General features: G+C 47.9%; 43 protein-coding genes and 1 pseudogene (1 of these 44 running past the window's edge). 21 read left to right on the top strand and 23 right to left on the bottom strand.

The window, feature by feature from the left end; genetic code table 11:
• From H579_RS0112640 to peaA, 6 genes are all read right to left on the bottom strand, one after another.
• Positions 1–1,140, bottom strand: the 5' portion of a protein-coding gene (locus tag H579_RS0112640) for an ABC transporter ATP-binding protein (protein ID WP_028300991.1). Its footprint begins 603 nt before the window's first position; the window shows 1,140 of its 1,743 coding nt (coding positions 1–1,140); the start codon lies at positions 1,138–1,140; its stop codon lies beyond the left edge, outside the window.
• A 252-nt stretch (positions 1,141–1,392) separates the two neighbouring features.
• Positions 1,393–2,718: an alginate export family protein gene (locus H579_RS0112635; protein WP_051227585.1), complete on the bottom strand. Its 1,326-nt coding sequence runs from the start codon at positions 2,716–2,718 to the stop codon at positions 1,393–1,395.
• A gap of 358 nt (positions 2,719–3,076) precedes the next feature.
• Complete coding sequence (gene peaD, locus H579_RS0112630) at positions 3,077–4,264, bottom strand: quinohemoprotein amine dehydrogenase subunit beta (RefSeq protein ID WP_245583261.1); 1,188 nt, start codon at positions 4,262–4,264, stop codon at positions 3,077–3,079.
• A gap of 25 nt (positions 4,265–4,289) precedes the next feature.
• Positions 4,290–4,610, bottom strand: a complete 321-nt coding sequence (gene qhpC / locus H579_RS0112625; protein WP_028300988.1) for a quinohemoprotein amine dehydrogenase subunit gamma — start codon at positions 4,608–4,610, stop codon at positions 4,290–4,292.
• On the bottom strand, positions 4,607–6,040 hold the full coding sequence (peaB, locus tag H579_RS0112620; protein WP_028300987.1) for a quinohemoprotein amine dehydrogenase maturation protein: 1,434 nt from the start codon (positions 6,038–6,040) through the stop codon (positions 4,607–4,609). The genes qhpC and peaB overlap by 4 nt, the downstream gene beginning before the upstream one ends.
• Positions 6,041–6,252: 212 nt before the next feature.
• Positions 6,253–7,848 carry a quinohemoprotein amine dehydrogenase subunit alpha gene (gene peaA / locus H579_RS0112615; RefSeq protein WP_028300986.1) on the bottom strand — a complete coding sequence of 532 codons (1,596 nt, stop codon included), beginning with the start codon at positions 7,846–7,848 and terminating at the stop codon, positions 6,253–6,255.
• A gap of 371 nt (positions 7,849–8,219) precedes the next feature.
• On the opposite strand from peaA, the gene H579_RS0112610 reads away from it, so the two are divergent.
• Both H579_RS0112610 and H579_RS25490 read left to right on the top strand, forming a co-directional pair.
• Entirely contained in the window at positions 8,220–8,948 is a 729-nt protein-coding gene (locus H579_RS0112610; protein WP_028300985.1) for a response regulator, read from the top strand.
• A 4-nt stretch (positions 8,949–8,952) separates the two neighbouring features.
• A complete protein-coding gene (locus tag H579_RS25490) occupies positions 8,953–15,906 on the top strand; it encodes an AAA family ATPase (protein WP_157834617.1) in 6,954 nt (2,317 codons plus the stop codon).
• Positions 15,907–15,984: 78 nt separating this feature from the next.
• Here the strand turns inward: H579_RS25490 and H579_RS0112600 are convergent, their stop codons facing one another.
• Positions 15,985–16,251 (bottom strand): DUF4351 domain-containing protein, encoded by a 267-nt coding sequence (locus H579_RS0112600; protein ID WP_028300984.1) that lies wholly within the window; start codon positions 16,249–16,251, stop codon positions 15,985–15,987.
• Between the two features lie 321 nt (positions 16,252–16,572).
• Between H579_RS0112600 and H579_RS0112595 the strand changes: the two genes are divergently transcribed.
• Positions 16,573–17,451, top strand: a complete 879-nt coding sequence (locus H579_RS0112595; RefSeq protein WP_028300983.1) for a DMT family transporter — start codon at positions 16,573–16,575, stop codon at positions 17,449–17,451.
• 109 nt (positions 17,452–17,560) lie between these two features.
• Here H579_RS0112595 and H579_RS0112590 read toward each other — a convergent pair whose 3' ends face one another.
• Positions 17,561–18,694, bottom strand: coding sequence for a glycerate kinase family protein (locus H579_RS0112590; protein WP_028300982.1), 1,134 nt, complete (start codon positions 18,692–18,694; stop codon positions 17,561–17,563).
• Positions 18,695–18,830: 136 nt separating this feature from the next.
• Here H579_RS0112590 and H579_RS0112585 point away from each other — a divergent pair, with 136 nt between their 5' ends.
• Positions 18,831–19,085, top strand: coding sequence for a hypothetical protein (locus H579_RS0112585; protein WP_036566243.1), 255 nt, complete (start codon positions 18,831–18,833; stop codon positions 19,083–19,085).
• Between the two features lie 18 nt (positions 19,086–19,103).
• Here H579_RS0112585 and H579_RS27920 read toward each other — a convergent pair whose 3' ends face one another.
• The 5 genes from H579_RS27920 to paaN all read right to left on the bottom strand — a co-directional run bounded on the left by H579_RS27920 (position 19,104) and on the right by paaN (position 27,476).
• Positions 19,104–22,769, bottom strand: coding sequence for a response regulator (locus H579_RS27920; protein ID WP_051227583.1), 3,666 nt, complete (start codon positions 22,767–22,769; stop codon positions 19,104–19,106).
• 555 nt (positions 22,770–23,324) lie between these two features.
• Positions 23,325–23,930 (bottom strand): flavin reductase family protein, encoded by a 606-nt coding sequence (locus H579_RS0112575; RefSeq protein WP_028300980.1) that lies wholly within the window; start codon positions 23,928–23,930, stop codon positions 23,325–23,327.
• Positions 23,931–24,115: 185 nt separating this feature from the next.
• A complete protein-coding gene (locus tag H579_RS0112570; protein WP_028300979.1) occupies positions 24,116–24,901 on the bottom strand; it encodes an enoyl-CoA hydratase in 786 nt (261 codons plus the stop codon).
• Positions 24,902–25,089: 188 nt separating this feature from the next.
• The gene (gene paaY / locus H579_RS0112565) at positions 25,090–25,698 is read right to left on the bottom strand and encodes a phenylacetic acid degradation protein PaaY (protein ID WP_028300978.1); all 609 of its coding nucleotides are present in this window, start codon (positions 25,696–25,698) and stop codon (positions 25,090–25,092) included.
• Between the two features lie 110 nt (positions 25,699–25,808).
• A complete protein-coding gene (gene paaN / locus H579_RS0112560) occupies positions 25,809–27,476 on the bottom strand; it encodes a phenylacetic acid degradation protein PaaN (protein WP_028300977.1) in 1,668 nt (555 codons plus the stop codon).
• A gap of 958 nt (positions 27,477–28,434) precedes the next feature.
• Here paaN and paaF point away from each other — a divergent pair.
• From paaF to H579_RS0112525, 7 genes are all read left to right on the top strand, one after another.
• Positions 28,435–29,214 (top strand): 2,3-dehydroadipyl-CoA hydratase PaaF, encoded by a 780-nt coding sequence (gene paaF / locus H579_RS0112555; RefSeq protein WP_051227582.1) that lies wholly within the window; start codon positions 28,435–28,437, stop codon positions 29,212–29,214.
• Positions 29,215–29,217: 3 nt separating this feature from the next.
• Positions 29,218–30,009: a 2-(1,2-epoxy-1,2-dihydrophenyl)acetyl-CoA isomerase PaaG gene (paaG, locus tag H579_RS0112550; protein ID WP_028300975.1), complete on the top strand. Its 792-nt coding sequence runs from the start codon at positions 29,218–29,220 to the stop codon at positions 30,007–30,009.
• A 12-nt stretch (positions 30,010–30,021) separates the two neighbouring features.
• The gene (gene paaH, locus H579_RS0112545; RefSeq protein WP_028300974.1) at positions 30,022–31,560 is read left to right on the top strand and encodes a 3-hydroxyacyl-CoA dehydrogenase PaaH; all 1,539 of its coding nucleotides are present in this window, start codon (positions 30,022–30,024) and stop codon (positions 31,558–31,560) included.
• Entirely contained in the window at positions 31,553–32,020 is a 468-nt protein-coding gene (gene paaI, locus H579_RS0112540) for a hydroxyphenylacetyl-CoA thioesterase PaaI (RefSeq protein WP_028300973.1), read from the top strand. Before paaH ends, paaI begins: the two co-directional genes overlap by 8 nt.
• 1 nt (position 32,021) lies before the next feature.
• Positions 32,022–33,230: a 3-oxoadipyl-CoA thiolase gene (gene pcaF / locus H579_RS0112535; RefSeq protein WP_028300972.1), complete on the top strand. Its 1,209-nt coding sequence runs from the start codon at positions 32,022–32,024 to the stop codon at positions 33,228–33,230.
• A gap of 165 nt (positions 33,231–33,395) precedes the next feature.
• Entirely contained in the window at positions 33,396–34,694 is a 1,299-nt protein-coding gene (gene paaK / locus H579_RS0112530) for a phenylacetate--CoA ligase PaaK (protein WP_425411347.1), read from the top strand.
• A gap of 210 nt (positions 34,695–34,904) precedes the next feature.
• Positions 34,905–35,102 (top strand): YjfB family protein, encoded by a 198-nt coding sequence (locus tag H579_RS0112525; RefSeq protein WP_028300970.1) that lies wholly within the window; start codon positions 34,905–34,907, stop codon positions 35,100–35,102.
• A 95-nt stretch (positions 35,103–35,197) separates the two neighbouring features.
• Here the strand turns inward: H579_RS0112525 and H579_RS27915 are convergent, their stop codons facing one another.
• The 3 genes from H579_RS27915 to H579_RS0112510 all read right to left on the bottom strand — a co-directional run bounded on the left by H579_RS27915 (position 35,198) and on the right by H579_RS0112510 (position 39,460).
• The gene (locus tag H579_RS27915) at positions 35,198–36,424 is read right to left on the bottom strand and encodes an HD-GYP domain-containing protein (RefSeq protein ID WP_211224715.1); all 1,227 of its coding nucleotides are present in this window, start codon (positions 36,422–36,424) and stop codon (positions 35,198–35,200) included.
• Positions 36,425–36,459: 35 nt separating this feature from the next.
• The gene (locus H579_RS0112515; protein ID WP_028300969.1) at positions 36,460–37,731 is read right to left on the bottom strand and encodes an EAL and HDOD domain-containing protein; all 1,272 of its coding nucleotides are present in this window, start codon (positions 37,729–37,731) and stop codon (positions 36,460–36,462) included.
• A gap of 577 nt (positions 37,732–38,308) precedes the next feature.
• Positions 38,309–39,460, bottom strand: a complete 1,152-nt coding sequence (locus H579_RS0112510; RefSeq protein WP_028300968.1) for an ABC transporter substrate-binding protein — start codon at positions 39,458–39,460, stop codon at positions 38,309–38,311.
• Positions 39,461–40,070: 610 nt separating this feature from the next.
• Here H579_RS0112510 and paaX point away from each other — a divergent pair.
• The 6 genes from paaX to H579_RS0112480 all read left to right on the top strand — a co-directional run bounded on the left by paaX (position 40,071) and on the right by H579_RS0112480 (position 46,650).
• Positions 40,071–40,991 (top strand): phenylacetic acid degradation operon negative regulatory protein PaaX, encoded by a 921-nt coding sequence (gene paaX / locus H579_RS0112505; RefSeq protein ID WP_028300967.1) that lies wholly within the window; start codon positions 40,071–40,073, stop codon positions 40,989–40,991.
• 207 nt (positions 40,992–41,198) lie between these two features.
• Positions 41,199–42,554 carry an FAD-dependent oxidoreductase gene (locus tag H579_RS0112500; protein WP_028300966.1) on the top strand — a complete coding sequence of 452 codons (1,356 nt, stop codon included), beginning with the start codon at positions 41,199–41,201 and terminating at the stop codon, positions 42,552–42,554.
• Between the two features lie 67 nt (positions 42,555–42,621).
• Positions 42,622–43,179 carry a DUF2889 domain-containing protein gene (locus tag H579_RS0112495; protein ID WP_028300965.1) on the top strand — a complete coding sequence of 186 codons (558 nt, stop codon included), beginning with the start codon at positions 42,622–42,624 and terminating at the stop codon, positions 43,177–43,179.
• A 37-nt stretch (positions 43,180–43,216) separates the two neighbouring features.
• Positions 43,217–44,260 (top strand): hypothetical protein, encoded by a 1,044-nt coding sequence (locus tag H579_RS0112490; RefSeq protein ID WP_028300964.1) that lies wholly within the window; start codon positions 43,217–43,219, stop codon positions 44,258–44,260.
• 356 nt (positions 44,261–44,616) lie between these two features.
• The gene (locus tag H579_RS0112485; RefSeq protein WP_028300963.1) at positions 44,617–45,216 is read left to right on the top strand and encodes a NapC/NirT family cytochrome c; all 600 of its coding nucleotides are present in this window, start codon (positions 44,617–44,619) and stop codon (positions 45,214–45,216) included.
• Between the two features lie 27 nt (positions 45,217–45,243).
• Positions 45,244–46,650 (top strand): multiheme c-type cytochrome, encoded by a 1,407-nt coding sequence (locus tag H579_RS0112480; RefSeq protein WP_245583259.1) that lies wholly within the window; start codon positions 45,244–45,246, stop codon positions 46,648–46,650.
• Positions 46,651–46,876: 226 nt separating this feature from the next.
• Here the strand turns inward: H579_RS0112480 and fecE are convergent, their stop codons facing one another.
• Genes fecE through H579_RS25475 form a run of 4 tightly spaced genes read right to left on the bottom strand, consistent with a single transcriptional unit; the run spans position 46,877 to position 50,737 of the window.
• Positions 46,877–47,647: a Fe(3+) dicitrate ABC transporter ATP-binding protein FecE gene (fecE, locus tag H579_RS0112475; RefSeq protein ID WP_036566231.1), complete on the bottom strand. Its 771-nt coding sequence runs from the start codon at positions 47,645–47,647 to the stop codon at positions 46,877–46,879.
• A complete protein-coding gene (locus H579_RS0112470; protein WP_028300960.1) occupies positions 47,647–48,594 on the bottom strand; it encodes an iron chelate uptake ABC transporter family permease subunit in 948 nt (315 codons plus the stop codon). Before H579_RS0112470 ends, fecE begins: the two co-directional genes overlap by 1 nt.
• Complete coding sequence (locus tag H579_RS0112465) at positions 48,594–49,697, bottom strand: FecCD family ABC transporter permease (protein ID WP_051227580.1); 1,104 nt, start codon at positions 49,695–49,697, stop codon at positions 48,594–48,596. Before H579_RS0112465 ends, H579_RS0112470 begins: the two co-directional genes overlap by 1 nt.
• Positions 49,694–50,737, bottom strand: a complete 1,044-nt coding sequence (locus H579_RS25475; protein ID WP_157834616.1) for an ABC transporter substrate-binding protein — start codon at positions 50,735–50,737, stop codon at positions 49,694–49,696. Before H579_RS25475 ends, H579_RS0112465 begins: the two co-directional genes overlap by 4 nt.
• 351 nt (positions 50,738–51,088) lie before the next feature.
• On the opposite strand from H579_RS25475, the gene H579_RS0112455 reads away from it, so the two are divergent.
• Complete coding sequence (locus tag H579_RS0112455) at positions 51,089–51,361, top strand: hypothetical protein (protein ID WP_028300958.1); 273 nt, start codon at positions 51,089–51,091, stop codon at positions 51,359–51,361.
• A 166-nt stretch (positions 51,362–51,527) separates the two neighbouring features.
• Here the strand turns inward: H579_RS0112455 and H579_RS0112450 are convergent, their stop codons facing one another.
• Positions 51,528–52,817, bottom strand: a complete 1,290-nt coding sequence (locus H579_RS0112450; RefSeq protein WP_028300957.1) for an NAD(P)/FAD-dependent oxidoreductase — start codon at positions 52,815–52,817, stop codon at positions 51,528–51,530.
• A 553-nt stretch (positions 52,818–53,370) separates the two neighbouring features.
• Here H579_RS0112450 and H579_RS0112445 point away from each other — a divergent pair.
• Positions 53,371–53,727, top strand: coding sequence for a hypothetical protein (locus tag H579_RS0112445; protein WP_028300956.1), 357 nt, complete (start codon positions 53,371–53,373; stop codon positions 53,725–53,727).
• Positions 53,728–53,887: 160 nt separating this feature from the next.
• Here the strand turns inward: H579_RS0112445 and H579_RS0112440 are convergent, their stop codons facing one another.
• Complete coding sequence (locus H579_RS0112440) at positions 53,888–55,276, bottom strand: ATP-binding response regulator (protein ID WP_028300955.1); 1,389 nt, start codon at positions 55,274–55,276, stop codon at positions 53,888–53,890.
• Complete coding sequence (gene ercA / locus H579_RS0112435) at positions 55,260–56,423, bottom strand: alcohol dehydrogenase-like regulatory protein ErcA (RefSeq protein WP_028300954.1); 1,164 nt, start codon at positions 56,421–56,423, stop codon at positions 55,260–55,262. The genes H579_RS0112440 and ercA overlap by 17 nt, the downstream gene beginning before the upstream one ends.
• A gap of 290 nt (positions 56,424–56,713) precedes the next feature.
• On the opposite strand from ercA, the gene H579_RS0112430 reads away from it, so the two are divergent.
• Both H579_RS0112430 and H579_RS0112425 read left to right on the top strand, forming a co-directional pair.
• Complete coding sequence (locus H579_RS0112430; RefSeq protein ID WP_211224714.1) at positions 56,714–57,271, top strand: lysophospholipid acyltransferase family protein; 558 nt, start codon at positions 56,714–56,716, stop codon at positions 57,269–57,271.
• Positions 57,272–57,443: 172 nt separating this feature from the next.
• Positions 57,444–57,671, top strand: a pseudogene (locus tag H579_RS0112425) (helix-turn-helix domain-containing protein); the annotation flags it as partial.

Genomic DNA, 57,671 nt, shown 5'->3' with positions numbered 1-57,671 from the left:
ACTTAAGATTTTCTGATCACGCTTTTGATGAGTAAAGCTGACATTATCCAGTTGTAAACGACCGCCTTTCTCTGGTAACTCAATAGGACTCAGTTGTGTATCCACATTAACCGGTTCAGCACGCAGTTCCATCACACGATCAAGACTCACCACCATACGCTGTAACGACACATAAAGTCCCAACAGGCTTTGCACCGGGCCTATTGCCATCCCCAAATAAGTCGAGAAGGCAATTAAAGCACCCAATTGCCATTGACCTTCGATCACCCAGTAACCACCCAGGATAAATACACCGGCTCGAGAAATCGAAGTTAAAGTGCCGGGAATCGCCTGAGTAAAGAACTCAACAATCTGCAGCTTTAATAGCTGATTCAGATAACTATCGCCCAGCCCCTGCAGACGACGGGACTCTTTGGCTTCCCGCCCTACCGATTGAATAAACTTCATGGCAGGCAGGGTTTCCACCAGAAAAGAAGATAGATCCGCTGAGCGCTCCCGTAAAGCTCGGGTATGCCTTTCGACTTTACGTCGCATCCAGCGCAGCCAAAGCACTTCCAGAGGGATCAAAACCACGACAATTAATGACAACTCCCAGGACAGAGTCAACATCAGCACCGTAGCCCCGACTAAACCCAATATACTGGAAACAGAAGCAAACAAAGCATCAACGGCGAAACGCTGAATCTGAGCCACATCACCGTCTATTCGGGACATCAGATCCCCAATACGACGCTGGGAATAAAAAGAGGGCGAAAGCTTCTGTAGATGTTGGTACAAATCTTCGCGTAGAGAAAACAAAACCCGGCCAGATAGCCGGGTATGACAATAGCGATTGAAACCGGAAAGCACGGTATTAAAGATACCTACAACCACCATCACTCCTGCGATCTGCAATAGCATGGCGTAATCTTTAGCCAGCAAACCATCATCGATCAGCATTTTGGTTAACCAGGGCTGCAACAACACCATAATGGAAGCCAACAGCGACAGCCCTAACACCACAAAAATGGCTTTCTTTTGCGGTGTTATAAAACTGAACAGCCAACGCAAACTTGCTTCATGATTGTGCTGAAAGGCTGGATTTTCACTATCCCCAGCTCTGTTTGAATTATCGATAATTCGGGTTAACCACCTGACCATTAAAAGCTCCGATTGAGTAAAGCTTGCTGTCCCTATTATGTTTTATTGTCCCTGATAACATCCCTGTTTTCACCCCGTCCCTGGGGACTCAAAGATCATATTTTATGCTTTAAGGTATCGAACTTTTTGCAAGTGGGCAGACTTGCCAATATAACGATTACCTTTTGAAATAAATCGAATCTTTGAACATTCCTTTTAATATCATTTAACTAAAAATTCTTTTATTCATCATAATGTTATGACAAATCATAATTAATAGTTAAACATTACCATCGCCTGTACATAGACGTTTTTATCATCGTTACCCTGGGAAGCTTTATTCGCCTCTCCTTCCGGCTCATAGATACCGATCAGAGGAATCACACTGAAGTTATCATTAATACCCCAGAACGCATAAAGGTCCAGTTCGTTGGCTTCGAAGTCATTATTCTCTTCTTTACCAAACTTCCAGTACTGAATACCCAACGCGATATTTTCCTGTGGCAACAGGGTGATATCGAGACGGTTTACGTTGTTACCTGAGTTAAATGGGCCTGCATAGTTAGCCGCTACTTCACCCTGGAACCAGGTACCAAAACCACGGGTTACACCAAAGAACAGTGGATCAAAGCTCTCATCATCGGCAGTACCAGCTTTATCACCCGAGAATGTCGCATAACGATAGTTAACAACCGGTGTCCAAGGCAGATCAGAGAACATCCAGCTCGCTTCAGCGGTCCAGGCAGAGGCATCTTTTTCTACCTGATCACCACCACTTTCCTTCACATATTCAAAGTTCAGGAACAGATTCTCAACACCCGCAGTACCCTGAGCACGTACGCTAAAGATATTCATACCATCACGGTTGTCGTACAGACCCAGACCCTTACCCAGATCCACATCGGTCACTGTTATATAGCTGGCACCCACTGTACCCAGGTTTTCATCGACATATTCCAGGTTAATACCGGCCAGTTCAGGGCTTTGCTGGAACTTGTTATCTGACTTCAACCAGAACAGATCACCACGTACCGGGCCTTCAGGATCAACCTTCAGGATCGCAGTATTATCAAAGCTCTTACGACCCGCCAGGTAGTAAGCACCACCACGGTCCAGACCACCATTGGAGAATGCCTCGAAACCTTCACCGGCGCTCAGGGAATCACCGGCAATCAGGAAACCATCGCCCAGTACGAAGGTTTGACGACCTACAGACAGATCAATCAAACCCTCTTTAAATTTCCAGCCCGCATAAGCGTTTTCCAGATGGACTTTTCGCTCATCGCCCGTGGTAAAACCACCCGCATCACCATCGCCAAAAGTACCCAGAGCAATCACACCTAACGTACCGTAAACCGAGTGATCAGCATTGATCTGCCGGGTAGCCGCCAGATCACCTTTGATATAAGCCTCTTGCCAGCTTTTATCACCCGGATTACTGGTGTAGTTCTCATCAGCGGACATGGCTGCAGCCATCGCTTCCACATTAAACTCAACGGTTCCGGTATCGCTTTCAGAGATTACCGCAGCCTGTACGGCTGCCGGTAAACTTGCCAGTAAAATAGCGCTGCATAGAGGTTTTCTTATTGCTTTTAACATTTTTGGGTCCTGCTCGTTGTTATTGTTTCGGTCAAGATTTATGCGTTTTCTTTAAGAGTCATTGCTCTTATTTTTCAGGTCTAAAGGCCGTATTGCTCAACACGGTAAAAGCTCATCCGGCTAAAACAGGCTCTCTTAAAACTCGCTTTTCATAGCCCTTATCTCTTATAAAAAGCCGCTAAAAAGCGTTTTTTGGCCGCACGAAACCCTTGGCTGATTTTTGCCAAATTTTTTATCTGTTTTTAGAAAGTTTTTGCTCTGCCAAGCTGGTTATAAAGCTGCCAGGCGGGTTATAAGTCCGCCGGGGATGACCTAAAGGGGAAGCTCCCCTTTAGGTCGGGGCAGGCTGAAATAATCCCTATTTCAGCACTGCCAGACGCAGGTCGGAGGTCGACATATCGCCAGGCATCTTCAGATAACCAATACGCTCCAGAGTCTCTGGGTTATGGATAGAAACCGTGTTACCGGCACCGGCAACATAAACCTTCTTACCATCGGTAGTCATATTGATGTTGTAGTAGGTGTGATCCAGAGCATGAATGCCCAGGGTTTCACCGGTTTTAAAGTTGTGTTTGGACAGCTGATTAAACGAGCCATACACCACATTTTTATCGTTTGGATCGGTCACCCAGTTAAAGACGATAAACTCAAACGGAACCGTTTCGATCATCTCAACATCACCGGTTTTCAGATCGATACGGACATGGCCCCACAGGAAGTCCGCTTTCGATTCATCGCCCGGCTCTCCATTCCAGCGAATAGTGAAGTAAGGCATGATAAATTCGCCCACGTGCTCACCCATCGTGTGCATGGCAAATGCATCGGGTGGAACCCACTTGTCCGGTGCACGATCCCAGTTCTGTAGGGCCGTAATCAGACGGGTCTCACCATTTTCTGGATTGATCGCTTTCAGATCACCACCACCCAAAACGACTTCACCATTATCCATGGCCGCAATCTTGGTAATACGACGATCCACAGGGAAAGTACGTACTGGCTGAGTTTTTAGCCCACCGGAGGTATCGAACACAGCCAAACGTGGTTGCATCGTTTCAAAACGGTCCGAGTGCTTGCGCACTGGGTTCTGTACGGTGTACAGCTCTTTACCATCCGCACTGACCGCCATGGAGATAAAGCTTTTTACCTGCACATTGTCGTAGGACTGATGCGTTGAGAAAGTGATCTCACAGTTAGTGATATCGAAGCCGTAGATATTTTCATACATACCGGTCAGTACATAAGCGGTACGGCCATCCGGGGATATCGCGATAGAACCATTACCGAAAGTACCCGGCACATCACAACTACGCAGCACCTGATCGGTTTCGGTATCGATCACATGCAGTTGGTTAGGGCGGGTCACGGTCAGCATATATTCATGACCATCGCCCTTCATACCATTAGGTAGGCTCTCAGCACCCTGTTGATTTGAACCGGGCTGAGTCGCCGCACAACCGGTTAACAGGGCACCGGCACCGATCACGGCAGTCAGTGCCGTATTACGGATCGCGCCCGTCAGTTTGGAAAACATTGGTTTTTTCATCATTTCACACTCCACTGATCCTGAGGGCTTACTCTTCTGGGAAGACGCTATCCAGCTTGCGCCAGTCTTCATCGGCCTTAGAGACATCCTGAGACCAGTTCGGATGAGTACTCATGGTGTCTGGCACCTGAGCGGGCCACCAACAGGCATCGGCACAACCGTACAGATCTGCTTCCATTGGCTGACACAAAGAGCCCAGACCACCAAACGGGTCAACTTCCCAGCCAGGATCATTAACAGAGGTACAACCGACCATGGATTGCATGGCTACAACGTCTTCCACCTCATCCTGTGAGGTAGTGCGATCAAGCATTTTCGCTTTTTTATTAAATGATTTGAGATGTTTCATCGGGAATTCCTTCTTGGAGATACATACGTATCAAAGAACGCCGGGTTCTCCAGCATGATGCGGGTATACACGTCTACGCCGAAATCGACCCAATCACGCAGCAGGTCGCAGTAGTGGTAGGAAGGCGTACTCGCATCACCGTATTTGGCATAACTTTCGTGGTAACAACCACCAGAACAGATATTTCGGATACGGCAGGTCTCACAACCGGTATCACTCCGGTCCAGACGCTGCTCAACAAAAGCGGCCAGCTGAGGTTTATTGATGCCTTTATCCACGTCACCAAAGGTCGGCAGTTCAGACCCGGTGAAGCGGTGGCACAGGTTGATACCGCCTTTGGTATCCACGGCTAACAGGGCAACACCCGCGCCGCAGGGCAACTGCTTTTTGTTGCCTTCATGAAGATCGGTCATCAGTTGGTGCATATTGCCGAAGCCAAAGTTTTTATGCTCCAGTGCTGCTTTCAGGTATTCACGCCCCAGACGTTTCATACCGGTAAACACTGTCTGCATCTCTTCAGCATTCAGGTTAAATGCACTGATATCACCAGAGGTCACAGGACCAAAACCCACTTCCGCAAAGCCCAAGTCGTGATGCAGGTGATCAAAGATCGCCTCAACATCCGTAATGCCATGAGTTAACGTCACACGGCAGCCGACCGGGCGCGAATCATAACGCTCCAGCAGCATGGCGACCTTCTGTTTCACCACATCATAAGTCCCCTGACCACCCACAGTAATGCGGTTTTTATCGTGCATCGCCTTAGGGCCATCCATAGAGATGGTGATACCAAAGCGGTGCGCGTTAAACCATTCCACCAGCTCTTCAGTCAGCATGGTGGCATTGGTGGTCATGGTGAAGCTGACCTCGGATTCAAGCTCAACAAAACGCTGCTCACAATAAGCCACCACATCACGAATAAGCGGCATATTGGTCAGAGGTTCACCGCCAAAAAACACCACGTTGTACTGGCGTTGATTCGGTGACTCTTCAAGCAGCATTTCGATGGACTTGATCGCCGTCTCGTAGGACATCTTATTGCCCTGAGATGGCGTGGTCAGATCCTCTTTATAGCAGTAGGTGCAGCTCAGGTTACAACCGGTATTGGTGTTCAATACTATGGTTGTCAGCGGGAACTGTTTTACAGCTTGCGGCTCATGATTGATCTGCACCACACCACCGTCGGACAGCACCTTGAGGGATTTCAGCTCCTCAATGGTTTCCATCACATCATCGGCGGCATAACGCCCCTGAAAGCGATCACGAATCATGCCAGCAGTGACACTTTCCTGATCCGCAAACAGTTCAATCAACTCACGGCTTAAGCCTTCCAGCTCAAACAAGCTACTGGTAGGAATGTGAAACATCATCTTGCGAGTCTCCACATCCACCAGGTGCATATTGGGTTTAACCAGGGATAACGCACCCATAATGACCTCACCTTTATTGTTATCGGGCTTACATTCATCCTGTCTTTGCAGGGAGTCAAGCCTCTGTTCTGAGGTGTATTTCACTGATCTTTTCTCTGGTGCTTTGAGCAATTAAAGCAAAATCAAAACAGCATCAAAGCTGAATCAGACATTAGCCAGAGATCATCCAAGCACAGTGCAGTCAGTGCTCAGCAAACTAATTACTTCGGTAATTAATCGATCAGTGCACGAACAAACCTCTGTACCGTCACCAGCAGATGACTCTCAGCAGAGATCGTCTGATCACCGTCCTGAACCATACCAATAACAGTCAGATTACCCACGTTATTGGTGGACATCTTACGCTCAGGGTTTGGACCGGCATCACCCGGAGTGAAGATACCGCGATTATCGATGGTGCCCGCATACTGGATATCGTTGTCATGCTCGGCGATCTCATCAAACGGTTTCAGAGACCATTGTGCCGGCATGTAACCCAGACGCAGATCGTCCGCCGTACCCGGCTTACCATCAGCACCTGCTGCGTAACCTACCGCGCGATACCAGGATTTCTGCTTAGGAATTGAACCACCGGCACCACCCACACGGGCGATAGAATCAGAAGGAGTAATCTCGACACGCGCCAGTTCGTCGTATACTGCCAGCAGATCATCCGCTGAAGTACGACCGACTTTAATATCGCGACTACCGACCTTAGCCGTGCGACTTGCCTCGGCGATGACCACTGTACGCTCTTCATCGCGGGCAATGATGCTGATCACTTTTACACCAGCACCAAGAGAGATACTGCCGTTCAGCTTGTTACCCGAGATGGTCAGCAGTTTACGTTCGCCCTGCTTAATATAGGAAGGAGTGATAGCGGTAATAGCGCTGTTTTTAACGGCTATGACCTTGCCACCCATCACATCGTCATTACGCTGATACATACGGCCTTCAAGAGTTTGACCGTCTTCAGATGCGGCCAGTACCTGACGCATCTTGACGCCGTTAACCGTCAGAGTCCCACGCCATTCGTAACCGGTATAAACAATCGCTTTACCAGAACCAGAGATAGGAGTGCCATCGGCATATTGACCTTCCAGGGTTACGCTGTAGCGATCATTATCGTTTTGGCTGATCACAACCACGGCATCAAACTGACCTTTCTCCGGCAGGTAGCCCGACATCGCCCAACGGCCATCCAGTGATTTTTTCTCAACCGCTTGCCATTGACTCCACTCCTCGGTATTAAAGGCATAATCGTTACCCAGCTTAGGTGCGACCTGATTCAGAGCGATATCAAACCAGGCACGGTCACGGGCACCGGCATGCAGTTCTGCAGTAGGTTGTTGACCCATATGGAAGTGAACCAACCACTTCCACTCGTCCTCGGTACGACGCTGCAGAGCAATACGGGCACCAGAGTGACAACGTACACAGGTTTCCTGCAACAGAGGATCAAATGATTCCAGCACGTTAGGCTCTTTTTCCAGCACATAACGCAAACCCTGAGTTTCAGCCGGTGCCAGGCCCTGGTTATCCGCCAGGTACTTCACCAGTTCCCGCTTCTCTTCAGGGGAGATCACGACACCACGTTGCTGCTGCATACGGCTGATCGTCGCCATCCAGCCTTCAGGGGTTTTACGCTGCTCGCTAATCCGTGAGAAAGGGGCCGAGGCATCGCCTGTATCCGTGTGACAGACCAGGCAACGGTCCCGAATAATGGATTCACCGTCCGCTGCCTGGGCTTGTGCAGGTGCCAGACCTGCCAGGGTCAAAACCCCTGTGCCCAGCAGCGCCCGAGTTATCTTATTTTTCTTCAAGGCCATCACTCCTACTCTTTTATTATTTGTTTCTTATAGATCGACATCTGAGCCAAAAGAAATACAGTGTCGCATCAACATTTACGACACTCTTCTTTTTTCTGCAGTCTGATGTTTGGCTTAAGATAACTTACCCCTAAGGTGTAAATAGAGTTTCCATCAATTGTGCTAAGTTGTAGCCAGATGTAACAAAAGCCTACAACTCAGCATATTAATTACATAAGCACCTGTTTTAAATGAACTATTTTTTGTGGAAATCGCGTTTTACAGTACTTTATTCCACTCTGGCATCTTTGCTAAACTCAAAAACGCTAGACTCAGCAGCGATAGATTCCAAAGCGCTGGACTTAAAGCAGACGTTGATAACGAAAATAATTATGACAACAGACAACCCAAACAATAGCCACATTATGATTGTGGAAGACGATCTGGCATCCCGCGCCCTTTTAGTCAGCTACTTTAAAAAAGAAGGCTATAAGGTCAGTGAAACCGAACAAGCAGACGACCTCGTCAGACGGGTTGAGGCCGAGCAGATTGATCTGGTGCTACTGGATATTAACCTTCCAGGCAAGGACGGTCTGACCCTGACCCGTGAGCTGCGTGCAGCCTCAAGAGTGGGCGTAATTCTGGTTACCAGTAAGGTGGATGAGATCGACCGAATTGTCGGCCTGGAACTGGGTGCCGACGATTATGTCACTAAACCATTCAACCCCAGAGAACTGCTGGTACGTGCAAAAAACCTGCTCTGGCGGGTGAAGGAACATCCCAGAGAACATGGTCAGCCCAAGGATCGTATTCTGATCCATTTTGAAGGCTGGACCCTTGATGGTAACAAACGTCAGCTACAAAGCCCGGATGACAGAAACGAGCGCCTGCCGGAAGGTGAGTTCCGTCTGTTGCATGCACTGATCAAGCATCCCGGACAGGTACTGTCCCGTGATCAGTTAATGGATGTCATTCATGGTCGTGAGTGGACCCCCAATGATCGCTCTGTGGATGTAATGGTCGGTCGCCTGCGCCGTAAACTGGGAGATAATCCTTCTGACCCTCATTTTATTCTGACGGCTCACGGCGCAGGCTATATGTTTGCAGGAAAAGTGGACTGATACTTTGACTGGACCATTATCTGATTTGCTGCCGCCTGAGCTTCAACTGACCAAGCGCCTGCATCAGGGCGAACGTTGCCAGATCAGCCGGGGGATTCGCCAGCAGGATCAGTTACCTGTGGTGATTAAGCAGCTCAATACAGGTCTGTCACCTCAGGAAGCATCCGAAGCTCAGCATTTATTACAACATGAGTATGAGTTGTTACAAAGCCTGGATATTGACGGGGTAATACGCCCTGTCAGTCAGCAGTTTTTTGTTGCTGATAGCAACAGCCCAGACACCCCATCCTCCGATACCCATAGTAGTCTCGAAAATACAACCCATACCTCTGTTAGCAGGAATAACTTCGGCCAAACTGATTCAGGCCTCTATACACTATTTAATGACCATAGCGGTATTTGTCTGCGTGAGCTGATTCAGCAAAAACGTTATCGCTGGCACCAGTGGTTACCGGTAGCCGTTCAGCTGAGTAAGGTGTTAGGGCAGATCCATAACAAGCAGATTATCCATAAGCAGATCAGCCCGGATAATCTGTTGTTAAATCCTGATTCCAATAAGGTGGAAGTGATCGATTTCACACTCGCGACACGCCTGTCGCGGGAACAGATTCACTGGCAGAACAGCCAACTGAAGAGTGGAATCCTGCCCTATATCGCACCGGAACAGACCGGGCGTATTAACCGCAGTATCGACTACCGTACCGACTTTTACAGTCTCGGCGTCACTCTGTATGAGTTAATGACAGGCAGTTTGCCCTTCTCCAGTAGCGATCGCCTGGAATTGATCCACCGTCATATCGCCAAGCAGCCGCAGGCACCTCATCAGATTAATAGCGATCTTCCCGAGGCTCTGTCTCAGATCATTATGAAGCTGATGGCCAAAGATGCCTCCATGCGTTATCAGTCCAGTTACGGCCTGACCTATGATCTGCAGCAGTGCCTTGAGCAATGGCACAAAAACGGCCAGATCGACAACTTTAAACTGGCAACACAGGACCTGCCGGAACGGTTTGTTCTGCCACAGAAGCTCTATGGTCGCCACAACCTGATACAACAGCTGACAAGCAGTTACGACCAGAATGTTCGGGGGGAAGCCAGTATCGTCATGATTTCAGGTTATGCAGGTATCGGTAAGTCCAGTCTGGTACATGAGATTCGACAGTATATTAACGAACACAACGGCCACTTTATCAGCGGTAAATTTGCTCAGTTTGGCCGTAACCGCCCCTATGCGGCTATTTTGCAGGCCCTGCAAAGCTTTATCCGACAACTGCTGACGGAATCCAAAGCCAATGTCAGCCATTGGCGACAACTGATTCTGGAAGCCTTGGGCAGTAACGGTCAGGTAGTGATCAAACTGATCCCGGAACTGGAACTGATTATCGGCCCACAACCGGGCGTGCCCAAACTGCCACCGGCTGAAGAGAAAAACCGCTTCTCCCGTATTTTTCTACGTTTATTGCGCGTGTTTGCCAGCAAAGAACAGCCCTTAGTAATTTTTCTGGATGACCTGCATTGGGCTGATCTATCCTCTATCGCCCTGCTGGAAGCCCTGGCCCAATATAAAGCCAGTGCTGTCAATCAGCCTAGAGACACAAACAGAGATATCGGAACACACAAAGGCAACGCCCAATCAGATAGCGAGCAACAGACACTCAGCTATCTAATGCTGATTGGTAGCTACCGGGATGAAGAGGTGCATAACACTCATCCCCTAAGAGGCTTGCTGGAAAAACTTAGACAGCTACCCATCAAGCTACTGGAACAGCAATTAAAACCGCTGACACTGCGCCAGATTAAAAGCCTGCTAGCCGATACTCTGTGCTATCCCGCAGAAAAATGTACCGAACTGGCAACGATCTGCCTGGAAAAAACCCAAGGTAACCCCTTTTTCCTAAATCAGTTTCTATCGACATTACAAGATGATGGCCTGATCTACGCCAACCAGAACGGTTGGTATTGGGATAAAAAAGCCATTGAAGCTCAGGCGATGTCGGACAACGTAGTGGATCTTATGGTCAATAAGATCCAGCGACTTGAGACCGAAACGCAAAAAGTACTGCGTTTAGCCTCCTGTATCGGTAGCCCTTTTAGCTTGCGCACCCTGAGTATTGTCTATAAAAGCTCACCAACCGATACCGCAGCTCATCTCTGGCAGGCACTGACCGAACGCTTAATTATTCCGCTGGATGATAACTACCGCCTGACCGGCTATCTCAAGGCAGGTCCAGGCTGCGGTCATATCGAAAACCCGGCCCCGCAGAGAAATAACGGTAGTATTATCGCGGATGGCATTCGCTATCGTTTTGTCCACGACCGTGTGCAACAGGCCGCCTATAGCCTGCTGAGCAAAGAGGAAAGCAGTGATCTTCACCTGGAGATAGGCCAACTGCTGCTGGATCAATTATCCGAACAGGAGCTGGATAACCGCATTTTTGAGATCACTAACCACCTGAATCAGGCTCAGGAAAGGATCTCTGATTGCCAGCAACGTAAGCATTTGGCAGAGATGAATCTAAAGGCCGGTGAATTGTCGCGCAGTGCCGCAGCATTCGGGGCTGCATTTGAGTACTTCCAACATGGTTTACTGCTGTTATCTGACTTAAAAAACTCAGCAACAGCCATACACAATACCAAAACCATCGACCGGAGTTGGCAGCAGGATTATCAATTAGCACTGGCACTGAACAACAACGCTGCAGAAGCCGCCTTTATCCTGTCAGATTTCGGCCAAATGCAACAATATATCCAACAGGTACTGACTAATAGCAGCCATCTGCTGGATAAGATTCGGGTCTACGAATTACAGATTCAGGCTCATATCTCTCTGAGTCATTTTGATCAGGCGTTAAATACTGCCTTTGAAGTTTTGGAACTCTTAGGTGTAAAGCTGCCCCGTCAACCGGGTAAGAAAACCCTCTGGTTAAGTTACCTCAAAACCCGCTGGCTACTGCAAAAACAGAACCGTGAAACACTGATACAACGACCTGAGCTGTCAGACCCCTATATTCAGGCCGCACTACCGATTATGGCCAGTATGTTTGGTGCGGTGAAGTTTTCCAGCTCAGGTCTGCGGCCACTGGTAATGGCCAAACAGGTTGAACTGACTCTGTGTTATGGTTTAACCCCCTCCTCTGCCCAGGCTTTTGCCGGTTATGGTGGCGTTTTGTGCGGCCAGTACAATCAGTTAAACCAAGGCTATCAATTGGGTTTAATGGCACTGGATATTGATAAACAGTTACCGTCACGTCTGACGCATCATAAAACACTGTCACTGTTTAACACCTATGTGCGGCACTGGAAGGAGCCCCTATCTAACACGCTGGGGTCTCTGGAACAGGGTTACCAAAGTGGTTTGGATAGCGGCGATATCGAGTGGAGCGCCTATTGTCTAGCCAGTTATATCCAGTATCAATTGCCAGTGGCAGAATCTTTGGCCGATATTCAGCCCAAGATGGACAATTACCTGCAACAGATACGTGCCGCGGGACAGAAGCAGTCGGAATACTACTCCCGCTACGCACTGCAAACCCTGGATAATCTGCGTGGTTTAAATCATAACCCCATACTGCTGGATGGTCGTTATAATCAGGAAGAGCCTATGCTGGCTCTACATATCAAAAACCATCATAGAACCGCGGTGTGTGTGCACCACTTCTATAAAGCGCTACTGTGCTATTTGTTTGGCGATTATCAGCAGGCAGAAAAGGAAGCTCGGGCCTGTGAACAGGATCTATCATCTATTGGCGCGACCTATACCTCCAGCTGGATATATTTTATTGCCGCCTTAACTCAACTGGCATTGATTCCAGGCTCCAGTGTCTTGCAGCATCCCCGTCGCTTCCACAAAGCAAAATCCCACCTGAAGAAGCTACAACATTGGGCCAAACACTGCCCGATTAACCAGCAGCACCGAGTCTTACTGATTCAGGCTGAGACAGCCCGGGTACAAAAGCGCTACCACAGTGCGATGGAGCTGTTTGAGCAGGCGATCGTCAGCGCCAATCAATCTGAAGTTCCCATGGATAGAGCGCTGGCCTATGAACTGGCAGCCCGCATGTATCGTAACTGGCATAAACCGGTCATTGCAGAAACCTATCTGCGCAACGCCCTTAAGCTGTATCGTCAATGGGGTGCCAGTGCCAAGGTGGATCATCTGATTCAACAACACCAGCTACATGAGCCGGAAAACCGACCATTGACAGCTCAACAAACACCGCTACGGGAGCAAAACAGCAATAACAATCAGATACTGGATATTCTATCGGTCATGCGCGCATCCCATGCCATTGCCGATGAGATCGTATTGGAAAGGCTATTAGGACGCCTGATGACGCTGGCATTGGAAAATGCCGGTGGCCAAAGAGCCATTCTGGCACTGCGCCGGGATGATGAACTCTTTATCGAAGCAGAAGCCGATCTACACGATGAACCCCGTTTCTTCTCCAGCCTACCCATCGAAGGCGAGAGCCAGAAGCTGCCGGTCAACATTGTGCATTACGTACACCGCACTAAGGAAACCGTGGTACTGAGCAACGCCCTGGAACACGAGATGTTTATGCACGATAACTATATTCGTCAGCGCCAACCCCGTTCGTTGTTGTGTATGCCGATTCTCTACCACGGTGATCTGACCGCCATTCTCTATCTGGAAAACCGTGAAAGCAGTGATGTCTTTACCCGAGAACGATTGGAAACACTACAGATCCTATCGGCTCAGGCAGCGATCTCCATTGAAAATGCCAAGCTTTATCTGAGCCTGCAGCAGTCAGAGCATGAGTTCCGCTCGCTGTTTGAAAATGCCGTAGAAGGCATCTTCCGGGCCAATCCCAAGGGTGAATACCTCTCGGTTAATCCCGCCCTAGCGCATCTGTTGGGCTACTACTCACCCGAAGACTTTTTAAAGCATATCAGTAATGTACAACAGGGCTGTTTTCAGGATGCAGATCAGCAGAAGGACTTTATTAAAACCCTGCTTAAGCATAGCCAGATTCGTAATTTCGAAACCCAGTGGCTAAAAGCCAATCATCAACCCGTTGAGATTACTATTTCCGCGCGCGGGGTATTGGATGATAAAGGCCAGATCCTCTATTACGAAGGCTCAGTCACCGATATCAGTGAACGCAAAAACCGCGAGAAAGCGGAAAAAGCCCATATGGATGCCATTCTGGCACAGCAGAAGGCAGAAGCCGCCAGTGAGGCCAAGTCACAGTTCCTCGCGACCATGAGCCATGAAATTCGCACCCCCATGAACGGTATCCTGGGGATGGCACAGCTGCTGATGCGTAGCACACTGACGCCAGAACAGCGCCAGCAGATTCAGAATATCTATCGATCCGGCCAATCCCTACTCGCTATCTTGAATGATGTACTGGACTTTACCAAAGTAGAAGCCGGTCAACTGGAGCTGGACCCGCAGCCCTTTAGCTTGTTACAAGTCATCTCAGAACTACAGGCCGTGGTCAAACCATTAACCGATGAGAAGGCCCTCAAGCTAATACTGAATATAAATACAGAAATAAATAACTTGGGTATAGAGACTGATATTCATCACATCGATCTGGTTTACGGCGACCGCCGAGTACTAACCCAGATCCTGATGAACCTGTGTGCCAACGCGGTAAAATTTACTGAAAAGGGTCAGATCAGCCTACGAGTGAAGTGTTTACCCACTTTAGGGAATAACGCACAACAGCTCAGTAGAATAAGATTTGAGGTCGAAGACACGGGTATCGGCATCGACAAAGAATCCCATAGCCGGATCTTCCAGCACTTTAGCCAGGCCGATAGCTCTATCACCCGCCGTTATGGTGGTACAGGTCTTGGTTTATCCATCTGTAAACAATTGGTTGAATTACAAAACGGTCAGATCGGCTTTGATAGTGAAGCCGACCAGGGCTGTCTGTTCTGGCTTGAACTGGAATACCCGATAATTCACGCAACTGAAGCACACGCAATCGATCATCACATAAATAAAGTAACCACTTACACTGGCAACAGCTCAAGTAACAGTCTAAAGCGGAGGGCAGCCTTGAACTCAAACCCTGAGCAAAACCATCACGCAAACGGCTACCCAAACAACTATGCATCCCCTGCCCAGAGTCAGTATCTGCATCAGGCGCAACCTAACCCAGCAGAATGGACACCACAGCAACACAGCAGCCCCCTGCATATCCTGCTGGTAGAAGACACCGAAATTAACCAACAAGTCGCCGCAGGCCTATTGGAAAGCGACGGCCATCGGGTGGATATCGCAGAAGATGGCTACACCGCCCTCTCCCTGCATAACGACAACGATTACGATCTGGTGTTAATGGACATTCACTTACCGGATATGGACGGCATGGAAACCACTCGCCGTATGCGCCAGCATAAAGACCCGATCAAAGCCGCCATCGTCGTGATCGCCCTAACCGCCGCCCTCACTCAGGCTGAACAACAGAAATATCAGTCTGCAGGCATGGATGATGTACTGGCCAAACCCCTGCAATATCACCAACTGCTAGAGATACTGAAAAAGCACCATCTCTATGATGGCCAGATCGAACAGTTAAGTACTTATCAACCGGTTGAGGCAGATAGCAAGCGGCCTGCTCCTCTGATAACTAATACAAATCAAGCTAGCAATAACGCGGATCAGCAAACCTCCCCACTGATCAACGAACAACTGATCCAACAGCATAAAACCATGCTTGGACAGGAACGCTTTGCCGAACTACTGGACAGTTTTAAAGGACAATTTGAAGATCTGCACCAACAGCTGGGAACCGCCATTGCTGAAGAGAATTACGAACAAGCCGGTAAACTCGCCCACCGTATGGCAGGCTCTTGCGCTAACTTTGGTTTGGAGAAACTGAGCGGGCTCTGTAAGGAAATTGAGAGAAATACGACAGGTGCCGACTTGGCGGGGTTAGAAGATTTATATCAAACCAGCTTTCAATGCATCAGTGCATTTTAATCTAATAGCCTCGCTGGAGTCCCCATGATGGGCTTACACTCTCAAGGCAAGGTAAAAATAGAGCTACAAGCAGCAAAACTAAGACTTAGACACTTCAGCCAAGGTTTTGGCATCCACAAAATTATCCACCCACAACTCCAGCTGCTGTTCTGTTGCCTGACTGATCTTGCCTTCAATATCTTCTGACAAAGGGCCAAAACGGCGATTTAACAGACGGCGCAGGGTTTTAGCTTCGCCTAACAAAATACCATCTTGCTTCCACTCTTCAGTCCAGGAAATTACCCGTTCTGCTAACATGCTATGCACTGCCGGGTCCCGGATGACCAAATAGCCAAAAAGAGCCATTTTTAAATATGTCCCCTTTGTAGGGGAGTATCATCAAGCTGATTGATGATATCGAAAAAGCTAAATTGGGCAGAATCAGAAGGGCTTTTAGTCAGCATATCGGAGCCATTTTCGACCAGAAACTGAAGACACAGCTTACCGCTCCTGGTCGAAATGATCTATGCCCAAATAGCTAATTTGTTTTAAAAACAGCCTGTTAAGGATTTTTCAGGGCTGACTACTTAACATATTAATTTTTTATACGCCCTAAACTGGTGCAACGACACTACTAGGAGTATGCTTGCGGCTTTCTTTTTCATTCAGTGTGATAGGTTTTGAGATATGACGGCTAAGCGCTTGGATGCTCTGGCAATTACAGTAATGACTGTGCTTTGCATCAATTTTGGTCTACAGCAGATTGCGATCAAGTTTACTCTGCCTGATATTTCCCCCGTAATGCAGGCTGGGATACGCTCCATCGGTGCAACCCTTCTGCTAATGGTATGGATGAAGTACAAAGGTGAAACCATTTTTCAACGCGATGGAGCGGAAATCTGGGGGATTTTGGCAGGTTTATTGTTTGCCGGAGAGTTCCTGGTACTCTACAAAGCGTTAGAAATGACGGGAGCTGCGCGGGCAACCATTTTTCTCTACACATCCCCCTTTATCGTTGCCATAGGAGCGCAACTGTTTCTTCCCTCAGAACGGATGCGCCTCATACATATTGCGGGTTTAGCCGCCGCATTTATTGGTGTCTTCCTGGCATTTTCGGATGCTTTTTCAAGTGGAGCAGCCACCTTAACCGGCGACCTTCTTGCTCTTCTGGCAGCAATAATGTGGGGGGCAACCACTGTATTAATTAAAGCCAGTCCACAAGCCTCTATCTCGCCTGCAAGAGTATTGCTTTACCAGCTGGCAGTATCGGGCCTAACGTTACCCATCGCCTCTTTAATAATGGGTGAGGACGGTGTTCGCCAATGGACCATAACCAGCGGGATGGCCATGTTCTACCAGACGGTCGTTATTGCATTTATCTCGTACCTCACCTGGTTCTGGTTAATCAAACATTATCAGGCTTCAAAGATCGCCACGTTTAGTTTCTTAACACCTATGTTTGGAGTGTTTTTTGCTTGGGTAATTCTGGCCGAGCCGATCAGTTTAAGCTTTTTCATGGCTCTGGCTTTGGTTGCAGTGGGAATTTATCTGGTTAACCGTCCCTGAATTTTTAACATTTTTTAAGCCGGGTGAAGCATTTCAAGCTTCACCCTGGAATAATCAGCGCCATAATCCCTGAACGATAAAATAGAGATCAGGCCTTCAAGCATAACCATTACGCTGATAAGCGCATGGTTTCGGCAATATTTCTGGCTGTACGCACAATGTTATCATGCGCATTTTCCAATGCTTCCGAAAGACTGCACACACCGGGAACAACACTAAAGACGGCATCGATACCATGCCTATAAACCTTCTCATAGCCATCCCCCAGACTGCCCGCCAGCGCAATCACCTTACACCCCTGCCTTTTAGCATGTTCTGCAACACCAACTGGCGTTTTGCCAAAGATAGATTGTCCATCAATGCGTCCTTCACCCGTAATCACCCAAACCGCTTCCCGGCTGTATTCATCAAAGCGGTTTAATGCCAATACCAGGTCGACACCACGACGCACTTCCGCATTCAGGAAGCCAATAAACGCTGCCCCCAGACCACCAGCAGCACCTGCACCGGCCACCTGATCAATATGGATACCCGTTTGCTTCTCAGTGCACTCGGCAAAGTGTTTTAGTGCCAGATCCAACTCATGCTGTAGCGCTTTATCTGCACCTTTCTGCGCCCCAAAAATCCAACTCGCACCTTGAGGCCCCGTCAGAGGGTTATTCACATCACAGGCCAGCTCAAAGTGGCACTCTGCTAAACGCGAATCCATCTGAGATAGATCGATACCCGCTAAATCAGCTAACGCCAAACCACCATGAACTAATGGTTGGCCATGGGCATCAAACAGCTGCGCACCTAAAGCCTGAAGCATACCCGCACCAGCATCATTGGTTGCACTACCACCCAAACCGATCACAATGTGTCTGATACCGTGATCCAATGCCTTAAGAATTAATTCACCAACGCCGTAAGTCGTCGTAATAGCAGGGTTTCGAGCTTCTGGAGCGACCAGATCCAAACCCGCTGCAGTAGCCATCTCAATCACAGCCGTCTTACCACCACCTAAAATACCCAGCGCCGCATCTACATGACCACCCAATGGGCCGGTAACCTGATACCTGAACAACTCCCCGCCAGTTGCAGCGACTAAAGCATCACAGGTGCCCTCACCGCCATCTGCCATGGGTAACAGATGAAATTTAGCCTCAGGTAAAACACTTTCAAATCCCATTTTGATTGCAGAAGCGACTTCCGCTGCCGATAAACTTTCTTTAAAGGAGTCTGGTGCGATTAGAAATTTCATATTTGATCCCAAGAGCTTGTGAATAGCGCAGTTACTCAGTACTCTCAACATACTGTCTTTGATGGAATTGTTACAAATGCTTTTGAATATATTTTTTCAGAAAAAGCTCAATAGACTGTTGTTTTTGCTTGTGTTTATGCTGTTGAGCCCATTTGCCTTCGCAGAGTGCAGCGACTACGAATCCTTAGTACAGGCTGATAAAGGCTCCAAGGCATTTTTGGGAAGAGATACAGAAATTTTCCAGCGTGCGGTTGTGTTAAAACGTCATCACCCGAGTCATCAGAAAGAAGTCGCCAGCTACGCGAAAGCCGGTGGCCAGTACTACACCATGTTTTTTATCATCGACAACAACTGTAAAGCCTTCTATATCAAGCATGCGGGGCCTCGTTGAGGCCTTTTGCGGCTGTTATCACGAGATAGATCCATAATCAAAGTTCTTCAACTCCTCTAAAGCCAGGTCAAATTCATATCTTTCTACCAACTCCAGAAGCTTTACTGCTTTATCCAGCAGAGTTTCTTCGCTTTGTACCATTTCCATCAGCTCCGGTAGTTTATCCAGTACGTCGGCATTACCTTCTCTGAGCATCTGTTTAATATCAGCTACCATAACCGCTACCTTTTCAGGGTCTATCTCAGTGACAGTCAGCGGAGAGACTGATTGAATAAAATTTTCCTGCCGATCAATATCCGGCTCACCAATCCGCTCAGTCATCGTATTTTTATTGCTCAGATACTCAGAGACCGAGTTAAGCACCCGGCTCAGGGGCTCGGAAACCACCTGGAGATCCAGTCCGGCAGGCGCTACGCCGTGCATCAGCTTATATTCAAGTTCAGAGGCTACGGATGACACTCCATTCATGCCTAGAGTAGCAGAGGTCCCCTTGAGGGTATGCAACCAACGTTTGAGGCTCTCATTGTCGTCAGAAGCGACCATCTGCTCAATAGATGATGTATAGTCACGGTAATCTTTCAGAAACTGCTCCATGAGGCGTTTTAGCAGTTTTTTATTCCCTGCGGTCGAGCGCAGGGCCATGTTGAGATCCACTCCCTCAAGCAAACATAACATATCAGGACCTTTCTGCTCTTGGTCAGGAAAGTCAGCATTACAGGAAACACCTTCACCAGACGTCGAGGTGAATATCCGAGGCTCAATCCATTTGATCAACACTTCTTTTAATCTGTCAGGATCTATCGGTTTACCGATGTGATCAGACATACCGATAGAGAGACAATGATCAATATCATCCTGCATGGCATGAGCTGTCATAGCCACAATGGGGGGAAACCTTGCAAGATCCAACTGCTTGATATTTTTCGTCGCCTGCAAACCATCCAACTTAGGCATCTGAATATCCATCAGCACAAGGTCAAAAGTCTGTTGCTGAACGGCCTCAACCGCAGCATAGCCATTATCAACTAAAGTAATATCTAATCCATAAGGCTCCAACAGCCCCTGAATAACCTCTTGGTTGATAATATTATCTTCAGCAATCAGCACCTTGGCGCCCAAAAGTGCATGAATCTCATCGCCTTCACGGAACATCTGTCTACGCAATGGTTGTTGAGATTGTTCCAATCGTTTTGTGAGTATCTCTTTAATATTATCCAGTAGGTGATCAACGTTAATAGGCTTTAATACCACAGAGTCAATCAGACCATGGTTATCTTTCTGCCGCAGATCGGCACCACCATTGCTCGTAACCAGAATCACCGCAGGCTGTTTAGTCAAAGATGAATTGTTTCGAATCGATTTCGCAACGGTGAAGCCGTCCATGACAGGCATTTGCCAGTCCACCAACACCACATCAAAAGCCTGACCGCCCTGTACTTCGGTATTTACCAGACAATTTAAACCATCCGGCGAGCTGCTCTCCCCGGTAACAGAGATCCCTTTATGACTCAGTTGTTCACAGACACTCTCGACCACAGCGGCATCATCATCGATATAAAGTACACGTATTTGCTGCAGGTCGACTGAGTCCTTGTCAATGGATTGATGGCGCTTAAGCCGGACAGTAAAGAAAAACTCACTTCCCATGCCCATCTTTGAAAAAACATTGATCTCCCCTCCCATTAACTCAACCAGCTGTTTACTGATCGCCAAACCCAGGCCCGTACCACCATATTGTCGAGTCGTCGATGTATCTGCCTGGGAAAACGCTTTAAACAAACGCTTCTGAGCTTCATCCGATAAGCCAATACCCGTATCTTTAACCGAGAACCTGAGTTCAACCTCATCCCCACAGGATTGCAGCAAGCGTATAGATAGGGTGATCCCCCCCTGCTCGGTAAACTTGATCGCATTACTCACCAGGTTCAATAACACCTGTCCTAAACGAAGTGGGTCACCTTCCAACGACAGTGGCACATCATCAGATCGCTCAAAAACAATCGGCAGATTCTTCTCTTCAGCCTTAACCTGAACCACATCGGCCAGATTATTCAATACACTATCCAAGCGGAACGGCACTGATTCCACATTCATCTTACCCGCTTCAATTTTTGAAAAATCAAGAATGTCATTAATGATGGACAATAGATTTTGTGCGGAGTACTGGATCTTGTCGATATAGCCATTGACCTGACGATCTTTACTGCTCTGCCGGGCCAAACGGCTCATACCAATCACGGCATTCATTGGCGTGCGTATCTCATGACTCATATTCGCCAGGAAATCACTTTTCGCCTGATTCGCCACTTCAGCTTTCTCTTTTTCAGCAGAGAGTGCCTTCTCAACCAATTTCTGTTCAGTGATGTCAGTACGAATAGAGATGATGGAATCCAGCTCTCCCGTAGGAGATAAAATAGGTACAACGGTGGCGTGCACCCAATAAAGAGAGCCGTCTTTTTTGCGATTGCATACGTCTCCATGCCAAACCCTATGTTCGAGCACTGTATGCCATAAACCTGCGAAAAAGCCTTTAGGGTGCATACCAGAGTTGATAATGCGATGGTTTTTACCGATCAGTTCCTCTTCTCTAAAACCGCTAATATCCAGGAATTTCTCATTCACACAGCGGATGCGCCCCTGGGGATCAGTGATACTGACAATGGCATGATAATCCAGTGCCTGTTTAAACGACTCCAGCTGCACATTGGACTTAACCAAATGGAATTTAAAGCGTCGTAAACGCCACAGTATGATAACGATGATAACAACCAGCAGCATGATCGCACCCAGCATAACCCAGCGACTTTTGCGCTGCTGGGACTGCACACCAGCCAACCAGTTTTCAAATTGCTGCTCAAAGTGACTTAACTGATAGTAGATCGCAAGATCAGTCGATGATTGAGCTGTCGTCCTCAGACGGCGTACCCTGTCTAATAGATCTCCCACGTCCCGCAGCGTTTTTCCAAAAACGGACTTAAAGGCTTCTGAATAAGAAACTTCTTGTTCGATTTTTAACTGATCGAGATAAATAGAGAGTTTTTTCTCAGTGTCGTTATCCGGCAGAGCGGCAAAACGCAGGCTATAAAAAATCAGATCATTTAACATTTGCTGATATTCCGCTTGCCGGGACAGGCTTATTACTTCACTGGACAGGACTTCCTGCTGTTGACCGGAGAACGTTTGACCCTCTGGATCGAGTTTAGATGAGACCGAGTGCATAGAATGAGACAGGGCCGTCTGGGCATGACTGAACGTACTCTGCATCTGATTTAAAGCTTGCCCATAGGCTTCTAACTGAGCGGCAAGGTCCAGCATTAAATTTCTGAACTCATCCTGCTCATTTTGATAGTGATGCCAGGCCGTTCTCACAAGGGGAATATTCTTCTGAATCTCATTAAGGCTGTTGTCGACAACAAGAATGCTGTCAACATACTGATTCAGTTTTAACCGCAAGCGCTCTTCGGAAACCTCCTGATTGCTGCGGTTAATCAACGCTACATCCTGACGCATAGTGTGCAACAGTTCTTTTTGCAGACGAATCTCATCCTGAACCTTCTGCTGGTTGAGATTCTCTGCTGGCAGAAGCAGATACATCATCACGGGAAACAGTAACAACAGGCTTGCCAGACAGATCCACAAGACACTATCGGTAACTTTCACCCATACACTATCAGAAACGGCCATTAACGACGGGTCCTTCACTATAGAAGATTTGCTCTAGCACGATATACAGTTCACACAGTTTGACTGTCAGCCCTATGAGGACAAACACTATACAAGAATAACGAGTGACGATGGACAAATCAGCATTTTATATAACGAAGCACTGTTATTTATTGCTGATACCTGAAGATGAGTCAGGCAGTGTGCTTCAAACGTATCATCGTCTTAAGTAAGGAATCATATGCAACAAACACACATGCCATCTTACAACAGCCCTTATCCCCTGATTTCCCCAAGGTTTTACCCTGACATTTGATATAAGTAAAGTACTATTTAAGAGAGAGCCATGTTGGTAACATAGATAAGAGACTCAGTAAATAAAAGTGTCAGAGAGTTTCCTGCTCTCGCCCAAAAGTAAGAATGGCGGTAACTATCTTGATAAACACCACTCATTGCAAAGGAAGCGTTATAAGGAAAGGGAAAGCCAGCAAAATAGACAAGAGGGCAGCCTGAGCCGCCCCTGAACCATATAATAGTAAGTCCGTTATAAAGAATACCAGACGCTTGATTAAGGCTTTAGCCCGGACGCTTCATATTGAAATACTCTTTGGAAGAGCTATAACGCAGCCCTCCCAGCTTAGCGATCAGATCCCACTCATTCATATTGACACGTCCATTCTGCCAAATCTGATCATCAATATGTACAGAGACTACCTCACCCAACACCAGATTACCCGCCAGTGGGCCATCGCCTAAACGCTGCACACTATGCAGGCGGCACTCCAACCAAGCCAATGATTCTTTTACTGCTGGGCTTGGGCCTGACTCAACGGCGACCGGAGTTAAACCGGCCAGTGCAAACTCATCAACATCTGCAGGCAGATCTTCACTGGTCTGATTCATCTGCTCCGCCAAACGGGCATCCACCATATTGACAACAAAGTGCTCGTTGGCTTTCAGGTTGATCAGGGTATCTTTCTCTTCGCCTTTGCCATTTAGTAGTACAGAGAAACTGACAATCGCCGGATTTACACTGGCGACATTAAAATAGGAGAAAGGTGCCAGGTTATAAGTACCCTCTTCGCTAACCGTAGAGACCCAGGCGATAGGTCGTGGATAAACAGTGGAACCCAGCAGGTTAATGGCTTCAATAGGAGACAGAGATTCGGTTTTAATATCCATAATCGATACGCACTAAAATTAAGAAACAGGAAAGTTAGAGGCTGAGAGCTTTCTGGCTTTGACTGGCGTTAGACTTTTTAGAAAAACAGACGGTACGCAGTACCGCTAAAAAACAGCCAGCAGAAAAATAACCCGTAAAAAAATAGCCGCACCAAAGTGCGGCCAAACAAGATGAAGAAAACTTCTTAGCGGTGTTTAAACTCAGGCTTACGCTTCTCAACAAACGCCTGCATACCCTCTTTTTGATCTTCTGTGGCAAAAGTAGAAGCAAAAGCACGACGTTCAAAGCGCAGACCTTCCTGCAGGCTGCTTTCAAAAGCGACGTTGACCGATTCTTTGATCATATAAACCACTGGACGGGACATCTTGGCGATCTTACCCGCCACCTTCAGCGCTTCCGCTTCCAGCTCTGCCACTGGGATAATACGGCTTACCAGCCCCATACGCTCGGCTTCTTCCGCTTCCATCATACGACCGGTCAGACACATCTCCATCGCCTTGGCTTTACCAATAGCCTTGGCCAGACGCTGAGTACCACCGGCACCCGGCATAGTGCCGATATTGATCTCTGGCTGACCGAACTTAGCGTTATCACCGGCCAGAATAAAGTCACAGGCCATCGCCATTTCACAACCACCGCCCAGAGCAAAACCGGCCACAGCTGCGATAATTGGCTTTCTGGCGGTATTCAGGCTGTCCCAACCGTCACGACGGTTGTAAGGGAAGTCACTCAGGAACAGATCCATAAACTCCTGGTTTTCCATATCCTTAATATCTGCACCAGCAGCAAACGCTTTCTCGTTACCGGTAATGACCATAGCACCGATAGCATCATCCGCCTGGAACTGCTCAATTGCATGACCCACTTCAGAAACCAGGGCGTTTGACAGGGCGTTCAGGGCCTCAGGACGGTTCAGCTGAATCCAACCAACCGCACCACGGGTTTCAACCAGGATATTTTGATATTCCACACTAAGCTCCGAATTTATTCTCAGTATTCTTTAGCGATCTGCTTTTGGTTAACCGGGTCATCCGTGGATATATTTTCCATCTCACACCGTTAGGTTAAAGACGACCTTGCAGTAAATCGGTTCGCAAAAACATCAGGGCAAATAGAATAAAACAGCGATCCAAAACGATAATGTTGATACAAGTCGTTTTAGTCTTTCTGCTGCTTTACTTCATATAAGGGTTTTACATCAGGAATTTCGATACGTTTTCTATCCGCTTCAACCTCAGTTAAAGCCTCTACCTTTTCCATCGTCTGCAGACTACGCACCGCAAGGTTCTGGTACTCTTTTGTACCTTTACTCTTCCAGTTGATCTCTTTATCAGACAGTTCGCGCATCACCTTAGCTGGCGTACCTGCCAACAAGCTACGGGGAGGACAGTCGAAATCCGCTTTAACAAAGGCACAAGCCGCAACAATGGAGGCTTCACCGATCTTGGCGTTATCCATCACCACGGCATTCATACCCACCAAGGCATTTTTACCGATATGACAACCGTGCAGTACGGCACCATGACCAATATGGCCATCTTCCTCAACCACGGTATCCGTACCCGGAAAACCGTGCATGACGCAGGTATCCTGCACATTGGCACCGGCTTTAATCACCAGACGACCAAAGTCACCACGCAGACAAGCATTAGGGCCGATATAACAGCGAGGGCCAATAATCACATCGCCGATCAAAACAGCGGTGGGATGGACAAAGGCAGTGGGATCAACAACAGGTGTGATGCCATCAATGCTATAAACTTGCATATCTACCAACCTGTATTTTTATCTCAGAAATTTAAGAGGAGTAGCCAGATACCCAGAGTCAAACTCTGGGTATCTGTACGTACTGATGTCACTTGATAAGACAGAAGGCCTTAAACGTGACGACGGCTCTGAACCACCACAAAACGACGGGTTACAAAGGCCGCATCGGTCAGAGAAGCGTTAGACGCTGGGTTACCACCGGTTGCGTGGAAATCACTGAAGGCTGCGGATTGGTTAACAAACACACCGCCATCCAGGTTTACAGACAAAGCAACGGCTGCTTCCATCGCCACTTCTTCAGCCTGCTCCAGTACCGCATCATCCGTAGAGTAAATCCCCAGAGTGATGGCACCTTTCTCAGAAATCACTTCCTGAGCCAGCTGCAGACTGTGCTCAGTGCTGTCAGTGGCAATTACGAAGGAGATAGGACCAAAGCGCTCTTCGCTGTACTTATCTTTCTCAGACGCATCCACTTTCAGGATCATTGGCGTGTGGATACGGGCATTCGGGAAATGAGGATGCTCACGCTGCTCACTGGCCAGAACCACTTCACCCAGAGATTCACACTCTTTGATGCGGTCAACAGTAGCGCAAGACTGAACAGCACCCAGTACCATGCAGGCACGCTCGTTATCGCTCAGGAACTTAGAGGTTGCGATAGACAGAGCCTGTGCCACTTCGTCGAAGCTCATCTCACCGTCAGCGGTCTTGATACCGTTACGCGGGATGTAGATCGCCTGAGTGGTGGTACACATCTGACCGGAGTACAGGCTCAGCGTGAAGGCCAGATTACGGGCAACGGCTTTGATATCTTTAACGCTGTCGATCACAACGGTGTTCACACCGGCTTTCTCGGTGAAGACCTGAGCTTGCTTAGCATTCTCTTCCAGCCAGTTACCGAAGAAGTTAGAACCGGTGAAGTCGATCAGCTTCACATCTTTGTGAGTTGCCAGTTCTTTTGTTACAGGCGCGTCAGCAGTATCCGCAATCATAGATACCAGATGTGGCGCAAAACCGGCTTCTTTCAGTACTTGCTGAGCAATCTTGATAGAAACCGCTGCAGGCAGTACAGAACCTGGGTGTGGCTTAACAATCACTGGGTTACCAGTGACCAGAGAAGCAAACAGACCTGGGTAGGTATTCCAGGTTGGGAAGGTAGAGCAGCCCACAACCAGCGCTACACCACGTGGTACGATGTGGAAGTTCTTCTGCATTACCAGAGGATCATGCTTACCCTGAGGCTTGGTCCAGGTAGCTGTCTCAGGCACTTCTTTCATAGCACGGTAAGCGTAGGCTACCGCTTCCAGACCACGATCCTGAGCGTGAGGACCACCTGCCTGGAACGACATCATAAAGCCCTGACCCGAGGTGTGCATAACACCGTAAGCGATCTCAAAGCTGTTTTTGTTCAGACGATCCAGAATTTCCATACATACGCCAGCACGCACGTCTGGACCCGCATCACGCCAAGCCTTCATCGCAGCTTTCATTTCCGGGATCAGGACTTCGTGATCAACCTTAGGGTAGCGCACATTCATTTCGATACCGTAAGGGGACTCCTCACCGGCAACTTCACCAACGATACCGGGCATTTCCAGTTCAAAGTAGCTGTTCAGAGACGCTTTAAACGCCTCTTCGCCTTTCTGGTTAGCATCTTCACCGTAAGCGCGGGGGCTTGGGTTTTCACTGAATGGTGTCCAGTAATCACGGGGTTGAATCGCATTCAGCGCCTGATCCAGAGTTTCCTTGTGACGCTGGAAAAATTCATTTTGACTCATCTTTAAGATCTCTCCTGGTTTTTCCGTATCATATAATTATTATAAGAGCCGATAATACAGAAAAGTGGTGGTTTAACTTCAGTTAGTCGTTTAATGGCACCTGCAGGCCATTAATTAAATGTAGCCAGTTATAGACTGAAACGCTTTTTCACTTTCAGTCTTTGCCCTGTCCAGTGGCCTAATCTGGTAGATTTAGTCCGCAGCAAAGCAAAAAATCTATCACGCTAATCACTGACTATTTTTTAGTCAGTGACGCCGATATATCACCGTTGTTGTCATATTAACAATCAATCAAAATTAACAATCAATCAACTTTCCTGACACTTTAAAGCGTCTTAAGCCTTGCTCAACCAAAGTCTTAGTCAAAACATAAACTCCGGAAAAACATCAGCCTTTACTGATCCAATTGTACTGACAACCCGGAAAACTGCCTTATTTGGTCGTCCAAGATACACGATATTTTACGATACCGAAACCCTGCTTTTAAATTTAACTCTTGTATCCCTTTCTATGAATACGGTAGTCTTAAGCCACATAAGGGGAATATTCCTACCTACACTTCATTGATCTGTGTGGGTAAAAAGGTCAGTTTTTTCTTCATTCGGCGATAGGCACAAAGATCGCAAGCAGAAAAAATGATGATCAATAGCAGAGAAGCTAAGCAAGAAGATCGGTGGGTAACGCCCGGAAAAGCCGACAGATGCAACACCATTAATGACTCAATTTTGATCAGTGCAGACAGGCGATGCCATAACCTGACTGTGCTTTTGTGCGTATGCTGGTTTAACCATCAGATACTGGCCACCAGGTAAAAACCGTGTGAAATATAGAGAAGGCTTTATTTATTCAGTTTCAAGGCCCTTCTATATTTCTCACAGAATCCAAAATAAAGCGCCCTGGCGCTGAAAGCAATTTACTGCAACCGGGTATGCTCCCAGATAAGAACGGATTAACCCAAATGACATATCAAACCATTACCACAAGCACTGATACTGCGGCGAAGGTGCTCACTATAACGCTAAACCGTCCGGAAGCGTTTAACGCCCTCAACACTCAACTCCTGAGTGAAGTGGCTGATGTACTGGAACAAGCGGACCAGGATCAAGGCATTGGTGCCGTAGTGATCACAGGCGGACCAAAAGTGTTTGCCGCCGGTGCTGATATTAAAGAGATGGCCTCACTGGATGCGGTCGGTGTCATGAACGACGCCCGCCCTAAACACTGGCGCCGCATCTATCAGTTCTCCAAGCCGATGATCGCCGCCGTAAACGGCTATGCCCTGGGCGGCGGCTGTGAGCTTGTGATGCATTGTGACATCGTGATTGCCGGTGAAAGCGCCCTGTTTGGCCAGCCTGAGATCAATCTGGGCATTATCCCAGGTGCCGGTGGTACTCAGCGCCTGATTCGTACCGTCGGTAAGCCTCTGGCCACCAAGATGGTACTGAGCGGCGAAATGATTGATGCCAATACCGCACTACGAGCCAATCTGGTCGCCGAAGTGGTCATCCCTGAACGCACCATTGAACGCGCTCATCAGCTGGCGACCACCATTGCCAGCAAACCACCGATTGCCGTACGTCTGGCGAAAGAAGCCCTGCTGAAATCTTTTGAGACCGATCTTGAATCCGGTCTGAACCTGGAACGTAAAGCCTTTACCCTACTGGCTGCGACAGAAGATCGCAAAGAGGGTATCGCTGCATTTATGGAAAAACGTAAACCTGAATTTAAAGGATGCTAAGCCATGTCTTTCAACAATATTGAGTTTGTGATTGAGGATGGAGTGGCCATCCTGACGTTTAACCGCCCGGATAGCCTGAACAGCTTTAACGCTGAGATGCACTCTGAAGTGCGTGAGGCTCTGAAAGAAACCAAGAAGAATCCAGAAGTACGTGCACTGGTTATTACCGGTAATGGCCGTGGCTTCTGTGCCGGTCAGGATCTGAGTGATCGTAACGTAGCACCAGGTGCCGAAGCACCAAACCTGGGTGAGTCGATCGAGAAAAACTACAACCCGATGATTCGCAGCATCCGCGCCCTGGAAATGCCAGTAATCTGCGCAGTGAATGGTGTGGCAGCGGGTGCCGGTGCCAATATTGCTCTGGCGTGTGATATTGTATTTGCCGCTCGCTCCGCTAAGTTTATCCAGGCTTTCTGCAAAATTGGCCTGATTCCTGATTCCGGCGGCACCTGGACACTGCCAAACACTGTAGGTCAGGCTCGTGCGATGGCTCTGTCTATGCTGGGTGACCGCATTTCTGCCGAGCAAGCAGAACAGTGGGGCATGATCTGGAAAGCGGTAGATGATGAAGAAGTTAAAGCCACTGCGATTGAAACGGCCAAGCAGCTGGCCACTCAGCCGACTAAAGGTCTGGCACTGATCAAGCGTGCGATTCATGCTTCTGCGACCAACACTCTGGATGAGCAGCTGGATCTGGAACGCGATCTGCAAACCATCGCCGGTCGCACTGAAGATTACCGTGAAGGCGTTGCCGCCTTTATGGAAAAACGTCAGCCAACCTTTAAAGGCCAGTAACAGGAGCTTGTTATGACACTGACGGTAAATGAGACCGTTGCGGTAATCGGTGCTGGCACCATGGGTGCAGGTATCGCTCAGGTTGCAGCTAAATTTGGTCACAGCGTTCTGCTGTACGACAAGATGGAAGGCGCGGCACAAGCAGGCCTTGATCGCACTGCTAAGGGTCTGGAGAAACTGGTGGCCCGCGGCAAGATGAGCGAAGAAGACAAGAACGCTCTGGTGAGTCGTATTCAAGCCACTGAGAATCTGGCTGATCTGGCTCCGGCACGCTTAGTCGTAGAAGCCATTGTTGAAAACCTGGCCGTTAAACAGTCTGTCTTTTCTGAGCTGGAAGAGCTGTGCGGCGACGATACTATTCTGGCGACCAATACCTCTTCTATCTCTGTGACCTCTATTGGTGCGGCACTGAAGCGCCCGGAAAACCTGGTCGGTATGCACTTCTTTAACCCAGCGCCAATTATGAAGCTGGTTGAAGTGATCAAGGGTCTGGCAACGTCCGAAGAAGTGGCACAACAGGTTTACGATCTGTCTACCGCTTGGGGCAAGCATGCTGTAATGGCTAAGTCGACCCCTGGCTTTATCGTGAACCGAGTGGCCCGCCCTTTCTATGCTGAAGGCCTGCGTGTATTGGAAGAAGGTGGCGCTGATGAAGCCACTATCGACGCCATTGCCCGTGAATCCGGTCAATTCCGCATGGGTCCATTTGAACTGATGGATCTGATCGGCCACGACGTGAACTACTCAGTGACCGCTTCCGTTTTTGATGCCTACTACGGCGATCAACGCTTCCTGCCTTCCCTGATCCAGAAAGATCTGGTTGAGGCGGGCTTCCACGGTCGTAAGACAGGTCGCGGCTTCTACGACTACAGTGAAGGCGCTGAAAAAGCTCAGCCGAATACTCTGGCTAAGCAGGACGCACCCAGCGCGATTACTGTAGAAGGCAATCTGGGCGTAGCAGAAGCCCTGGTAAGCCGTATTGAAGCAGCAGGTATCTCCGTTCACCGTCAGTCAGAGCACGAAGCACAAGGCCGCATCTGTATCGGTAATTTGGTGCTGGCATTAACCGATGGCCGCATGGCAACCGAGCGCGCAGCAGCGGAGCAACGCAGCGAGCTAGTACTGTTTGATCTGGCACTGGACTACGCCACAGCAGGCCGTATCGCTCTGGTTAAAGCAGATCAAGCCAGCGAAGCCAGCCTGAACCAAGCCGCCGGTCTGTTCCAGGCGCTGGATATTCAGGTCTCTGTCATTGATGATGTACCGGGTATGGTGCTGATGCGTACCGTTGCCATGCTAGCAAATGAAGGCGCAGATGCGGTTAACCAACAAGTCTGTGATGTTGCGGCGGTTGATGTGGCGATGCAAAGCGGTGTGAACTATCCAAAAGGCCCTATGGCCTGGGCCGATCAGGTGGGTCTGAGTCATATACATACCGTACTGAGCAATCTGGTAGCCAGCTACGGTGAAGATCGTTACCGCCCCTCCCCTCTGCTGCGTCGTAAAGTATTTGCACAAGGTTCTTTTCATGGTGGTGCCTCCCATGACTGACACCAACAACCTTAAGCCAGGCGAAATGAGCCCGGAAGTACTGGCTCGTGCTTGCGCAGAAGCTATGTATGCCCGTGATCATGCGGCCCTGATGCTGGAGATGAAGATCGAAGATGTTCAGCCGGGTCATTCAAAGCTGAGCATGAAGGTGCGTCAGGATATGTGCAACGGCCATGGCATCTGTCATGGTGGCATGATCTTTACTCTGGCGGATACCGCTTTTGCTTACGCCTGCAACAGCTACAACCAAGTGACTGTAGCCGCGGGCTGTACGATTGAGTATATCGCTCCCGGTCAACTGGATGACACCCTGTATGCTGAAGCCAAAGAGGTGACGGTTCAGGGTCGTAATGGCATCTACGATATCACTATCAGCAATCAGGATGGCAAAGCCATCGCTTTTTTCCGTGGTAAATCTCGCCAGATCAAAGGCGAAGTAATTCCGTCTGAGGATAAATAACATGACTGACGCTTATATCTGCGACGCAATCCGCACTCCTTTTGGCCGCTACGGCGGTGGCCTGTCTTCCGTTCGTGCGGACGACCTGGGTGCAGTACCTATTAAAGCCCTGATGGAACGCAACCCTCAGGTGGATTGGGCATCGGTTGAAGACGTGATCTACGGTAATGCGAACCAAGCCGGTGAAGATAACCGTAACGTAGCCCGTATGTCCTCTCTGCTGGCGGGTCTGCCGACGTCTGTTCCAGGCACCACGATTAACCGCCTGTGCGGCTCGGGTATGGACGCCATCGGTATGGCAGCCCGTGCCATCAAGTCCGGTGAAACCGACCTGATGATCGCCGGTGGTTGTGAGTCCATGTCCCGTGCCCCATTTGTGATGGGCAAAGCGGAAAGCGCGTTCAGCCGTAATCCAAACGGCCTGTACGACACCACTATCGGCTGGCGTTTTATCAATAAGAAGATGGAAGCAGAGTTCGGTGTAGATTCTATGCCGGAAACCGCTGAGAACGTGGCGGAAGATTTTAATATCTCCCGTGAAGATCAGGACCTGTTTGCTTTCCGCAGCCAGCAGAAAACCGCTGCAGCGATGGAAGCAGGCCTGTTTAACGAAGAGATCTGCCCGGTCACGATTCCTCAGCGTAAAGGCGATGACATCATCGTTGATACCGATGAGCACCCGCGTGCCTCTACCACGCTGGAAGGCCTGGCTAAACTGAAAGCGCCATTCCGTGCCGGTGGTTCCGTGACAGCAGGTAACGCTTCTGGCGTAAACGATGGTGCTTGTGCGCTACTGATCGCCTCTAAAGAAGCGGCTGAAAAGAATGGCCTGACGCCTAAAGCCCGTATCGTGGCTATGGCGACTGCGGGTCTTGAGCCGCGCATCATGGGTTTTGGCCCTGCACCAGCATCCAAAAAGGTACTGGAAAAAGCCGGTCTGACTCTGGATCAGATGGATGTGATCGAACTGAACGAAGCCTTTGCTTCTCAAGGTCTAGCCGTTATGCGTGATCTGGGCCTGCCAGACGATGCAGCACACGTTAACCCGAATGGCGGCGCCATCTCTCTGGGTCACCCTCTGGGTGCTTCCGGTGCCCGCCTGGTCACGACTGCGATGTATCAGCTACATAGAACAGGTGGTCGTTACGCACTATGCACCATGTGTATTGGCGTAGGTCAGGGTATCGCCCTGATTATTGAGCGAGTATAAACCGCCGCATTAAAGCTCTGGGAAGGCCCTAGCCCTTCCCAGTGAGCGATTAGACATCCCATAAGATGATAAAAATCGCTCATAACAACCATGCTCCAAAGAAGATAGATAAAACGTCCGCAGAGGCGTGTTCTGACAATAAAAGAGTAAAAACAGGACAAGATTATGATGAATATGAAAGTGGATCCAAACGCACTTGACCCTATTGAAACGGCCAGTATTGATGAGATCCGTGCACTGCAGCTGAGCCGCATGAAGTTCAGCCTGAAACACGCCTACAACAACGTTTCCGCTTACCGTAAGCTGTGTGACGAGAAAGGTGTTCACCCTTCAGATCTGAAAACCCTGGATGATCTGAAGCTGTTCCCATTTACGACTAAACAGTATCTGCGTGATGCTTACCCGTTTGACTCTTTTGCGGTACCTATGAGCGAAGTAGTGCGTATTCACGCCTCTTCCGGTACGACGGGTCAGCCAACGGTTGTGGGCTACACTCAGCACGATATTAATGTGTGGGCCGATGTAGTGGCTCGCTCTATCCGTGCAGCCGGTGGTCGTAGCACCGATAAGGTTCATGTTTCCTACGGTTACGGCCTGTTTACCGGTGGTATGGGTGCACACTACGGTGCCGAGCGCCTGGGTTGTGCGGTAATCCCTATGTCCGGCGGTCAGACTGAGAAGCAAGTTCAGCTGATGCGTGATTTTGATCCGGACATCATCATGGTAACACCATCCTACATGCTGAATCTGATGGATGAGATGGAGCGCCAGGGCCTGGACCCGAAAGAGATGGCGCTGCGTATCGGCATCTTTGGTGCTGAGCCATGGACCGCTGAGATGCGCAAAAACATCGAAGGTCGTCTGGGCATCGATGCAGTAGATATCTACGGTCTGTCTGAAGTAATGGGTCCTGGTGTGGCTCAGGAATGTGCAGAAACCAAAGATGGCCCAACCATCTGGGAAGATCACTTCTATCCTGAGATTATCGATCCTAATACCGGTGAAGTACTGCCAGACGGTGAATACGGTGAGCTGGTATTTACCTCACTGACCAAAGAAGCACTGCCGGTGATTCGTTACCGTACCCGTGACCTGACTCGTCTGCTACCAGGCACTGCACGCCCTATGCGTCGTATCGACAAGATCACTGGTCGCTCAGATGATATGCTGATCATCCGTGGTGTAAACGTATTCCCAACGCAGATTGAAGAACAGATTCTGAAGATCCCTGCACTGGCGCCTCACTACGAGATTATCGTAACTAAAGAAGGCAACATGGATACTGTACAAGTGAAGGTTGAGATGACACCTGAAGCACAGGATCTTGATCCGGCTCCGGTTGTGAAAGAACTGCAGCACCACATTAAGTCTGTAGTGGGCATCAGCACTCGAATTGATGTTGTTCCTGTAGGCGGCCTGGCACGCTCTGAAGGCAAAGCGAAACGCGTCTCTGATCTGCGCTAAAGCCAGCTTTCACCTGACGCCATTCCAGTGAATAAAATCAGGCGACAGCAAATAGCTTCACCCTGTTAAAACCGGCTTCGGCCGGTTTTTTTGTGACCAGATTCCACTATTTTACGAAATGTTACTGATAATTTCTCATTATTGCCTTAAGCTGGGCATAAGTCAGCCGCTAATGTAAATTGCATATATGCAGTTAATAGGAGATTTATAATGGATGTCTCAAGCAGCAATGCTGCAAACAGCGCAGCCCGCCAAGATCCTTTGCTAGGTGTACAGATTAAGCTTTTTAAGTCCGCTCAGGACAACGCTCAGAGCACAATGGAAACTTTGTTAGGTTCTATTAATACTGTGCAACCTGCTCAATCTGTCGAACCCCACCTGGGTAACAAGATAGATACCCGGGCCTAGTTTCGAATCGATCTATAAATAGAAAAGGGGGCAAATGCCCCTTTTTTATTGCCTAAAGCACATCATATTTACCATAAAGTGCTAGTTTACACGCTTCAGACTGAGGGCAGATCCAGATCTCTGGTATCTAAAGTTCGTAAGATATTAATATGCGCTAACTCGGGCATCAACAGATCCAGTTCAGGCTGATCTGTTAAAGCAGTTTGATCTTTAGATAATAACACCCTAATCACGGGCCTGGTCCTTACATCGGGGTTAATCGCAGTTACCACAGCGACCTGTCCCGTATTAAGCTCAACCAGGCATCCAGGAGGGTATACTCCTAAGGCTTGAATAAACTTTTCTACCAAACGCCCGTCGAACAACTTGTAGCGCCAACGATAGAGTTTTGCCAAAGCCTGGGTTGGACTGGAGGATTCACTGTAAAAGCGCTCTCGAGTCATGGCTTCATAGGTTGTTGTTATACCCAGAATACGTGCAAACAAAGGAATTGATTTACCTTTTAATCCCCTGGGATAACCTGAACCATCATAACGCTCATGGTGACAGGCGATCATGTCCCTTAAACTTTCCATAGACGACAGATCTTCATTTAAGCCGACAAAGCTCACACCATCCATTACATGTTGCTCAATAATTGCTCTTTGAGAAGAATTTAGAGGTCCGGGATGATTTAATAGGTTATCAGGCACCTTCAACATGCCAATATCATGCAAAAGGGCACCCAGCCCCAATTCACACAACTGATCTTTACGAATACCTAAATGCTTGGCAAAAGTCAGTGTCAAAACACAAACATTTACGGACTTCTCAGCCAATGATTGTTCTTTCTCTTTTAAGCGAGTAAGTAATAATAAAGAGCTGGAGTCATTTAAAACATCCTGAGCCATTGTCTCAACAGAACGTTTCAGTTTAGGGCTATCCACCGCGCGGCCAACCTTGATATCAGAGAACACATCTGACATCTGCTCAACCGTTTGTTCCAGATCTTTTTCAGCCTTTTTCAGACGTTGCCAAGCAGCAGTATCAGCGGCTTCTACGGGCTCCGTTTTTTTCTCTTCTTTTTGTTTCTTTTTTGCTAACTGGGCGGTCTTTTGAGCCTCAAGAGCCTCTTGCTGATCAGAGATCTTCTGCCTTAAATGATTGGTTGCAGCCAGATCCGATTCGTTTAGATCAATCACAACAAATTTACAAAACTGCTTAATCTGCCGGATTTCTTTATCTGATTTGATTTTAAACGCATGGCGCCAGAACGGAGAGTTCATCCAGTTGATATCCAACTCAACAACCTTCATCCCTACCCTGACGTCATCTACCGCCACTTTTTTATGCATAAAATAGATTTGGACATGAGCTGCTATCCTGGCAGTTCCTCTTCCACCAATGTATTCATTAAGCTATCGCTCCATCGAAGCGCCTGCTCGTAGTGCTGTTGAACACGTAGGGTTGGCATATAACAGCCTGTACATGAATCACAACCCTGTCGGCTGAATTTTTCTGCACATTCGGCAATGGACATATAGTTAAAATCACCACTTTCCATATATCCCTGCTCAAGCAATTGCTTGAGCTCATCAGCCAACTTCAGCTCAGCAACCATCGCCTTAACCGAACAACCCAAGGCTACTGAGATTGCCTTCAGAGTACCAGCTAAAAAAGCAGTATCCGTGTTTAGCTCCTGAATATCTCCGGCTAAAGCTTCTGCCATATAAGCCACAATAAACATCTGAGCTATCGAAGCATCAGACTGGGCTGCTACCCGGGTGACCGATATAAGCATTAAAAATGCTTTCAAACGCACCATCCCTATCACCATAATAGCATGGCGAACAGAGCTGATACTGATCTCTCGTTTCAAGCATAAGTTTGAAGCATAACGCATTAAACGATAATAGAGCCAAGGGTCAGTCTTAATAATACCTTCTAATTCAGAAATCGAAACCGCTGGATCACTTAATTTATTAATTAAATCCAGTACTTGGAAATGAGAAGAGCAAAAAGTTTTACCTGACACATTCTCAGGACGGGCAAAAAAATAACCCTGAAACAAATCAAAGCCCTGAGCTTTACACCATAGCCACTGCTCGTGGCTCTCAACTTTTTCTGCAAGCAAGATCAACGAATAACGCTTTAATATCGGCCACCATTGCTCAATTTGCTCCCGGCTAACAGCCATCAGATCTATCTTTACGATATCAGCGTAGGGTAGAAAGCCTTTGGCCAGGCTATCTATAGTGAAATCATCCAGCGCAATCTTATACCCTTTCTTTTTCAGAGCATCTACTTTGGCGATATTGTCTTCAGTGGCAGGTATATCTTCCAGTAGCTCAATGACTACCTGCTCTTTTGGGCATACCCAGTCTTCCACCCAATCAAGAGCTTGCTCAGGTACGTTGATATAAAGCTCTTTTCCCGTCACAAGAATAGAATCACCCTGCTCTAGCATGCTGGACATCAATACCTGAGCAGTCGCAAGCACCGGATGTATAACAGCTGCAGCTTCATCTTTCACACTATCACGATAGAGAAGTTCATAAGCCACTAATTCAGAATCACGATCCAAAATAGGCTGTCGAGCAAAAGCATAGGAATGATTTTGGGCAGGAACTACAGAAACATTAGAGCGCATTTAACCAATCTCCATATAAACAGTTATAAAGGTAACTGCAACTATTCAGCGACCGGCTCTGTCATTATACTGACAAGCAGGTAACCGCATCCTTCTTGTGGCATACATTAAACCCATTCAAAACAAAGCTTCATATTCAAAATAGCCGATCAATTAGCCATTAATCATATAAATTAGATATTGTTTTTCTTAGGCATACGCAATTACACGAAAAATTTCAGCATTTCTCATCTAGAGAGTGAGAGATAGTGCTGTAGAGATGTTTTGTGTAAATGCTTATACAAGAAAGCATACTGAATATTTACAGGCACCTTCCCTCTGGCGCTATAGGTTCATCCTGAACCGCGAACAGATCATACATTAAGATTTAAAAAAAATACAACATAAAGTTTAAGCTCTAATCAGCACAAATCTACCCTGACATCAGAAGCACAGTGAGAAAGATATTGCTATTTGTTCTCTGAGCAGTGATTAATCATCTTTCCTTCCATGCTTGCCATTTCGTATCGCGCAACGGTAAACAGAAAATCAGCAGATACCAAGCCAAACCTTCGCTGCATTTTTAAATACAAAGAGATTATTCAATCAATATCCATTGACCCTCATGGATCTCCAGCATCTTAAATGCGGTCAGATCCAAGCCCAGGTGGTCCCATTTACTCATATTGACTACACCTGCGGTACCAACATAATTGGACGTATTCTCCAATTCAGCTCGCACCTTATGCTTATTTGTAGAACCTGCACGTTCAATCGCAGACAAGGCTATCATCAAACCATCATAAGCATACCCCCCAAAAGGGGAAACCGGGCTCTGATAAGCCTGCTGATATTCGCTTTTATACTGCAAAATCACTTTCTTTTGAGGATTACGGTCAGGTAACTGGTCAGCCAGCAACAAAGGGGTCGCTGGTAAACGGACATTTTCTGACGCTTTGCCAGTTAACTGGACAAAGGTTTTTGATGCCACGCCATGGGACTGATACAGAGGAACTTGGATACCCAGCTGATGATAGTTACGAGTCACTATAGCCGGGCCCTGGCCAAAACCAAAATTCAGGATTGCATCAACTCCAGGTGTGCTCTGAATGCGCTTAAGCTGCGCCAGCATATTATGATCTCTGGGGCCATAAATCTCATCAGAAACCAATTCCAGGCCATACTTATCCAATACACTTCGGGCCTGTGCCCGCCCTGAGCGGCCAAAACCACCCTTCCCTGAGATCAAAGCAATACGCTTATAGCCACGCTTCTGCATATCAGTAAAAATTTTCTCAGCAGCCATCCGATCTGTGTGAGGCGTTTTAAAAACCCACTTTTTCACCGGATCAACAATAGCTACGGCACCTGCCAGAGAGATATAAGGAATTTTTGCCCACTCAACCAGTGGAATTACGGCCAAGGACGCACCAGAGGTACTGCCGCCAATGAGCAGGTCAACTTTGTCAATCTCAATCAGCTTTTTTACAAAGTTACGGGCTTTGTGAGCATTACCCTCAGTATCATAATGAATCAGTTCAACCTGCCTCCCTAACAGGCCACCTTTTGCATTAACTTTATCGACATAGAGCTGGAGGGTTTTAAGTTCTGGTTCACCCAAAAAAGAAGCGGGGCCGGTAACGGCCAGAAATGTCCCTATTTTAATAGTCTCAGCACCAAACACGGTGGAGATTAAGATCAAGGGGACAACCAGAGCCTGCATGCTCTTAACAGCTAGTTTCTTTAGCATGTTGTTTTCCCTAAAAAGCTATTTGTTATGTTTTTTGCAGGCGGCATTATTCCTGAATAGATGTATTAGGTCGACCTATTTTAGCGCCTATTACATATCAAATTTGTAACAAAAATTATAAACTTAGACTAAGATCATCTTATGGCGAGACGCGTCGATATAAGACTTATGCTTTAGTATAAACGCGCCTCAGTCGTGACCAGACCAAAGCAAAGTTTCGAATCACCCTGCCCTTATTACCTATGGAATTGATCCATTTTTTCTTTCTGCACTGGCGAACCTTGTAGAAACAGTAATTAGACCAAAACGATCTCTATCCCGCGAAAAATGGGAGTCTCTCGCTCTAGTCGCGGTGTAGCACGAACCGTATTGCTTTAGATCATCGGCTTTGAAGAAACGTCATTTATGCAGATCAAAAGAGAGACATAAAACAAATAAAAACACAACACAATGTACCAAATTGCATAGAATTCTTTTATTTCCATATTTTCTGTATCATTTTTATCTTTCTAACGTCTCCTTCTTAGACAAGGCAGTGCTTGCCCGCATGTGATACTGACCGTACAATCACAGCAACCTTTTGACTTATGTGTTACAGAATTAAAGACCTATGCCAAATAATCGTGCTGTACAACAGCTAGTTGAAGACTTCTGCCAGCAACGCCCCATCCGGGCCGGCTCCCTCATCATCACGGTGTACGGTGACTCCATAGCCCCAAGAGGCGGAACCGTTTGGCTGGGTAGTTTAATTAATATTCTCGCCCCCTTGGGCTTGAACCAAAGACTGGTACGCACCTCAGTATTCAGGCTGGCGAAGGAAGACTGGCTAATCTCTGAACAGATTGGCCGTCGAAGCTACTATAGCCTGACGGGTTCAGGTAGGCGGCGTTTCGAAAAAGCTTTTAAACGGGTTTATGCTCCAGTTCTACCCGACTGGGATGGTCGCTGGTGTATCGTATTAACCAGTCAGATAGACTCTGAACTCAGAAAGTCCGTTAAGGAAGAGTTAGGCTGGTTGGGCTTTGGCAATATTGCACCAGGTGTAATGGCTCACCCTACCGTGGATATGACGGAACTCCGGACCACACTAAAAGATCTTAACGCCCTGGAAGACGCCATCATCTTTGATACCTATAAACAGGACTTAATCAGCAGTCGACCACTGCGCCTGCTGGTGAGAGATTGCTGGAATCTGGATGAGCTGTCAGAAAGTTATAAGCATTTTTTGAATAAATTCCGCCCTATCTGGAATGACCTGAAGAACGTCGACCAGTTGGACCCTGAAGATTGTTTCCTGGTACGAACTCTGCTAATACATGAATATCGCCGAGTGTTACTAAGAGACCCTCAGCTGCCCGAGGAACTACTACCCAGCGATTGGGAGGGCACTGCTGCACGACTTCTATGTCGCAATCTTTATCGCTTGGTTACAGAAAGAACAGAGCAGCATCTTTCCAGCCATCTGGAAACTGCCGAAGGCCCTTTACCTGATGCTTCACCTTCTTTCTATAAACGCTTTGGCGGTTTGTAAGCAAGCTAGCATAAATAGCTCTATCTTCTCCGTCCACAAGCCGGAGAGGATAAGAATATAAATGCCGAAAGACTCTTGTGCGGGTGCTTAACTGAGCACTTTTAATTTGGTATTTCCGATTTAGCTGTTAACAATGGCTTCGGGAAACATGCAATCCCGCCGGATTAAAAAGCATAATATGACATATTGAACAAGGTGGTTGATACGATGTCTCATAGCATTGCAGTCGTGGGAACAGGCCCTGCAGGTTTTTACTTAGCCGACCTGCTCAGCAAAAAGCTGGAGCATAGCCAGCTGGACCTGATTGATCGCCTGCCTTCTCCCTTTGGCCTGATTAGGGCAGCCGTCGCACCAGACCATATCGCAACCAAGAATATTACCCGTCAGTTTGAGCGTGTTTTGCAACGGGATAATGTCCGCTTTCTGGGCAATATCGAAATAGGTAAAGATATCAGCTATGACGAGCTGAAAGCCTGTTACGACACCGTTATTATTGCTACCGGTGCAATAGAAGATCGACAGCTACCTCTTGAGGGAGCTGATTCAGAAGGAGTTTATGGCTCTGGGCGCTTTGTTACCTGGTATAACGCCCACCCTGATCGCTATGACTTTAGCCCCAAACTTGATGGCAAGCACATTGCTATTATCGGCAACGGCAATGTCGCTTTAGATATCGCCCGCATTCTGAGCAAAACACCAGATGAGATGGCCGACTCAGATATTAACCCTAAGGCTCAACAGCTGATAAAGGATTCACCTGTAGAAGATATCTACATCATTGGCCGTCGTGGACCTGAAGAGGCCAGCTTTACCCCATTTGAACTGGAAGAACTCTCACAGCTAAGCCAAGCGGTGCCTTTGGTTTACAGCGCTAATGGCGAAAGCCTCCTCATCCCTCAACAGATCGGTGAAGGTTACGACGGCCGGGAAAGTAAGATTCGACAAAAGAATCTTGAGATCTTACAACGTTATAGTGAAAACCAAGCGGGTGACAACGCGATTCGACTGCACTTTCTCTTCTGGCACAACCCTAGCAAAATTAACACTGAAAATGGTCGCATCAACAGTCTCAGCTTAAATAAAACCCAGTTAAAAAATAACCGTTTGGTTGAAACCCGTGAAACACTGACACTTCCAGTAGACACTCTGATTAGCGCTATCGGTTATCGTAGCACTCCTATTCCAGGTATGCCTTTTGACCAGCCAGCCGGAGTCGTCCGTAATGAACAAGGTCGAGTTGAAGCCGGAGTCTATTGTGTCGGCTGGTGTAAGCGTGGGCCTCAGGGTGTGATCCCCAGTAATCGTGCAGATGCAATCGAGATGGCAAAAACGATTATTGCCGATCTGGAAGCCAAACCTTCCGACCAAAGTAACAACCAATGCAGAACTCAGCCCAAACCAGGCCCAGGTGCTATCGATGAACTGCTCAGTGCAAGAAAGATCCGGGTAGTCGGCACTGACGACTGGCACAAAATAGATCAGGCCGAAATAGGCAGAGCACCGGAAGGTAAAATCCGGGAGAAGTTCACTACCGTTGAGCAGATGCTGGCCGTTTTAGATTAACAGTTATTCAACTTAAACAAGCCGGCATTGCGCCGGCTTTTTTTATTGATCATGCAAAGGTATTACCATGCCATTATCTCCCCCCTCTCCTCGTCGACTGGCCCATACACGTACAGTCACATGCCAGGCCTACGCCCGTGAAGATGGCCTGTGGGACATTGAAGGTCATATGACTGATATCAAAACTCAGGATATCGACAATGAAGACCGGGGAGGTACTATCCCGGCCGGTGAACCTATTCATGAGATGTGGTTACGCATCACGTTAGATACCCAGCTTAACATCCACGATGCGGAAGCCAGCACAGAGTTTGCACCTTTCAATCTTTGTCCTGCTATCACTTCAGCCTATAAAAAATTAATCGGTCTGAAGATTGGTCCGGGCTGGAATAAGGAAGTCAAAACTATGCTGGGCAATATCAATGGCTGCACTCATCACACCGAGCTGCTAGGCCCAATGGCTACCACCGCTTATCAGGCGCTATATCAGGAACTTAAGAGCCAGGAACAGCAAAATAAACAGCCTCCGGCAATCATGAACACCTGTCATACTTTGGCCTCAAATAGCTCAGTCGCTGCCCGTTTATGGCCTGAGCATGCAGACAAAATGATTGAATCCTCATAAGATACTTGATGAGAATAACAATAATCGGGGTTCCCCTATGACAAATAGCATTATTATTGCAGCACAGCGCTCTGTTGATCAGCAGGGAGACCTGGAAGACTGCTTATGTCTGATTGAGCAGGCGCAGAGCCTTAAGCTGCGCATCTCTCATTTAGAGATAGATCCACTGAGCGTTGACTGGAACAGTCGCATTAAAGCTAATCACTTCCGTACGGGCTGTGGTCCTATCGAAGCCTTATCTGTGGCGAACCGTATGATCTCTCAACAGGAAGTCGATGTTATCGTCATCCATGGCCGGGATTTTCTTCGATCAGAACATAGTCAGAGTGATCGCCATACCAGAATGGCCATTTATGGTGACGACTACAGCCTTCCTGAAGCCTACACTCTGCTGGCTAAACACTTCTGTCAACAACAGGGCTTAAGCCTGGAAGAGTTCTGTATTCTGCGTGATCAGGTTTTTGACAATTTAAAGCAAACTGCTGAGAAAAAGTCACTTAAACTGCCTGACAAGCGCTGGTTTGAACCTTTGACTGAACTTTTCCGAGGCGTAGACTGCGCCAATCCTGTGATTGACTTTGAAGGCATTGTTATCCTGTGTCATCCAGATATGCTACGACAATTAAAGCCTATGATCTCTCCTATTGAGGTTAAAGCCGTTGGTATCGGCCTTTCGGACGAAGATGGCCCGGAACAAGCAACTAATCTGGCAAATTACCACTCACTGGAGAAAGCCCTGCATTATGCTCAAGTACAATCAGGCCTGGATATGGCGGAAACCATTCGCGATCCCAATATCCGTTTAGATGCTTATACCTGCTATCCCATTGTCCCTCTGGCTTTATTACTCAAATCCGGAGCAGCTAATACGCCAGAAGAAGTAACAGCACTACTTCAAAGCAAACCTCTGACTCAAACAGGTGGTATGAATTTGGCTCGCGCACCCTGGAATAACCCGGCGCTCAACGGTCTGATTGCTATGTGCGAGAGCTTACAGCAGGACCCTATCGGCTCGCTTGGCTTGGTGCATGGTAATGGTGGCCTTGGTTATAAACAGGGTATCGCAATTCTAAGTTCATAACAGAAAATCAGTGCAAGAAGATTGCTCCCGAATCATTTAATGAAGCACATGGAAGCTACAAAAAACCTAATGCGCCCATCAGGACTATCATTATTTAATCCTTTTAAATCAAGCAATTAAAAAACATCAAAAGCTAACCACAATCCTATTAAGGTAAGTGGTTAGTTTCTCCCCATTACCTTCATGTGTGGATATTGCTCTATATCAAACTAGAGACAACCAGCTTCATTATTCCTTAGCTCTTGGCAAATCCATGGTCTACTCTTCAGTAAATTGATAGCGAAACAAGATCAGTTTGATTTTCTTATCTTTTAAACTAAAGAGTTAAAAATAGATATGCTCTGCAGATCTCTGTTTTGCTGCTAAGCCACATAGGAAGTCATACTTTGAACCGACAAAAATCGTCCGGCGTCAAAACTCTTATCAAATGGACGCTTCTGCTTTCCACGCTTGCCCTCATCATCATTGCCGGTTGGGCAACAACCGATTATGCCTTGCATAAAACCTCTGATGCTGCATTTTGCGGCAGCTGCCACAGTATGAAACCCATGCAAGCTTCCTTCCTGCAAGATAAACACGGTGGTCACTCCACAACAGGAATACAAGCACTTTGCACAGACTGCCATCTCCCCCAGGATAATTACATCAGCTATCTGTATATGAAAGGCAAAAACGGTGCCTGGGATGTCTGGAAAGAGTTTGTTCTGGGAGCCGGTGATGTGGATTGGCATGCCAAAAGAGCCGAGGCAAACCGCTACACCTATGATTCCGGCTGCCTGAAATGCCACAACACCCTGATTTCAGCCTCAGAGCTAAATAACAAACAGTTTGTTGCCCATAAGCCTTACTTCCAGAAACGGACAGAAAAAACCTGTGTTGATTGCCACAAAGTAGGCCATAAAAACCTGAGCCTTTACCTACCCCAGGTGGCTAATGCACCAACCCTCCCCAACTGATTAGCCTCTACAATAAGGAAGATCGTTATGCAACGAGACCACAGCCAACGGAGTCTTCATCAACAGCTGGTGGTATACCGCCGCCTGCTGACGATGGCCAATCATTATCAATACATAATCTTAGTCTCGCTAATATTATGTATTATACTACTCGGTAGCACCTCAACAGTATTAGCCAACGATCACTCCTCCAGCGGTGATCTTAGCCAGATTAAGACTATTAGTTTTAAGCGCGGTTTGAGTGATTCTGACAAGGCCTGCGTCAGCTGCCACCAACAAAAGCAACCCGGCATCGTAGCGGACTGGAAAGACAGTCGCCACAGTCATGTCGGTGTGGGTTGTAACGATTGCCACCAGGCCCAGCCAGGCCAACCGGGTGCCCAACTGCACAATAAAGGCGAACTGAAAAACGCCTACATTACACCTCTGGTTTCACCCGCCACCTGTGGACGCTGTCACGCTGAAGAACAGGAGCAGTTTAATCGCAGTGGTCATTTCCGTTCCTATCGCCAAATTATTCCTAAAGACAGTCTGCATGCTCTGGTTCGCGTACACGAAGGTCGCAATAACAAAGAGCTGGGTAATGCTCCGGATGAAACTGGCTGTATGCAGTGTCACGGTACTAAGATCAAACTGGATGAAAAGGGCAAACCTGACCCAACCACCTGGCCTAATATGGGCATGGGCAATATCTATCCCGATGGCTCAACCGGTAACTGCGCCGCCTGCCATACCCGTCACAAGTTCTCTATTGCTGAAGCTCGTAAACCTGCAGCTTGTGCTTCTTGTCACCTGGGGCCGGATCACCCGGATATAGAGGTGTATAACAACAGTAAACACGGTCATATCTTTAACGCCGATGGCTATAACTGGAAATGGGACTCCCCACCCGATGGTTGGGAACCTGGCGATTACCGTGCACCAACCTGCGCCACCTGTCATATGAGCGGTATTGGCGAACTGAGTACAACTCACAATATCAATGAACGCCTGTACTGGAACCTGTGGGCTAAAGAGTCCAAAGTACGCAACTCCACTGACGTCATGAGCCCGCTATTGGGTAATGGCCCTGAGGGTCGTAAGAAGATGGAACAGGTATGCAGCTCCTGCCATAGCAGCACACACACCAAAGGTTTCTTTAAACAAGGTGACAAAGCCGTCAAGCTGTATAACGTTGAGTACTATGCTCCTGCGAAACAAATGCTTGATGAGCTGAAAGAGAAAGGCCTGTTAAAGGATAATCCTTGGACCGACGAGTTCCAGATCACCTTCTATCATCTATGGCACCATGAAGGCCGCCGTGCCCGCCATGGCGCTATGATGGGAGCACCAGACTATGCCCATTGGCATGGTTTCTTTGAACTACAGCAAGACCTGTACAAACTTAAAGCGATCCATAAAAAACGTCTGGAAACAGGCAAGATAGAAGACTAAAACATAGATCAATCGTAACTATTCAGGTGCTTAAAAATTCTATATTAATCAATATGTTGAATTTTTTAGGACTCTTTTTGAACCTATTCAGCCTCCTGTAACCTATTGATTTCTGGTAGGTGCCAGGCAGGCTTCGAAAGGCATATAAAGCTAACTCATTGATTTTATTATCTTGAACCCACCTGAATAGTTACGATCAATCATCTGATGCAATTAGCCCACTCAACTAAACAGGAACCAGGGTAGGACTACCGGCAACAGGATCAGGGTGGATCTCTGCACACAGATCAAACACCTCTTCAACCAGTTTTTGAGTGAGTACCTGCTCTGGTGTCCCCTGCTGCTGTACCTTGCCTTGTTTAAGTACCACCAACTCATCACAGTAACGACTGGCTTGGTTCAGGTCATGCAATACCACGACGATGGTTTTCCCCTGCTGGTTCAGCTCACGCATCAGCTTTAACAACTCAATCTGATGGGCAATGTCCAGCCAGGTTGTTGGTTCATCCAGTAATACCAGATCGGTATTTTGCGCCAGAATCATCGCGATCCAGGCCCTTTGCCTCTGTCCACCAGATAGATCTGTAGCAGGTCGATCCGCCAGCTCCAACAGACCGGCCTGCTTCAAAGCGTGTTGCACAATAGCTCTATCTTCATCGCTCAAGCGGCCCCAACGGGAACCCCAGGGCGCACGACCATAACCGACTAGCTCACGAATTGTCACACCCTCCGGGGTAATGGGTGCCTGAGGCAGTAACGCCAGTTTTCGGGCCACCTGACGGGTATCCTGTTTGTGTAGACCCTCTCCCTGCAACAGAATCTGCCCCTGTTTAGGCGACAGAATACGAGCGACTGTTTTTAACAGCGTAGATTTACCACAACCATTAGGACCAATCAGGGCGGTAATTTTCCCTTTCGGGATCTGCAGATTCAGCTCGTTCAGAATCACTTTGTCACCGTAACTGACCGTCAGATTTTCAATAGACAGATAGCTCATTACCAGCCTCGATAACGGGTTAATAGGAAGAGGAAATAGGGTGCGCCGATCAAGGATGTCAGCACACCAGCCGGTAACTCTATAGGGGGAGCCAGAATACGGGCCAGAATATCCGCCAGTAAAACCAACACCGCCCCGATCATAGCAGTCGCCGGTATTAAACGACGGTGGCTGCCACCCACCAGCAAACGCGCCAGATGGGGCGAAACCAAGCCGACAAAACTAATAGCGCCGCATACAGCCACACTGACTGCAGCCAAAGCTACGGACAACAATAGGGCTAACCTGCGGGTTTGCAGCACATTAGCCCCTAGGCCTTCCGCCGCTTCATCACCCAGAGCCAGCAGATCCAGGCGTAATGCCATCATCAGCGCCAACGGGAACAACACCAGTAACCAAGGCAACAGGACTGCGACATGATCCCAACCTCGCCCCCATAAACTACCGGTTAACCACACCAAGGCGGCATTAACCTGATAGGGATGGCTCACTAATAGCCAATCGATCAAGGCGCCCAACCAGGCACTTAGAGCAACACCCACCAGCACCAAACGAGCGGGATTCAGATCCTGATTACGTACTAACCACAGCATCAAAGCCATCGTCAGCAAAGCACCAGCTATAGCCGCTGGAATCATCCAGCCAAAAGCCACACCCGGAAACAGCAGCAATAATGTTGTCGCCGCAAGACCAGCCCCGCCGGTCACACCGATAATATCCGGTGATGCCAGCGGGTTTCTCACCACACCTTGAATCATAGCTCCAGCCAGGCCTAAGCCCGCTCCGGCCAATATCGCTACCAACACACGGGACAGTCTTAGGTCGGTCAAAATATCAGGACCAGCGCTCAGAGCAGTTTGCAGATCCAAAGAGCCCAACAAGACACCACTAATCGCCAGCAGCAATAAAAAAACAGGCAGCAGCGTTAACGTTAAACGAGGATACATCAGCGCTTACCCTCTCGACTGGCTAACCAAAGAAAACAAGGTGCGCCCACTAAAGTAGTGACCAAGCCAACAGGGGTTTCAGAAGGAAAAACCAGCAAACGGGACAAATAATCCGCCCAAACCATCAAGGTCGAGCCCATCAGGGCACACACAGGCAATAAAACCCGATGGTCCGCACCGGTGAATTTGCGTGCCAGATGAGGTACCAACAGACCAACAAACGCTATGGGGCCAGTAATAGCCACCGTTGCAGCCGCCAGGGTGATCACCAAAAAAGAGACCTGCAGACGTAGTTTGACCGGTGAAATACCCAGACCTGAGGCCATCTCCTCACCCAGGGCCAATAAGTTAATACGCTGAGCCAATAACCAGGACAGTAACCCCGCCACTAATATCAAGGGCCATAACCGATGCCATTCAGTCCAGCCGATGTCCGTCAAAGAGCCGGATAGCCAATCCAAAACAGACTGAGATTGTTCATCCAGAATCAACAGAGTGCGTGTTAATGCGATCAGCAACGCGGTGACTGCTACACCGGCCAGCACTACTCTAACGGGATGAATTCGACCCGCTAATCCACCACCCAGCATCAATACCAAGGTACCGGCAGCACCGGCACCAATAGCCGTTACAACAATCAAAGGCAGCTCAGCCAATAGGGGAATCAAACCGGATTGAGCCATCACCAATAAACAAGCCGCACCGGCGTTAATACCAAATAAAGCCGGTGATGCCAGAGGGTTACGGGTAATGCCCTGCATCAAAGCCCCCGCCATAGCCAGAGCAGCACCGGCTACAGCCGCAACCATCACACGAGGCAGGCGTATAGTGCTGATCAGTTGAGAAGCCAGCGTTTTAGCTTCCACTTGATCATCAAGAGACAGAGCTTCAACTATTACAGCCCCCATCATTCCCGCATTAATAATCTTATTAAGCACCGCTTGCCAGAGATCCGCTAAAGTCAGGGTAAAGGTTGATGCACCGATAGAGGCTAACACGCCTCCGAGCACCAAAAGACTTAGCAATAGGATGAGTTGGGAAAAAGGCAAAAACCATTTAGGGCCAGCCGCTAATCTACCGGCTGTTGCTTCAGAAGCACTCATGGCTGTTGCACACCCTCTACAGGTGCAAATGAAACCAGCGGAGAAGCAGAAACCAGTTTAATGAGATCCTCTGCAATCTGCTCGGCGGCAAAAATACCGCGACTGAGCGACCAAACCTTTGGGTCCACCAGCTTCAGCTGCTGCTTTTTGACCATATTTAACATCGGCCATAATGGATGAGCCTGCCAACGTTTCAGAGCCTCAGCCCCACCTTGCGCACGGTTGTAATCACCCACCAACAACCAATCAGGGTTCATACCTGCCATCTGCTCAAAGCTGACACGCATATAGGCACTGTTATCCCCTTGAGGAATCGCCGTCTGCAGCCCTAAGCGATGTATAACGCCGGTGGCAAAGGCTTTACTGGCATGTACCGCGACACCCCGTTCACTGGCGGTAGCAAATAAAAAGCGTTCAGCTTGCGCCTGTTGCCCTTGTGTACTTTTTAATTGAGCATTTTCTAACTGAGCACTCTTTAATTGGACACGAAAACGATCCATCGCCGTTTCATGCTGCTGTAAACGCTGCTCAACATAGGATTGTTTGCCCAGCGCCTGACCGATCAAGACAGCATCATTTAAAAGATCGTTATATTCCGCACCATAGCTCAGTAATAACAGCGTTGGAGCAATCCCCTGTAACTCCCGGTAGATACCACTATGACGCCGCTGGTCAGCAATAATCAGATCCGGTTTCAGACTGGCAATGGTCTCAAGATTGGGCTGCCCACGCAGGCCAACGGACTGATAATCACCCATCTGCTGCTTCAGTTGCGACAGGATACGCTGAGGTTTTTGATCATCAGCAATACCCACTGGAGTAATGCCCGCCAGCACCACCGCATCAAGAAAAGAATATTCCAGTACCACCACTCGTCTGGGCGTGCCCTGAATCACCAGCCCATCGCCTTTATCTGGCACTCTACGTTCCTGCTGTAAGCCCTGCCCCACTGATTGAATCTGCTCTAAAGCAGATGTCGTTGACTGCTGAGCCACTGCCGGTGAGCTAATAAAGAATACGACCACAACTGACGCAAACATCAGCAACATTGATACGCTAAAAGTCCTTGCGACAGATAAAATCGTGGTCAAAAAAGATAAAGCAGATATGCCTTGAATCTGTGGGTGCATATTTCTGAGCAGGTTACCTCTGCAAAGATCCAGATAAATCCCCATTAAGAGCTCCTTATTACAAGCTATTAATGCTAATCGTTTTTATTTGCGCCTGCAATTGATTAACAAAAATATCCTAACTACTTGAGGACTAATAAGCCTGACCGGACTTTTAAAGGTGTTTTAATGTCAGAGCTTAATCCCCAGCCAACAGGCCAAAGCGGGTTAGAGAAAATTTAAGTCAGTGACACAAGAACTGAGGAGACTAGTGCTAGGAGTGTGCTGACAGAAAATTTAGTCCAGGATGTAGCCACTGAAGAATATATGACACCGAAAGCGGTCGCTCTGGTGAACGCTGTGAAAGCGCTGTCACCACGTTTGCTGGAGCGGGCGCGCCCAACCTATGAAGAGGGTATTGTGCCGACAAAATCGGTAAAAGAGATGGCAGAATCGGTCTGTTCCGTGCTTTACAGCCTAAGCGTTGGGGCGGTTATGATGTGTTGTGTCATAACCGCAAGTTGTTGGCGGGTTCAGCAGTTTGCGGCGAGTTAATACCGCTCCCGATATATTTCCGGGTATCAGGGTAGATACACGGTTGGAAAAGCCGCAAGGCACCTTCCGACAAATAACCTGATATCGTTATAGATGTCGGATGGCGCTTCGCTTATCCAGCCTCGGATATCAATAAACTTATCGGGAACCGTATAACCCAATGAGATCAATGCAGTTTCATCTTAGGTCGCACGACCTTACCCAGCTTCTCGGCCACAATCACCATCATCGCCTTTGGCCAGCCATGAATCGCTACCTGGTGCATCCGGTACAAGGAGATATAGACAGCGCGGGCAATACGACCTTCAATAAACATACTGTTTGAGGTCAGGTTACCCATCAGGCTCCCCACAGTACTGTAGCGACTCAGGTTAACCAGTGAACCGTGATCCTTATAGATATAAGGTTTAGGTTGCTCGCCTTTTAGCAAACGAGCCAGATTCTCTTTCACCTGCTCTGCCATCTGGTGGGCGGACTGCGCTCGAGGCGGCACCCAACTGCCGTCCGCCTGCTCACAGGCACAGCAGTCACCAATCACCCAGATATCGGAATGGCCTTTCGCCTGTAAACTAGGCTCCACAATAATCTGGTTATTACGATTGGTCTCAAATACGCCCAAACGAGATACAAAATCTGGCGCTTTAACACCGGCCGCCCAGATCATCATATCGGCCTGGATCAGCTCATCATCGGCCGTGATAAAGCCTTCTTTTGAGGCCGAAGCCACCCGCACAGACTCTTTGACTTCGACGCCCAAACGCACCAGTTCTTTTCTGGCGGAAAAGGAAATACGATCAGGTAATGCGGGTAGAATACGCGGGCCCGCCTCAATCAAACTGATTTTCAGCTGATTAGCCGTCATATTGGGCATACCATAGGATTTCAACAAATCCGCCACATGATATAGCTCAGCCGAAAGCTCAACACCGGTCGCTCCACCACCCACGATGGCGATATGCAGCTCCTCCGATTCATCTTTCTGGTTAATGCGGATAAAGTTATTCAGCAAACCATGATGAAAACGCTCCGCCTGCTGGTGGGAATCGAGAAAATAGCAGTGCTCTGCCACTCCAGGCGTACCAAAGTCATTACTGACACTGCCAATGGCCAGCACCAATTTATCATAGCTTAGCTGGCGTTCAGGCAAGACCTGTTCACCTTCACTATCAAAGGAGGGTGCCAGAGTAACGGTTTTTGCTTCCGTGTCCAGCTGACAAAACTCACCCAGTTGGAAGTTGTAGTAATGTTTCGCGGCATGGGCGTGATACACCACACCATCGGTACTGGTATCCAGAGAACCGGTCGCCACTTCGTGCAGTAAAGGCTTCCAGATATGTGTCCGGTTACGATCTACCAGGGTGATCTTAGCCTTATTTTTGCGGCCATATTTATGGCCCAGTTGTGTTGCTAACTCAAGACCGCCTGCGCCGCCCCCTATGATTAGTATATTTTCCATCGCCTGATTACCTTCTTAATGATATGGGGCTGACCGCTTCACTCAGCTTCTTTAAGAGTGAGTTGCAAGGTACCGCAACCTGCAGGCAACAGTCAGTCCCATAGCATCAACCCCTAAAGCCGTAATACGCCAATACTACCGATTGCAGTATTCCCGAAACTTACTGACTACAGAGCCATTTATGGGATCAGGCAAAAAAGGTCTTACCTTTTTGACTGTATACACTTTCGTCGAAAGTGACAGAAAAGTAAATGCTTCTTTTGCACCTGCGAGATTTTCAATAATTCATACTTTTGCAGCAGAGAAAACAGGAAAAAGTATTAGGAAAATGTGAGAAATAAGAAAAATAAAGCACTACAAAAAAAGGGTTAATTGCTCTTTGAGCAAAGAAAATGTGATGCTCATCAGAGTCCCATCTACAATATTTCAGTCCCTCTATACTGCGGAGAACTGTTTGAGCGAGACCATTGATAATTCCAGATGGGTAGCATTTGCTTACGTTCAGTGATAAAAACATTTAGCTCAAAGAGTTAAACACAAGGAATCGTACCAAATGAAAAGAATTCGCTATGTACTGGCAGCACTGCTCTTCAGCACCAGCATAAATGCTACCGCCGCCATTAAAGAGGAGTGTAGCGGCCTGGCAGGTATGAGTAGCAATTTAAATACCGTTGCTGAAGCCTTTAAGCTGATTGGCGAAATCGAACACGGGGATGACTTGGATAAAGCGCTGGGTGAAGTGGTAGATGCAATGGTCTTGGTCGCCGAGGCTGAAAATACACCTCGTTTAACCCATGCTGTAAGCGATCTTAGCCAAGCCTATAACAGCCTCAACGTTAATCAATTTCAAAAAGCCCTGAATCAGGTTATCCATTATATGGATGGGCTTTACAAAAGAGAGTGCCTTTAACGAGAATGCTGTTAACAAGAGGCGGTTTAACCAACCAGTCCTCGAAGACATGTCTTAAAGATCATCATTCTCTGAGCATTGATTGGCTTTTCAATCAGCTACGATCATCATCCGCTAAAGCTGGGAGCGGTAATAACCAGCTTTAGCATTCCAACACCACTTAATCTTCCAAAAGATGCGTCAACAGTGCTCTTAACTTGCCTGGCTTAACAGGTTTATTGAGCACAGGCAGACTCAATTGACTAAACAGATGACGACACTCACTGCTGCGATCCGCTGTTAGAATAACGGCAGGAATATCGCTGCCAAAAGTTTTCCGCAAACTCTGAACAGCATCCGTGCCCAATTGATCGTCATGCAAGTGGAAATCAGCCAAAATCGCATCAGGCACCCACTCTTCATCCAGACATAACTCACGCGCTTCCTCTTCACTGGCTGCAGTAATCACCTGACACCCCCACTGGGATAACAGCGCATCCATACTGACCAGAATGCTCTCTTCATTATCAATCACCAGAATAGTCAATCCCTGCAACCGATCAGGAGTTGGTACAAAATAGGTCACACTGGGTCGAAGCGGAGCTACTTGTTCAGCCAAAGGCACCTGAACTGAGAACACAGAACCCTGTCCTTCAACAGAGCGTAATAGAACAGGATGCTCCAACATGCGGGATATACGCTCAACAATCGCCAAACCCAATCCAAGCCCCTGGCGATTTTTACCCTTATGCCTGGCCATTTGACGAAACTCTTTAAAAATATATTCCTGCTGGTCCACAGGAATACCATCACCGGTATCCCAGATCTGGATACTGACAACATCCCCCCGACGACGACAACCAATGAGCACCCGGCCATCCTGCGTATAACGAATTGCATTACTGATCAGGTTGCGAATAATCCGCATCAACAGACGGGAATCACTGCGAACAGAGAGTGAGCTGGGCACCGCTTTAAGTTGCAGCCCTTTGCTATGAGCAACCGGCTGAAATTCACCCACCATAGAATTCAATAGCTGCTGCAGATTGAACTCACTGATATCGGGTTTTACGGCTTTTTGATCCAGTTTGGAGATATCCAGTAGATCGGTAATCAGATCTTCGGCATTTTCCAATGCCAGATGGACACGCTCAACCAGATGGGCATCATCGCGATCCAATGCTCGTTCTCTTAACGCTGATACCAGTAAGCGTGCGGCATTCATCGGCTGCAATAGATCGTGGCTTGCTGCAGCAAAGTATTTATCTTTATTACGGTTGGCTTCTTCTGCCGCTTCCTTAGCTAATTTCAGCTGCTGCTCAATTTGTTCCCTTTCTGAAATTTCCTGACGCAGCTGTTCATTCAGCATGACCAGTTCAGAGGTCCGCTCAGCCACTCTTTGCTCCAACTCCTCGTTGAGCTTTTTATAACGGGTGCGTTCCTCTTCCAACTCATCCAATTTGGCACTGAGTTCAGGGTAATAACTTTTCCGTGCGGACTGATGACCCAAACCAATCAGGCTGGCAACCGTATCACCTGAGCCCTGAGTATGATCAGAGTGCTTCTTCATACACCACTTCTACATCGCGTTTACTGGAGCGTCTGGGGTTGGTCAAAATGCAAGGGTCAGAGATGGCATGCTCCGACAACATCGGAATATCTGTCATACTCACACCGCTGGCCGCAAGTTTCTGACTCAGGCCCACTTGCTGTTTTAAATCGATAACCTGACGAATCAAGCGTTCCCTGACCTGATTACTGGTCATTCCGCGGATATCAATGCCCAAGGTTTGAGCCACGACCTTAAAGCGATCTTCTGCATCGCGGTAATTAAAGTTGATCACATGCTCCAACAACATGGCATTACACAGGCCATGGGGCAGATCCAGATACCCCCCCAGGCTATGGGACATAGCATGTACCGCACCCAGAATTGCATTAGAGAAAGCTAAACCTGCCTTCATAGAACCCAGCATCACCTGCTCTCTCAGTTGCAGATCCGCAGGATTGGCTACAAGCGCCACCAGGTTTTCATTAATCAGTCGCATGCCGTCTAAAGCATGCATGTCTGTCAATGGGCCAGCCCCGGTTGAAACAAAGGCTTCTACTGCATGTACCAAGGCGTCCACACCAGTACAAGCGGATAGAAAAGGGTCCATAGTTAATGTCGTTTCAGGATCGATCAGCGCTACATCCGGCACAACCGCCTTACTGACAATGGAGATTTTTACCTTATCCACTTGATCGGAAATAATGGCAAATTGAGAGACATCAGCCGAAGTACCCGCAGTGGTAGGAATAAAAATCAGGGGAGGAATCGGCAGATCGATCGTATCGATGCCTTCATAATCGAGAATATTTTTGCCATTGGCGGAGACAATGCCCACACCCTTGGCGCAATCCATAGGGCTACCGCCACCCACAGCGACAATAACGTTACATTGATGCTCCTGATACAGCTGCGCGCCCAACATCACTTCTTCGGAACGGGGGTTAGGCGAGACCTGAGTAAAGGTTACATATTCAATACCTTCTTCTTCCAGACAACCGGCAATATCTGCTAACCATCCAGCTTCGACAACCCCAGGATCAGAAACCAGAAATACCTTCTTGGCACCGAAGGTTTTAGCGTAATTACCGACAGATTTTCTCGCACCCGCTCCAAAGATGATCTCTGGCGAAACGAACTTACGTAAGTTAGTGATATCGTTGCTCATGGTTACCACTCAACACAGCCCTGTGCTTAGCCGCGTATTATCATTGTTATTGTATATGGTCCGGTCAGACAGGCACCGAGTGTACCTGAAGCCAGCTTAAGCCCCAAGCGTTGTAACAAAAGCGCTACAAACTGATTTTGTTGGATATTCAACGTAATAACCTAGCATGCTAATCAGGTTTTCCGTTTTAAACAATACACCCTTTGTAGCGCTTAATACCGGTTGAGCTAGACTTTATGTACAATACCGGACTGTTTTCACTAGAGTTTATAATTTCAATGCGTCGAACCATGTTTAATACACCAGTAATTAGCGACCTTCTTTGTCTCTTTTCTACCGTGGTGCTAAAACTCACTGGCTGGAAGGTTGAAGGTCAACTTTCTACTGATGTTAAAAAAGCCGTGCTGATTGCCGCACCTCATACTACAAACTGGGATATGCCATTCAGTTTAATGATGGCATTTAAGCTGCGTCTGCCTGTTTACTGGTTGGGCAAAAAGACCATTTTTAAGTTTCCCTTTGGGCCTCTAATGCGCTGGATGGGGGGTATCCCGGTAGAAAGATCCCGCTCCACGAATATGGTTGATAGTATCGTTCAGTTATTTGATCAGCATGACAATCTGCTGATTATGATGGCTCCGGAGGGAACCCGCTCTCAGGTTCAAGAGTGGAAAAGTGGTTTTTATCATATGGCCAATGGTGCCAATGTTCCCATTGTGCTGGCCTATATCGATTACCAACAGAAACGTGGTGGCATTGGTCCTCTTTACCAAACCTCAGGGGATTACCCTAAAGATCTGCAAGAGATTCAAGCCTTCTATCAGCCGTTTCGCGGTAAATACAACTAGCTTAAAACTCCAGAAGAACCTGTATGTCACTGAGCTTTTTACTTATTTTTGCCGCGACCGTATTCTCGGTATCCATTATTCCGAGCCCTAGTAGTCAGTCATCATGAAAACATAGAGTGCTAGACTTGTTCTCAAAAGGTGGAAGTCACCTGACCAGTTGAGGGCAATCTGAATGAAAAAGCGTTATGTAGTGAAGTTGACTGAAGAAGAACGTAATCACTTAATTGATCTGGTTACACGAGGCCGTGTAGCGGCTTATCGTCGACGTCATGCAGAAGTCTTACTGCTGGTTGACGAAGGTGAGCATGGCCCTTCTCTTACTGATCGTGACGCTGCCGAAAGAGTGAGATATAGCCGGCGTACTATTGAGCAAATCCGGGAACGCTGCGTGACAGAGGGC

Origin of the sequence: Oceanospirillum beijerinckii DSM 7166 (assembly GCF_000422425.1) — a bacterium.
In the GTDB taxonomy this organism is placed as follows: domain Bacteria; phylum Pseudomonadota; class Gammaproteobacteria; order Pseudomonadales; family Halomonadaceae; genus Oceanospirillum; species Oceanospirillum beijerinckii.
The sequence above is the reverse complement of the archived record's forward strand: the minus strand, read 5'-3'. Positions and strand labels throughout refer to the sequence as shown.

What these genes read in the sequence shown, in the direction of transcription:
- H579_RS0112575 (WP_028300980.1), bottom strand. Translation starts at nt 23,930, where the DNA reads ATGGATATTAAAACCGAATCTCTGTCTCCTATTGAAGCCATTAACCTG.
- peaD (WP_245583261.1), bottom strand. Translation starts at nt 4,264, where the DNA reads ATGATGAAAAAACCAATGTTTTCCAAACTGACGGGCGCGATCCGTAAT.
- H579_RS0112590 (WP_028300982.1), bottom strand. Translation starts at nt 18,694, where the DNA reads ATGAAATTTCTAATCGCACCAGACTCCTTTAAAGAAAGTTTATCGGCA.
- paaF (WP_051227582.1), top strand. Translation starts at nt 28,435, where the DNA reads ATGACATATCAAACCATTACCACAAGCACTGATACTGCGGCGAAGGTG.
- H579_RS0112600 (WP_028300984.1), bottom strand. Translation starts at nt 16,251, where the DNA reads ATGGCTCTTTTTGGCTATTTGGTCATCCGGGACCCGGCAGTGCATAGC.
- H579_RS0112445 (WP_028300956.1), top strand. Translation starts at nt 53,371, where the DNA reads ATGAAAAGAATTCGCTATGTACTGGCAGCACTGCTCTTCAGCACCAGC.
- pcaF (WP_028300972.1), top strand. Translation starts at nt 32,022, where the DNA reads ATGACTGACGCTTATATCTGCGACGCAATCCGCACTCCTTTTGGCCGC.
- H579_RS27920 (WP_051227583.1), bottom strand. Translation starts at nt 22,769, where the DNA reads ATGGCCGTTTCTGATAGTGTATGGGTGAAAGTTACCGATAGTGTCTTG.
- H579_RS0112495 (WP_028300965.1), top strand. Translation starts at nt 42,622, where the DNA reads ATGCCATTATCTCCCCCCTCTCCTCGTCGACTGGCCCATACACGTACA.
- H579_RS0112430 (WP_211224714.1), top strand. Translation starts at nt 56,714, where the DNA reads ATGTTTAATACACCAGTAATTAGCGACCTTCTTTGTCTCTTTTCTACC.
- paaY (WP_028300978.1), bottom strand. Translation starts at nt 25,698, where the DNA reads ATGCAAGTTTATAGCATTGATGGCATCACACCTGTTGTTGATCCCACT.
- peaA (WP_028300986.1), bottom strand. Translation starts at nt 7,848, where the DNA reads ATGGCCTTGAAGAAAAATAAGATAACTCGGGCGCTGCTGGGCACAGGG.
- H579_RS0112500 (WP_028300966.1), top strand. Translation starts at nt 41,199, where the DNA reads ATGTCTCATAGCATTGCAGTCGTGGGAACAGGCCCTGCAGGTTTTTAC.
- paaH (WP_028300974.1), top strand. Translation starts at nt 30,022, where the DNA reads ATGACACTGACGGTAAATGAGACCGTTGCGGTAATCGGTGCTGGCACC.
- H579_RS0112595 (WP_028300983.1), top strand. Translation starts at nt 16,573, where the DNA reads ATGACGGCTAAGCGCTTGGATGCTCTGGCAATTACAGTAATGACTGTG.
- H579_RS0112465 (WP_051227580.1), bottom strand. Translation starts at nt 49,697, where the DNA reads ATGAGTGCTTCTGAAGCAACAGCCGGTAGATTAGCGGCTGGCCCTAAA.
- paaN (WP_028300977.1), bottom strand. Translation starts at nt 27,476, where the DNA reads ATGAGTCAAAATGAATTTTTCCAGCGTCACAAGGAAACTCTGGATCAG.
- H579_RS25475 (WP_157834616.1), bottom strand. Translation starts at nt 50,737, where the DNA reads ATGTTTGCGTCAGTTGTGGTCGTATTCTTTATTAGCTCACCGGCAGTG.
- H579_RS0112510 (WP_028300968.1), bottom strand. Translation starts at nt 39,460, where the DNA reads ATGCTAAAGAAACTAGCTGTTAAGAGCATGCAGGCTCTGGTTGTCCCC.
- fecE (WP_036566231.1), bottom strand. Translation starts at nt 47,647, where the DNA reads ATGAGCTATCTGTCTATTGAAAATCTGACGGTCAGTTACGGTGACAAA.
- H579_RS0112450 (WP_028300957.1), bottom strand. Translation starts at nt 52,817, where the DNA reads ATGGAAAATATACTAATCATAGGGGGCGGCGCAGGCGGTCTTGAGTTA.
- H579_RS0112515 (WP_028300969.1), bottom strand. Translation starts at nt 37,731, where the DNA reads ATGCGCTCTAATGTTTCTGTAGTTCCTGCCCAAAATCATTCCTATGCT.
- H579_RS0112470 (WP_028300960.1), bottom strand. Translation starts at nt 48,594, where the DNA reads ATGTATCCTCGTTTAACGTTAACGCTGCTGCCTGTTTTTTTATTGCTG.
- paaX (WP_028300967.1), top strand. Translation starts at nt 40,071, where the DNA reads ATGCCAAATAATCGTGCTGTACAACAGCTAGTTGAAGACTTCTGCCAG.
- H579_RS0112610 (WP_028300985.1), top strand. Translation starts at nt 8,220, where the DNA reads ATGACAACAGACAACCCAAACAATAGCCACATTATGATTGTGGAAGAC.
- H579_RS0112635 (WP_051227585.1), bottom strand. Translation starts at nt 2,718, where the DNA reads ATGTTAAAAGCAATAAGAAAACCTCTATGCAGCGCTATTTTACTGGCA.
- qhpC (WP_028300988.1), bottom strand. Translation starts at nt 4,610, where the DNA reads ATGAAACATCTCAAATCATTTAATAAAAAAGCGAAAATGCTTGATCGC.
- H579_RS0112490 (WP_028300964.1), top strand. Translation starts at nt 43,217, where the DNA reads ATGACAAATAGCATTATTATTGCAGCACAGCGCTCTGTTGATCAGCAG.
- H579_RS0112480 (WP_245583259.1), top strand. Translation starts at nt 45,244, where the DNA reads ATGCAACGAGACCACAGCCAACGGAGTCTTCATCAACAGCTGGTGGTA.
- paaI (WP_028300973.1), top strand. Translation starts at nt 31,553, where the DNA reads ATGACTGACACCAACAACCTTAAGCCAGGCGAAATGAGCCCGGAAGTA.
- ercA (WP_028300954.1), bottom strand. Translation starts at nt 56,423, where the DNA reads ATGAGCAACGATATCACTAACTTACGTAAGTTCGTTTCGCCAGAGATC.
- H579_RS0112440 (WP_028300955.1), bottom strand. Translation starts at nt 55,276, where the DNA reads ATGAAGAAGCACTCTGATCATACTCAGGGCTCAGGTGATACGGTTGCC.
- H579_RS0112525 (WP_028300970.1), top strand. Translation starts at nt 34,905, where the DNA reads ATGGATGTCTCAAGCAGCAATGCTGCAAACAGCGCAGCCCGCCAAGAT.
- paaK (WP_425411347.1), top strand. Translation starts at nt 33,396, where the DNA reads ATGATGAATATGAAAGTGGATCCAAACGCACTTGACCCTATTGAAACG.
- paaG (WP_028300975.1), top strand. Translation starts at nt 29,218, where the DNA reads ATGTCTTTCAACAATATTGAGTTTGTGATTGAGGATGGAGTGGCCATC.
- H579_RS0112585 (WP_036566243.1), top strand. Translation starts at nt 18,831, where the DNA reads ATGCTGTTGAGCCCATTTGCCTTCGCAGAGTGCAGCGACTACGAATCC.
- peaB (WP_028300987.1), bottom strand. Translation starts at nt 6,040, where the DNA reads ATGGGTGCGTTATCCCTGGTTAAACCCAATATGCACCTGGTGGATGTG.